Genomic DNA, 55,875 nt, shown 5'->3' on the forward strand with positions numbered 1-55,875 from the left:
GATGCGTTCGTAACCGTATTCAGGGGTGTGCACGCCGATCACCACCAAGCCGTCCTTCTGATATTTCTTCGCCCAGTCCTTCACGTAGGGCAAGGTGTGCTGGCAGTTGATGCAGTCATACGTCCAGAAGTCCACCAGCACCACTTTGCCACGCAGGGCATCGTTGCTCAGCGCTGGCGAGTTGAGCCATTCGACCGCGCCGGAGAGTGACGGCATCACACCTTTGGCCGAGTCCACGCTCGAGTCGGCCTTGACCTTGCTGACCAGGTAATCGACCACTTTCGGCACGGTTTCCAGCACCTGCCGTTCCACCGTGGTAACGCCTTCGGACGAGGTGCCCGCAAGCAGCCTGTTGTCGGTTCCGGTGGCGATGACCGCCGCCGCGACCAACACCGCAGCACCGGCACCGCGACGCAGCCAGCCGGTGACTGGAATCGACGGTCTCAAGCGATTGACCAGGCCGCGACCGGCGAAGATCAAGGTACCCAGAGACAACGCGCTGCCCAGGCCGTACGCCACCAGCAGCAGACTGGTGTGAGCGTTGGCGCCTTGCAGCATCGCGCCGGTGAGGATCACTCCGAGGATCGGCCCGGCACACGGTGCCCAGAGCAGCCCCGTGGCGACGCCGACCATCACCGAGCCCAGCGGGCCGGACATTTTGCGGGTGTCGGGGTCGAGGCGATTGCCCAGCAGCACCAACGGACGCGCCAGCCAGCCGCCGATGCGGACGGAGATCAGCGACAGCGCAAACAGCACCATCACGATCAGCGCCACATGGCGGCCGGTGTTGTTGGCTTGTACCACCCAGTCACTGCTGACCACGGCCAGGCTGGAGATCAGGGCGAAGGTCAGGGCCATGCCGCCGAGGGTGAGCAGGATCGAAGAGCGTGTGCGTTCAACACCGGCAAACAGAAACGGCACGACCGGGAGGATGCAGGGGCTGAGGACGGTCAAAATGCCGCCCAGGAATGCGATGAGAAACATGGGATTACCTTGAGAGTACGAGTCCCATGTGGGAGCGAGCCTGCTCGCGATAGCGATCTGACGGTCACATAGAGGTTGAATGTGCTGCCGTCATCGCGAGCAGGCTCGCTCCCACACTGGAACCGTGGGGGGATACAGAGGACTCAGTTGTTTTCGTTGCAGTCATCCGCGAATTTGCGGTAGTCCAGCACCTGGGTCTTGCCCTGGGAATCCAGGTAGGTCATCCGGGCATTCACAATCCCGCAGGAAGGCGTGGTGTCCTGTTTCATCGACAGCACTTTCTGGATGTCCAGGTACGTGCCGTAGTTGTAGGTTTGGGGGGTAACGTCAGCTTCGGCCCGGGCCGACAAAGTGCAGATGTTCAGGGCGGCAAACAGCCAGGCTGCGTAGACGGCTTTGGTGTTCATGGTGGTTTCCTGAAGGCTTCAATGGGGCAATCGTTGATTGAGCCGAGGCGGTTGGGTCTGCCTCGATGGAACCTATTAGAAGCCCGGGAGGTATCCCGTCTGTGTCCGGAACAAGCGCGGAGACATCGCTACGTATCAGCGCCGGCTCGCGATACACAGCGATACAAAACCCCCTGAAATCGGCTGTTTTTGCCTCCCCGTGTATCCGCCGATACGCCAGATACACTGCAATACAAACGGCGGCGGGCGAGCGGGCCCAGGCCCGATAGACTGCATCACCACTCCACTCAAGAGGCTTGGCCCCATGGAACACGTCGATCACATTCTCATCGTGGACGATGACCGCGAAATCCGGGAACTGGTAGGCAACTACCTGAAGAAGAACGGCCTGCGCACCACCGTGGTGGCGGATGGACGGCAGATGCGCGCGTTTCTGGAGACCACGCCGGTGGACCTGATCGTGCTCGACATCATGATGCCGGGCGACGATGGCCTGCTGCTCTGCCGCGAGCTGCGCGCCGGCAAACACAAGGCCACGCCGGTGCTGATGCTCACCGCGCGCAACGATGAAACCGACCGCATCATCGGCCTGGAAATGGGCGCCGACGATTACCTGGTCAAACCGTTCGCCGCCCGTGAATTGCTCGCCCGCATCAACGCCGTGCTGCGGCGTACGCGGATGCTGCCGCCCAACCTGGTGATCACCGAAAGCGGTCGCCTGCTGGCGTTCGGGCGCTGGCGCCTGGACACCTCGGCCCGGCATCTGCTGGACGAGGACGGCACGATGGTCGCCCTCAGCGGCGCGGAATATCGCTTGCTGCGGGTATTCCTGGATCATCCTCAGCGGGTGCTCAATCGCGACCAGTTGCTCAACCTGACCCAGGGCCGCGACGCCGACCTGTTCGACCGCTCCATCGATTTGCTGGTCAGCCGCTTGCGTCAGCGCTTGCTGGACGACGCCCGGGAACCGGCCTACATCAAGACCGTGCGCAGTGAAGGTTATGTGTTTTCCCTGCCGGTGGAAGTGCTCGGTGCGCCGTCATGAACCTGGCGCAGCACTGGCCCCGCACGCTGGCCTCGCGGTTGTCGCTGATTTTCCTGATTGGCTTGATCCTCGCTCAGGCACTGTCCTTTGGCGCTCAGTACTACGAGCGTTACGAGAGTTCGAAAAACACCATGCTGGGCAACCTGGAAACCGACGTCTCGACCTCGCTCGCCATCCTCGACCGCTTGCCCGCCGACGAGCGCGCGAACTGGCTGCAACGTCTGGAACGCGCCAACTATGGCTATCTGCTGAATGAAGGCTCGCCGGGCACGCCCATGGCGTCCAGCGATGTGCCGATTGCAGTGATCTCGATTCAGGACGCCATCGGCCATGATTACCCGCTGACCTTTACCGACATCCCAGGCCCGAAGAAACACTTCCAGGCCCACCTGACACTGAAGGACGGCAGCCCCGTCACCATTGACGTGCGGCCTTCGATGGTGCCGTTGTCGCCATGGTTACCGGCGGTATTGCTGGGGCAACTGGCGCTGCTGATCGCCTGCACCTGGCTGGCCGTGAGAATCGCCATCCGTCCCCTCACCCGCCTCGCCCAAGCGGTAGAAACCCTCGACCCCAACGCTCACGCCGTGCACCTGGATGAAAAGGGCCCGACCGAAGTCGCCTACGCCGCCCGGGCGTTCAATGCGATGCAAGCGCGCATTGCGGCCTATCTCAAGGAACGCATGCAACTGCTGGCGGCGATTTCCCACGACCTGCAAACCCCGATCACACGCATGAAACTGCGTGCCGAATTCATGGACGACTCCAGCGAAAAAGACAAACTGTGGAACGACCTCGGCGAGATGGAACACCTGGTGCGCGAAGGCGTGGTCTATGCCCGCAGCATTCATGGTGCCACTGAGGAAAGTCGCCGCACCGATCTGGATTCGTTCCTCGACAGCCTGGTGTTCGACTATCAGGACATGGGCAAAGCGGTGCAGCGGGGCGGCAAAAGCGCAGCCGTGATTAACACCCGGCCGCATGCCTTGCGACGGGTGCTGGTGAACCTGGTAGACAACGCACTGAAGTTCGCCGGCGCGGCAGAGCTGTGGGTGGAAACGAAGGCGGACGGCGGCTTGTCGGTGAAGGTGATGGACCGTGGGCCGGGGATTGCCGAAGAGCAATTGGCGCAGGTGATGGAGCCGTTCTACCGCGTGGAAAATTCGCGTAATCGCAGCACCGGCGGGACCGGGTTGGGGTTGGCGATTGCGCAGCAGTTAGCATTGGCGATTGGTGGGTCGCTGACCTTGAGCAATCGCGAGGGCGGTGGGTTGTGTGCGGAGCTGACGTTACCGGTGTAGCGAGCACAGTAAGCGACAACACCACGAATCCAATGTGGGAGCGAGCCTGCTCGCGATGGCGTAGTGTCAGCCAACATCGATGTTGGATGTGCTGGCCTCATCGCGAGCAGGCTCGCTCCCACAGGGATATTGGGTGGTTGGGGGATTGCGTGCGGTCAGGCTGCTATGCCGATCACCCCTTCCCCGTGCATCTGCCGCAACAACGCCACCCCACTGTCAATAAACTCCGGCGACCCAACCATCCCCGCCTCCATCGCCAGCCCTTCCAGCTGCGCTCGGCCATTTAGCTGAGGAAACTCTCCGATCCGCTGCAACAACCGCCACGCCAACGGGCTCAATTCGGAGAAACGCACACTCCAGTCTTCGGCCCGACGAACCAACAGCAACGTCGGCTGAGCCGGCAACGCTTGCGGGCGGTAATCCGGCCCCACCCATTGCACCGGCCAGCCATACGCCAACGGCCAGGCCAGCGGCGAAACCTGCAACGGTCGATCCAGCAGCAACCCGGCATCGCTGGCTGGAAACGGCTCGGCCCCGGATTGTTGCAGCACCATTTCGACCCATTCGTAATGCGCCAGCTCGACCATGAATGGCGGCCACGGTCCATCGCTCAACGCCAGCGGCTCAGTGGCCAGGAACTCGACAAACTCCCGGGCGATCTCGCCGAACTTTGGCGTTTGAGCACGGTGGTCCCGCAGGAAGATCCGCACCAGAGAACGCCAGTCACCGTCGCCCAGTATCTTCACCAATACTGGAAAGGTGCTACTGAGCAACGACGACAGGTTCGAGAACACCAGGTCGCGATAAACCTGCACCCGCGCCACGTCCATCCCGGCGGGCGGCGCGCAGTGGTCGGGGTCGCGCAGGTAGTGAGTCAATGTGTCTTGCTGCTGATACAGCGTCGGCTTATCCACGGTTCGACGCCTCCTCTTGCAGTCGGCGAATGGTCTGCAACTCGCTCACCAATTCAGCGAACGCCGGGTAATTGAAGTCCCGTTCAAGCAACGTCGGTTGTACACCGAACCGCGCATATGCCTCGGCCAGCAGCGACCAGACCACCGGTTTGACCGAGGCGCCGTGGGTGTCGATCTTCAAGGTGTCTGTCTCGTCAAAATGCCCGGCCACATGCATCGCGACCACTCTCCCCGCGTCGACGCCGGCCAGAAACATGTGCGGATCAAAACCGTGATTGATCGAGTTGACGTAGACATTGTTGACGTCCAGCAGCAGGTCGCAATCGGCTTCACGCAACACGGCGTTGGTGAACGTCAGTTCGTCCATGTCCTGCTGCGGCGCGGCGTAGTAGGAGACGTTTTCCACCGCCAGACGCCGACCGAGGATGTCCTGGGACTGGCGAATTCGGGCGGCGACGTGGTGCACCGCTTCTTCGGTAAACAGCAACGGCAGCAGATCGTAAAGATGCCCGTCATCGCTGCAGTAGCTCAGGTGTTCGCTGTACAGCGGCACCTTGTAGTGATCGAGGAAAACCCGCACCTCTTGCACAAACCCGACGTCCAGCGGCGCCGGCCCGCCCAACGACAAGGACAAGCCGTGACAGGACAACTGATAACGCTCGGCCAGGGCGCGAAACGCCGCGCCGTGAGCGCCGCCGACGCCGATCCAGTTTTCCGGCGCGACTTCCAGAAAGTCGAAAGCGCCCTCCGGGGCCGCTTGCAGGGACTTGATCAAACCGCGGCGCAAGCCTAGCCCGACGGTCGCCGGTGCTGATGTGAGGGGAATCTGCATGGTGTCGATCTCATCCGGTCTGGTCCGGTCTCCAGCGCCTGAACACTCAGTGCCGGCCGGCAGGCCCAGTTAAGCGACGCGGTGTGTCGGGGCTGTGTGCGCAAACGGCCATTTTTCAGAGAACTGTATCGGACAGGCAGCCAGATACAGTGGGATACACGAACTAGACTTGTTGATTACCCCCGAAGGGGGAGCCAGGACGCGGTTATCGTCCTGTTCATTCCCACGATCACCGCCCAGAGGGGCATGCCTCGACAAACAATGCCTGCGGACCGTGATCCTGCTGAAGGAGCACACATGATGGACGAGGCCAGACTCAATGATTTCATGGGCAAACTGGTAAACGACATGGGCGGCGCGGCGATGCTCGCCAACGTCATCCTCGGCGAAGAGCTCGGCCTGTACCGGGCCATGGCCGACAGTCAGCCAGTCACCCCCGAAGCACTCGCCGCGAAGACCGGCTGCAACACCCGCCTGCTGCGTGAATGGCTCAGCGCCCACGCCGCCTCCGGTTACATGGAACACCGCAACGGCCAGTTCCGCCTGCCCGAAGAGCAAGCCCTGGCGCTGGCGATCGAAGATTCACCGGTCTATGTGGCCGGCGGTATCGGCGTGGTTGCGTCGTTTTTCCATGACAAGGACAAACTGGTCAACGCCATGCGCGGCAACGGCGCCCTGCCCTGGGGCGATCACCATCCGTGCATGTTCAGCGGCACGGAACGCTTCTTCCGCCCAGGGTACAAGGCGCATCTGGTCAGTGAATGGCTGCCGGCCCTCGATGGGGTGGTCGCCAAACTGGAGGCCGGCGCGAAGGTGGCAGACATCGGCTGCGGCCACGGCGCCTCGACCGTGATCATGGCCCAGGCATTCCCGGATTCGCGGTTCGTCGGTTTCGACTACCACGCACCCTCCGTCACCGTCGCCACCCAGCGCGCCGAAGAAGGTGGGGTGGCCGGCCGGGCGAGGTTCTTCCAGGGCACCGCCAAGAGCTATCCGGGCGACGACTATGACCTGATCTGCTACTTCGACTGCCTGCACGACATGGGTGACCCGGTCGGCGCCGCGCGGCATGCCTATGAATCGCTCAAACCCGACGGCACGGTACTGCTGGTGGAGCCTTTCGCCAACGACACCCTCGACGAAAACACCACCCCGGTGGGACGGCTGTTCTACGCCGCCTCGACCTTTATCTGTACGCCTAACTCGCTGTCCCAGGAAGTCGGCCTCGGGCTCGGTGCCCAGGCGGGCGAAGCACGGTTGCGCAAGGTCTTCACCGAGGCGGGGTTCACCCAGTTCCGGCGGGCCACGGAAACGCCGTTCAACCTGATACTGGAGGCGCGGAAATAGAGGCAGGCCATCTGCCCGGGTGATCCGCCAGCAACTGGCGAAACCCAATTCCTGTGGGAGCGAGCCTGCTCGCGATGGCGGTGTGTCAGGCAGTATCTATGTTGAATGTGCCGCCCCCTTCGCGAGCAGGCTCGCTCCCACAGGGGAATGTTGTCATCGCGCGGAGAGGCGCTCGCCGAGGTTTTCAGCCTTGAGAATATCGAACAGCGCCTGCGCCGCCGCCGACAGTTCATGCCCCGTCGTCAGCACTCCGATCGCCCGCTCCACCACCGGATCGCGCAGGGTAATGCAACGCGCGCCCAGCTCGCGCATCTGCCCGGCGCACAACGCTGGCACCGCGCTCACGCCCAATCCGCTGGCCACCATCCGCCCGACCGTCGCCAACTGATGACTTTCAAACTCCACCGGCAATTTCATGCCGCGCGTCTGTAAGTGCTCTTCGAGCATCACCCGCACTGTCGATGGTCGTTGCAAGGTAATGAACGGTTCCTTGAGCAAGGTCTGCCAATCGATATCACCCAGGTCCGCCAGCGGTGAATCAAGTGGCACCACCGCCACAAACCGGTCGATGTACAACGGCGTGAACACCAGCGACGAACTCTGGGTCGGTTCAAACGCCACGCCCAATTCCACCTGCCGGTCGCGAACCATTTCCAGTACTTGCTCGTTGATCACGTCGTTCACCGTGACATTGACCTTTGGGTAACGCGCGCGAAAGGTCTTGAGGATCGGCGGCAGCAGGTTGCCGGCAAACGACGGCATCGCCGCCAGGGTCACGCGGCCACGCTGGAGGGTGAAGCGTTGCCGGAGTTCATCCTCGGCATTGTCCCAATCCGCGATCAACCGGCGAGCCAATGGCAGCAGCGATTCGCCTTCCGCGGTCAGTGCGACGTTGCGGGTATTGCGCGTGAACAGGCGCCCGCCCAGGCCCTCCTCCAGCGCCTTGATGGTCAGGCTCAACGCCGACTGGGACAGGTGCAGCCGCTCGCAAGCCACGGCAAAACTCAAACTCTGGGCCACGGCCAGAAACGCACGGATCTGTTTAACGGTCATGGCCACTGCCTCCAACGTCATACGCACTCAATGCAGGAGCTGCCGAAGGCTGCGATCTTTTGATCTTGATTCTCGACGGACGCCAGATCGCAAAAGATCAAAATCAAAAGATCGCAGCCTGCGGCAGCTCCTACAACTAGTGAGTTTTATCTATCAATCAACCTTAAAAATCAACTTAACAAATAAATCCTCCAGCGCGACACTCCCTCCCCATCCGGCTAGCCAGCCGCCCACAAAGAATAAAAGAGGTGCATATGGCAGGGTTCGACAAGCGCGTGTATTCCTATGAGGAAGCGATGGCCGGTCTTGAAGACGGCATGACCGTGATTTCCGGCGGCTTCGGCCTGTGCGGGATTCCGGAAAACCTCATCGCCGAGATCAAGCACCGAGGCACGCGCGACCTCACCGTAGTGTCCAACAACTGCGGCGTCGACGGTTTCGGCCTCGGTGTGCTGCTGGTAGACCGGCAGATCCGCAAAGTGGTGGCCTCCTACGTCGGCGAAAACGCACTGTTCGAAAAGCAGCTGCTGAGCGGCGAAATCGAAGTCGTCCTGACCCCCCAAGGCACCCTCGCCGAAAAAATGCGCGCAGGCGGTGCCGGCATCCCGGCGTTCTTCACCGCCACCGGCGTCGGCACTCCGGTGGCCGAAGGCAAGGAAGTGCGCGAATTCAAGGGTCGCAAGTACCTGATGGAAGAATCCATCACCGGTGACTTCGCCATCGTCAAAGGCTGGAAAGCCGACCATTTCGGTAACGTGGTCTATCGCCACACCGCCCAGAACTTCAACCCGCTGGCCGCCACCGCCGGCAAGATCACCGTGGTCGAAGTCGAAGAAATCGTCGAACCCGGCGAGCTGGATCCGTCGCAGATCCACACCCCTGGCATCTACGTCGACCGGGTCATTTGCGGCACGTTCGAGAAGCGCATCGAACAGCGCACCGTGCGTAAGTGATCCCCTGCCCCCGGACCGAATGAAGGAATAACAACAATGGCACTTTCCCGCGAACAAATGGCTCAGCGCGTCGCCCGCGAAATGCAGGACGGCTACTACGTGAACCTCGGCATCGGCATTCCGACCCTGGTCGCCAACTACATCCCCGAAGGCATGGAAGTCATGCTGCAATCGGAAAACGGCCTGCTCGGCATGGGCGCCTTTCCGACCGATGCCGAAGTCGACGCCGACATGATCAACGCCGGCAAGCAAACAGTGACCGCGCGAATCGGCGCGTCGATTTTCTCCTCCGCCGAATCGTTCGCGATGATCCGCGGCGGCCACATCGACCTGACCGTGCTGGGCGCGTTTGAAGTGGACGTCGAAGGCAATATCGCCTCCTGGATGATCCCTGGCAAACTGGTCAAGGGCATGGGCGGCGCAATGGACCTGGTGGCCGGTGCGGACAACATCATCGTCACCATGACCCACGCCTCCAAGGACGGTGAGTCGAAACTGCTGCCCCGTTGCAGCCTGCCGCTGACCGGTGCCGGTTGCATCAAACGCGTGCTGACCGACCTGGCCTACCTGGAAATCCACAACGGCGCGTTCATTCTCAAGGAACGCGCGCCGGGCGTGAGCGTCGAAGAAATCGTCGCCAAGACCGCGGGTAAACTGATCGTGCCTGACCACGTCCCGCAAATGCAGTTCGCTGCCCAGTGAGGAATCCTTCCATGCAAGAAGTCGTGATTGTTGCCGCCACTCGCACTGCCATCGGCAGTTTCCAGGGTTCGCTGGCGAATGTGTCCGCGGTTGACCTCGGTGCTGCGGTGATCCGCCAGTTGTTGGCGCAGACTGGGCTGGACCCGGCGCAGGTCGATGAAGTGATCATGGGCCAGGTGCTGACCGCCGGTGCCGGGCAGAACCCCGCGCGTCAGGCCGCGATCAAGGCTGGCCTGCCCTTCGCCGTGCCGGCCATGACCCTGAACAAGGTCTGCGGCTCCGGCCTGAAAGCGCTGCATCTGGCGGCGCAGGCGATTCGCTGCGGCGATGCCGAAGTGATTATCGCTGGCGGCCAGGAAAACATGAGCCTGGCCAATTACGTCATGCCCGGTGCTCGCACGGGGTTGCGCATGGGTCACGCACAGATCGTCGACACCATGATCAGTGATGGTTTGTGGGATGCCTTCAACGATTACCACATGGGCATCACCGCCGAAAATCTGGCCGAGAAATACAGCCTGACCCGTGAGCAACAGGATGCGTTCGCTGCCGCTTCTCAGCAAAAAGCCGTGGCCGCCATCGAAGCCGGGCGGTTTGCCGACGAAATCACCCCGATCCTGATCCCGCAGCGCAAGGGCGATCCGGTTGCCTTCGCCACCGATGAACAGCCTCGGGCCGGCACCACCGCCGACTCCCTGGGCAAACTGAAAGCGGCCTTCAAGAAAGACGGTTCGGTGACTGCCGGCAACGCGTCTTCGCTGAACGACGGTGCCGCCGCCGTGCTGCTGATGAGCGCCGAAAAAGCCAAGGCCCTCGGCCTGCCGGCGCTGGCAAAAATCGCCGCTTACGCCAACGCGGGCGTCGACCCGGCGATCATGGGCATCGGCCCGGTCAGCGCCACCCGTCGTTGCCTGGACAAGGCCGGCTGGTCCATCGATCAACTGGACCTGATCGAAGCCAACGAAGCCTTCGCCGCGCAATCTTTGGCGGTGGCCAAGGATCTGGAATGGGACCTGAACAAAGTCAACGTCAACGGTGGCGCCATTGCCCTGGGCCACCCGATCGGTGCTTCGGGTTGCCGGGTGCTGGTGACGTTGCTGCATGAAATGATCAAGCAGGACGCCAGGAAAGGTCTGGCGACGTTATGCATCGGCGGAGGCCAAGGCGTGGCACTGGCCATCGAAAGAGCTTAAAAGCTTCGCGAGCAAGCCCGCTCCCACAGGGGATTTAGGTGAGGCACAGTTTTTGTGTTCACTGAAGATCAACTGTGGGAGCGGCCTTGCTCGCGAAAAGGCCCGATCAGGCAATACACCTCCCGACTCAGCCCACAAACTGCAAAATCAACCAGCTATTCGCCCCGCTGATCACCGTAAACAATCCCCACGCCAACACCCGCGTTGGCAGTCGATTCACAAACGGCCCCATGAGCTGCTGATCGTTGGTCATGCGAATCAACGGATACAACGCGAACGGCAATTGCAGACTCAACACCACCTGACTCAACACCAGCAGCTTGCCGATTGCCCCATCGCCCATCAGCCACACGCCGATAAACGCCGGGATCAGCGCCAGCCCGCGAGTGATCAACCGCCGTTGCCAGCAGGGCAGCCGCAGGTTCAGGTAGCCCTCCATGATCACCTGGCCGGCGATGGTGCCGGTGAAGGTCGAGCTCTGCCCCGACGCCAGCAACGCCACGCCAAACAGCACGCTGGCCAACGCACCGCCCACCAATGGATCGAGCAGATGATAGGCATCCTGGATGTCCACCACGTCGGTATGCCCGGTCTTGTGAAACGCCGCGGCGGCCAGAATCAGGATCGCGGCGTTGACCAGCAGCGCCAGTGCCAGAGAACCGATGGTGTCGATGCGCGCCAGTTTGACCGCGTCCTGCTTGCTGGCCAGGTCCTTGCCGATCATTCGGGTCTGCACGATCGAGGTGTGCAGATAGAGGTTATGCGGCATCACCGTGGCCCCGAGAATACCGATGGCCAGGTACAGCGGCGCCGCATCGCCGAGGGCTGAAAGTGACGGCGTAAAGCCCCGGGCGACGTCCGGCCAGTAGGGTTTTATCAGCAACAGCTCGACGAAGAAACACGCGCCAATAGTGCCCACCAGCACCAGCATGATCGCCTCCAGTCGGCGAAAGCCCCGGTTTTGCAGCGCCAATACCAGCAGCGTGTCGAATGCGGTGAGCGCGATGCCGAAGGTCAGCGAACAACCCAGCAGCAGGTGGAACGCCAGCGCACAGCCGAGCACTTCGGCGAGGTCGGTGGCGATGATCGAAATTTCCGCCAGCAGCCACTGGGTCCGTGCGGGCCGCGTGCTGTAGCGATCCCGGCACAACTGCGCCAGATCACGCCCGGTGGCGATGCCCAGACGCGAGCACAAACACTGCACCACCATCCCCGCCAGACTCGCCAGCAACACCACGAACAACAGGCTGTAGCCAAACCGCGAACCGGCCTCGATGGCGGTAGCCCAGTTGCCCGGGTCCATGTAGCCGATGGACACCAGCAAACCGGGGCCGGCAAAGCGCAGGACGCGCTTGAAGAAGGCTGCACGAGGGTCAACGGCAACAGTGCCGGCCACTTCCGGTGGGCAAAACGGCGCAGTACCGACTTTGGGCAAACTGAATTTCACACAAGCATCCGTCAACAGTTGGGAGCGCGCAGCTTAGACGTTTCGCGCACTCCGGTGTAGGCGCTCAGCGCTTGTGCAGAGAGCGCCCTGAGCATTTCCTCGCCCGCAATGCTAACGTGGCCGGCTCACACCGATCGGAGACGCGTGCGTGCTGATGCTCAAACTGTTGGTGATTCCGGGATTTCTGTTGCTGATTTCCCTGGCCGGAAAACGCTGGGGCCCAAGCGTCGCCGGTTGGCTGTCGGGGTTGCCGGTGGTGGTCGGGCCAATTCTGTTCTTCCTCGCCATCGAGCAAGGCCTGGTGTTCGCCGCTCAGGCGGCGACGGCAGCGTTATCGGCAATGTTCGCAATGATTGCCTTCTGCGTGACCTATGCCCAGGTTGCACAACGCTTGAGCTGGCCGTGGGCGCTGACGATTTCGCTGCTGGTCTGGGCTCTGGCTGCCAGCGTGTTGTCGCTGATCCCGCCGTCGCTGGTGTTCTCGGTGATCGCGGCCGCCACCGCATTGTTGGCCGCGCCGCACCTGTTTCCCTCGGTGCAGCCCATCGTTTCAGGCCCGGCGCCGAAGTCCGACAAACTGCTGCTGCGCATGCTGGCCGGCGCCCTGCTCACATTGGCCGTCACATTGCTGGCCAGCACCGTGGGTGAACGCTGGAGCGGTCTGCTCGCGGTATTCCCGGTGCTGGGCAGTGTGATGGCGGTGTTTTCCCAGCAGACTCGCGGGCCGGCTTTTGCTGCGGCGTTGCTCAGGGCGACAGCGACCGGGATGTATTCGTTTGCGGCGTTTTGTCTGGTGCTGGCGTTGGCGTTGCCAAGGTTGGGATGGCTGGGTTTTGTCTTAGGGGCAGGCGTGTCGTTGGGGATGCTATTGATCACTAAACGGCTGGCATTGCGTTCGAGAACTTAGCGCTACCACGGCAGCTGCTACAGATCGCGATCCATGGGATGATCGCCGTCAAAGCGCGATCATCCCATGGAGAGTTTGAATGTCATTGTTGAGTAAAAAAGCCGTTGTTCTGCTGCTGATGGCGGCCGCCAGCCTCGGAGCCTTGAATGCGCAGGCGGCCAAGGCCACTGCCAAGGATACGGCACCGACCCAAAAGGTTTCGATGCTCGGCGGCAAGTTCACCTTCACCCTGCCCAAGGGTTTCATCGCCAACCCGCTGCCAGCCGGCGACGCGGCCACCGGTACCGCCGGGGCAACAGGCACGATGTACACCAACCAGACCACCAAAACCGTGGTGATCGCCGCTGAAAACACCATTCCCGGCGGCGTCAACGTCAAGGACAACGACGGTGAGTTCCTCGACGCCACCGTGTCCGCCTTCGCCACCGAGCAACGCAAGGCACTGCCGGACTTCAACAAACTGAGCGAAAAAAGCCTGACCCAGAAAGGCACGGGCCTGGGCCTTCGGCAGATCGACAGCACCGCCACCCAAGGCGGTGGCATGACCCTCGACAGCACGTTGATGGCCGCTTCCGGCACGCGCATGGCCATCGTTCAGATCATCTCCCGCCCCAACGACAAAACCGGCCACGAAACGCTGGTCAAACAGATCGTCACCGGCAAATAGACCCGACCGACTCAGGGATTGAGGCGCTGCAACCAGGCATTCAGATCCTGCATCTCGGTGGCACTGATGCTGTGGCCGACACCTTCGTAGGCATGAAACTCAGGCTTGAGTGACAGGCGCTGCAACAGGCTGTCGGCCTCGGTGCCATCGTTGTAGGGCAAGCGTTTGTCGGCGGTGCCATGACCGATGAAAATCGCCAGCGACTGGCGTTTTTCATCCGGTTCGAGTTCGGACTTGAGCACCGGCAGGATTCGCCCGCTCAACGCCGCAATGCCACCTACTGCCTCGGGATGACGCAACGCCACTTCGTAGGACATGATCGCGCCCTGGCTGAAACCCACCAGGAATACCTTGTCCGTTTCGGTGTGATATTTCTTCGCCGCTTGGGCGACGAAATCCAGTAGCACCTGGCCGCTGGCCTTCAGGTCGTCCGTCTCGCCGTTATAGGCGCCGTCGCCCTTTTTGCGAAACCACTGGTAACTGCCCTCCTCCATCGTCATCGGCGCCCGCACCGACAGATAGTTGTACTGCGGCGGCAATTCATCCTTGATGCCGAACAGGTCCTGCTCGTTGCTGCCGTAACCATGCAGGAAAATCACCAGAGGCTGGTGACGGGATTCAGCGTTGGCCTGCTCCAGGTATTTGAGCGGCAGATCGGTGTGCAGTGGGGTTTGAGCATGAACGGCGGTGGACGCCAGGAGCGTGAGCAGAGCGAGCAACTTCAACATTAACCTTCCTTCACGGCGCGCAGGATTCGGGGCAGAGCCTAACACTGTGAGGCGAGATGTCGATGATGGCCCAGGTATCTTCGCCGTTTCTGAGGCCGTCTTCGCGAGCGAGCCCGCTTGTGTCTTGCGCAGGAATTAGACTGAGGGTGAGAGCGGTGAGTGGGTACTGGCGCGCAGCACACCGACTTTCTTGCCCTTGAGTTCGGTCAGCGGGTCCTTGATGTCGCGACCCTCCTTCATCACGAAGCGTGCCGGGGTGTGGTAGTGCTTGACGGTGAAATCGACGTTCTTCTTGCGGTCGTCGGTGATGGTCATGGACGACAGGATCGCGTCGATTTTCTTGACCCTCAGGGCCGGGATCAGGCCGTCGAACTCTTGCTCGACCCAGGTGCACTTCACCTTCATCTGCTCGCACAGCGCATCACCGATATCCACGTCGAAACCGGTGAGTTTGCCGTCCGGGGTTTTCATCGAAAATGGCGGATAACCGGTTTTTTGCCGATGGCCAGACGCTTAAGGTATTGGAATGGCACGAAGATGCGATCGATCTACCGCCAGGTGCGCAGTTGCTGGCCAGCAGTGACGTTTGTGAGCAGCAGATGTATCGCGTTGGCCCGGCACGGATGGGGTTGCAGTTCCACCCGGAGTGGAATGCCGAATCCGTAGCGAGGGAGCTTGCTCCCGCTCGGCTGCGAAGCAGTCGTAAATACTGAAGATGCGATCTATCCAGGAAATCGTGAGTGGCTGTTTTCAGGGCCGCTTCGCGCCCCAACGGGAGCAAGCTCCCTCGCCACACTGGGTCAGCATTCACAACTGATGGGCATCGCAATGGCGGGTTGCACCACAACACTCAACTCAAACCCTTCATCCAGCCACCCGGTCACCCCGCCGATCATCTCCTTGACCGGGTAACCCAGCGCCGCCAGTTTCACCGCTGCCTTGTTGGCGCCGTTGCAATGGGGCCCCGCGCAATAAACCACGAACAGCGTGGATTTCGGATAGGCCGCCAGGCCATCGACCGTGATCAGTCGCCCCGCAATGTTGATCGCGCCCGGCACATGTCCGCGTTCGAACGCCAACGGTCCACGCACGTCCACCAGGACAAAATCCACATCGCCGGCCTGTTGGCTGCCGTATACGTCGGAACAATCGGTCTCGAAGGTCAGACGGTTGCTGAAATGCATCAGGGCGATGGCGGATGGGGCTGCGGGAATCTCGCGAACCAGGCTGGGCATGGGCTGTACTCCAAAGTCTCGGTGGGTGTGAGAAGACTTTATCTGCTCCGGGCTTGCCGCTACAGTGGCGCACAAGACACTCACCGGGAACTTTCCGCCAAATGCAGCCCACCCCAGGCTTGGTCGCGATTCTGGCCTACGACGGCCTCTGCACCTTCGAGTTCGGCATCGCCGTGGAGATCTTCGGTCTGGCGCGACCGGAGTTCGATTTCCCTTGGTATGAGCACCGCATCGTCGCTGTCGACCCAGGGCCGATGCGCGCCATGGGCGGTATTCAGGTGCTGGCCGACGGTGGGATGGAACTGCTTGAAGAGGCCCGGACCATCATCATCCCCGGCTGGCGTGACCGCAGCGCGGCGGTGCCTGAACCCTTGCTCGCAGCCCTGCGCCAGGCCCATGCCCGGGGCGCGCGATTGCTGTCGATCTGTTCCGGGGTATTTGTACTGGCGGCCACCGGTTTGCTGGACGGTCACGGCGCCACGACGCATTGGCGCTACACCGCTGAACTGGCCGAACGCTTTCCGGACATTCAGGTGGACCCGGACGTGCTCTATGTCGATTCGGGTCAGTTGATGACCTCCGCCGGCAGCGCCGCCGGCATCGATGCCTGCCTGCACCTGGTCGCGCGGGATTTCGGCACTCAGGTGGCCAACTCGGTGGCGCGGCGGTTGGTGATGTCGCCGCAACGCACCGGCGGCCAGGCGCAGTTCATTCCGTCACCGGTCAGCCCGACGCCACGCAGCGATCTGTCGCGGGTCATGCAATGGGCGCGGGAACGCCTGCACGAACCGCTGGAAGTTCGCGACCTTGCCAGCGAAGCGGCCATGAGTGAGCGGACGTTCCTGCGGCGATTCACCGATGCCAGCGGCATGCCACCCAAAGCGTGGTTGCAGCATGAGCGCCTGGCCCGGGCCCGCGAGCTGCTGGAGAGCACCCGTCAGAACACGGATCAGATTGCCCGGCACTGTGGTTATCGTTCGGTGGAGAGTTTTCGGGTGGCGTTTCGCAGTGTGATTGGGGTGCCGCCTTCGGTGTATCGGGAGCGGTTTGGGCGAGAACCCATCATTATTAATGGCGATAAAGATACTTCTTCCTTATGAGAAAACATCTTTATTCATCGCCAATCCTAATATTGAACCGCCCACATCCTAACGCTTCGCTATTAATAAAATTATATTAAAGATTCCTCATTCGTTGCCCATTGCATAATTATCCGCGCCTGCTTAACTGCAAAAACTGCTGATCGAAGCAGTGCCCGCAAAACACCACGGAAGGAATCGTTATGAGCAGTTCAACTCGCCATAGCATGCCCCCCTATGGGGTGGCCATCCAAGGCGCAATCAAGGCAGGCGACCTGCCGCAAATGAAGACGCTATTGAAACAACGCGATGCATCCACACCAGAAAATAAAGAGCTAAATGCCGCTTACGAGCAGTTGGCCAAGGAAGTCGCACGCCTGGAAAAGCATTAGTCGCTATTTCCGCTCCCCTTATTGCAATGGAGGCAATAATTATGTCTGGTTCTACTCAGCAACTTGTCGGCTTATTCCCCCTCAGCTACCGAATTGGTACTTCGGCACCGGGTGCACAAAGTCTGGCACTCAATATACTGGTCTTTACCCCTGATGAGACTGTAAACGGCACGGCTGCAATCACTCAGGCGACCAACCCGCCGCTGGATGTGCACTCCGATGTCTGGGGTGAATATACCTACCTGACCGTCATGTCACCGGGTGTCAGCAAAATCCTGATCACCGCTCAAGGCAATCAAGGCGGGCCTGGCTCGAACTCCATCGTGAATTTCAAGTTGCAACTGGTGGTGGGCACTGACTGGAAAGAAGGCGTCGCCAACTACTCGTACTTGAATGGTCAGCAGTGGGTCGAGGTCAACAATGCTCCCGCCCATCTCGTTGATTCGGTGCCGTCTAACGTCTCTGCACTGCCGCCGCTGGAGCCCGGTCCGGTCATTCCGCCGCAGTCATCTTATCCGCCAATCATGCCGCTGTACGCCGCACCGATTCAAAGTGCAATGGCCAGCGGTGACTTGGCCCAGATGAAAAATCTGGCGCGCCTGGCCCAACAACAACTGGATCAGCAACCCCAACTGACCAGTGCGCTTGAGGTGGCCAAGGGTGAAATCAGCAGGCAGGAACGCCGCTGATCCGACCACGAAACATGCCCGACTTGTCTTGAATACAAATAAGGGAGTAGCACCATGTCAATCGGACTTTTTCATACCCGCCTCAACGTCAGCAGTCATCTACTGGGCGCACCGGTTTTAACCCTGGATCTGCTGGTCGATACCGTAAAGAAAAAAGTCAGCGGGGTTGCCAGCATTTTCCAAAGCACCTATCCGCCTCTCAACTTCCGTGCCCGTGTATGGGGTGAGTACTCCGAGGCCAAACTGGTGCCGACGGCCGAGAACCACATCATCCTCACCCTGGCGGGCAGCCCGAGCGGCCCTCTCAGCCAGATCGCCCAGACTTTCGGCCTGAAAGGCATTTTAGGCGCCGATTGGGCGAGTGGTTATGTCGACTACAAGTACCAGGAACAGGGCATCTGGCACTACGTGAAACACGCCGCCGTCAGCCAGGCACCCGTTATTGTGCGCCCAGAGCATCCGTATCATGCGGTGCCGCTCTATGCCGTCGCGGTACAGCAAGCGCAAGCCAGCGGTGACCTGGCGCAACTGAAGGCCGTGGTGAGCCAGGGTGAACAGCAACTGGCCCACAGCGGTGCCCTGCGCAACGCACTGGATCAGTTGACCGCTGAAATCGCCCGCCTGGAGGCCCGCTAACCGGTCAGTCAGCGCAATCCATGTGGGAGCGGGCTTGCTCGCGAAGGCGGCGACACAGTCAACATTGACGTCGCCTGACACACCGCTGTCGCGAGCAAGCCCGCTCCCACAGGTTCCGTGCCTTGACTGCTCGGGTTCAATAACAAAAGGTAAATCCGGTCGCGCCATTGACCCAAGGAAGGCGCGAACACTTCGATGGATTCGTGCCGCGCACGCGTTTGTGCGCAAGGATTTTCCATGTCAGACAGTCGCCCTGCCCGCTACCTCAGTGAAACCGACCTCAAACGCTACGTGCCGGTGCATGTGGTCTGGGAAATCACCCTGGCCTGCGATCTCAAATGCCTGCATTGCGGCTCGCGCGCCGGCCATCGACGCCCCGATGAACTGAACACCCGGGAATGCCTGGACGTCATCGACGCCCTGGCGGCACTCGGCACCCGCGAGATCACCTTGATCGGTGGTGAAGCCTATTTACGCAAGGATTGGACTCAACTGATCCAGGCTATCCACGATCACGGCATGTATTGCGCCATACAAACCGGTGGACGCAACCTGACGCCCGCGAAAATGCAGGCAGCAGTGGATGCCGGGCTCAATGGCGTCGGTGTTTCACTGGATGGACTGGCCCCGCTGCATGACGCGGTGCGCAATGTTCCGGGCTCGTTCGACAAGGCGGTGGATACCCTGCGACGCGCCAAACAGTCCGGGCTTGCGGTGAGCGTCAACACACAAATCGGTGCGGCCACGTTACCCGATCTGCCCGAGCTGATGGACCTGATCATCAACCTCGGCGCCACTCACTGGCAGATCCAGTTGACGGTCGCCATGGGCAACGCCGTCGATCACCCGGAGCTGTTGTTGCAGCCCTACCAATTGCTGGAGGTGATGCCGTTGCTGGCGCGGCTCTACCGCGAGGGGGTCGATCGCGGCCTGCTGATGAACGTAGGCAACAATATTGGTTACTACGGCCCTTACGAGCACATGTGGCGTGGTTTCGGCGACGAGCGCGTGCACTGGAGCGGCTGTGCCGCCGGCCAGACCGTGCTGGCGCTGGAAGCCGACGGCACGGTAAAGGGTTGCCCGTCATTGGCAACAGTGGGGTTTTCGGGCGGCAACGTACGCACCATGAGCCTGCACGATATCTGGCATTACAGCGAAGGCATGCACTTTGGCCGCCTGCGTGGTGTCGACGACCTGTGGGGTTACTGCCGAAGCTGTTACTACAACGACGTCTGCCGTGGCGGCTGCACCTGGACGTCGCACTCCCTGCTCGGCAAACCCGGCAACAATCCCTACTGCCACTACCGCGCGCTGGACCTGCAAAAACAGGGACTGCGCGAGCGCATTGTCAAACTCGAGGACGCGGCAAAGACGTCCTTCGCCGTCGGACGGTTTGACCTGATTACCGAACGCATCGACACCGGCGAGAAGGTGAACAGCGTCAGCGACAGCGGCCAGGTGATCAAACTGGCCTGGGCGAACCAGGGCCAGAAATCGCCGGACGAAGGACGGATTCCACCACAACTGGCGCTGTGTCGTGGCTGCTTGCAGTACATCCATGCACACGAAGTGACGTGCCCACACTGTGACGTCGATGTCGCCGCCGCAGAAGCCGTGCACCAGACAGACCGTGCCCGGCAACAAGCGATTATCAAGACGCTGACCGGTCTGTTGGGGTTACCGCAAAATACCTCGGTGTAACGATACTGGCGATCCATCACGAGGGGGCGACCTTCATAGGCCACCCCCCTTCCCTGTGAAAAGGACTTTACGGAGCCGTCGGGTGTTCGACGATCAGCGATTCGATATTCCTTTTTTTCGCCCGGACGAGCGCCGCCGTCACTTCAGCTTGCTTGGCCTCTGCCTCGGCTTTCGAATTGAACGGTCCGACCAGAATACGAACCTTTCCATTTTCCTTGACGACATTGGAAACGAAGCTGTGCTCAATCAACCAGCCACTGAGGTCACTGACGGCCTGGGGTGTCTCGCCGCGCACTTCGACGTCCCATTGCGGGCCCGTTGCCGCCGCGGGGACGGAAGCGACTGCCGGTTGCGGCTTTTGAGCGTGAACACCCTTATCCTCACCACATCCGGCCAGCGTCAGTACTGCGATTACCAAGACCATTTTGCGCACAACGCTTCCCTCTTAATGCTTAAAGCAGCGATTTTAACATCCATGGATCCTTCTCGAGTGCCGCAAAATGGGCTCAAAACAACGAGATTGATGGTTGCGGCCTCTGTATAGTTACACCTTGGGAATTAATGCAGCATCTGCGCGTCAGAAAGAGGCACCCAAACTGTGAGACTTCGCACTAATCTATACGTAATACCGACCTCTGCACTGTCCAAATCAGGTGCCCTACAAAGCAATCAAGGAGAAAACCATGCTGATACTCACCCGCAAAGTCGGTGAAAGCATAAACATCGGTGATGACATTACGATCACCATTCTGGGCGTTAGCGGCCAGCAAGTCAGGATTGGCATCAACGCCCCGAAAGACGTTGCGGTGCATCGCGAAGAAATCTATCAACGCATTCAGGCTGGCCTGACCGCCCCAGACAAGCCACAAACACCCTGAATCCTGCTGCAGTCAGTAGCCAGCCCATTCAGCCTCGAATAACGGCTGGCTAAAGATTCAAGCGCCGCATCGCTCTCTGTCCAGTCTCTCTTTGCGATGCAATTGCAACGTGAAGCAGATACTACCGCCCGCCTTACGCCATGACTGTCAGACGTTTCGGATTTGCTGCGAGAAAGAACGTCCTGGCTAACCAAACGTCACACCACGCGCCATGCCCGTGGCCGCCACGACCATCAACACCAGCAACAGCGCTTCTATATGGCTGATACGGGCAAACAGCGCTGCACGCCCGGTATCGATAGCCGCGCCACGCCCCAGTGCCACCCGCCATTTGATCAGCGCCACCATAGGCGCAATTTCCAGCAACAGGATAAGGACGAAGAGTGTCATTTTGAGATGAAACAGGGGTTGGTGAAGATAGTAGTCAGTGCCTTTTTCGTACCCGCCAAAGGCTCGCACCCCACCCGTGATCAGGAGAATGACCGCAGAGATCCCCCACAGATTATCTGCAATCAAAACACGGCGAGCTTCCCCCGCCCCGGTAATCAGACGATGTAGAGCCGTACCGCGGGTCAGTACCGCCCAAAAGCCCAGAGCAAAGGCCAAGAGGTGAATTGCCGCCAGAAACCAGTGAACCAGCATCGACATACTCCCATCAGGACAAAGTTGAATCAGCCCTACAGTAGTAGTCCATCGCGTGGGATTTGCCTACGCATGCGGCTCCGCTGAATACCCGCACATAGCCACCGCCAGGGCGACCGACTCTATCGGCAAATAGCGGGCGCAAAAAAGCCGGGCTCCTGATGGATACCCGGCTTTGAGAGTCTTGGACTTAATCTATTCTTTTGGAAATCGAAGTGCGAGCGTTGCTCAACCCTTTCGTGTTGTGAACGCCAGGCGTAGAAGCCGAAATGGCAGAGGCCTTCGTCACTCCTCGCGTGTCCCTGGAGTGCGCAATGCCCGAAGTGACGGCCCCATGGCCGCGGTCACTGTTACGTTCGCTACCATAGTGGTTGCCACTGACGCCATGATCCCGAACGGCTTTGCCGGCGTGATCGCTGCTCAAGCCCGCGCCGTGGCCATTGCTGCTGACGCCGCCAGAATGGCCAGAATCACCGTGGCCGCTATTGCCACCATTACCACCGCCGTTACCGCCGCCATTGCCACCACCGCCACCACCCTTCGCGTAGGCGGAGTTCATGATGGACAGGTCAGCGGGCAATAACGGGGCGGCCGCAAGCATCAACACGCATGACATGACAGCAGCAAGACTCTTGTTTTTTAATAACATGGTGGGTTCCGTGGAGGTTGATATTGCACGGAACAATTGACTGTTTCGGCCCCACTCAGTTCAAAGGCCGCCGACCAGCGGGCAGGCAATGTGCAGTTATCGAGCCTGCACGCTGCTTACCGCGATGTTGCTGGTCGTTATGCTGCAAGGGCGCGATTGAAATTTATCGCTTTCACATCAATCGAACGCACCATTGAGCACCTCGTAGATGATCCCGGTGGCGATGGCCACCAATATCAAGTCAGTGCCAACCTGTTGCCACTCGTAGCCATCGTAGTGGGGAAGCCTGCCGAGCAGTCGGCCATCGAGTTTTTTGGCGATCCCCGGCGGAAGAGGTTTTCCGCGGGCGAGGTTTTTTTGAATACCGGGCGGCAAGGCGGGGCCGGGGCTCCAGTAATCGCGATAACCACCCACGATTCCAAGGACACTACCGTGGTTGATGCTCGGGCCGTGACTCCAGTCGTCACCCCCTGAACCTTTCCCTTTGTTGCCATGACCGGAGTTGCCATGATCCTGGTTGTATTGTGGATTTCCCTTGCCGCCTCCCTGGCCCTTCCCGTTTCCGGGGTCGGCCAATGCCGTCACTGAACCAGACACCAAGGCAAGACACGTCATAGCGGCGATCAACGAGCGAGATCTAAACATATCCGTTCTCTCAGAAAGAGGATGCCCCCTGCAATGTAGACGGTTATGGCTGTGTTAGTTCAGAAACAGTGTTCACGGGGGGGCGACAGGCCAGATGGAAAATCGAACAACGAATGGAGAGCAGCGCTGGCCCAGTTAGTTGATGGCTGGGCCAGACGAAGCAACTACAGCATTACGGTTGAGAGCATGCCTAAAGCCCCCAGGCAAAACCCGATGAGTGCGCCACGTCCTGGTGCTTCATGAAACAAGTACCAAACCACTATCGGCTCAAGGAGCAATAGCGACGTGACTGAAATCACCGTAACAATCCAGATATCACCGACAGCAACATAGCCCAGCCAATATGCGCCCAGCAGGCAAAAACCGGCAAAGCTCATCAGCACGACGGGAAGCATGAATGCCTCCCATGAACTACTACCTGTTTGGGCAAGCCTGGCGGTTACCACCTCACTGTAGATCGCGCAAAACTCACCCACCACCATCAGCCCTAGAGCAGAAACTCCGAGTAGTTCTTTGGACATATCAAAAATTCCTTCGTATTCAGAGCAAGATTTCTCAACTCCCAGCCAGCAATGTCGCTGCCTGGCGATCCGTTGCGGTGATACGAAGCAGTCTTGAATAGCCCTGAATTACCGAAGTGCTTTTCCATGCTCATTTCCTTCTCGGGGTGTGAATCCAGACACCAGAATAGTGAGTGCCCGCACCGATCATACGTTCCGTTAACCGCCGCTAACAACCGGCGCCTCCCCTGCCTGTACGAGTCCCCAGTAACGCCCCGCGCCCGCCCAATAGTAGCCTTATGCCTCTAGTCCTTTGCCTGCAAGCCCAAGGATTGGGATTGCGCCAATTTCGGCGCGGATAACTCAAGGAGAGTGAAATGAACAATGACGTACAAGGTGCCCTGAAGCACACCGGATCGTCGCTTCTCACCCTGAACTGCATAATTTCAGGGCTTACCAGCCAATTAAAAGTTGGGCAAGGCACACCAGCCATCAATGCCGCTCAGGCCTATGCACTGGAAGTCGCAAAAGCGTATCCAGCAGCTAACGGCGTCGCACCGGATGTCAAGGCGATCACTGAATTCTTCAATGGTCACAAATAACGCTTAACCCCAAAGCGTTTTCGAGCCTCAAGCACCGACGCTCTAACAGGTCGGCTTTCCGTTGCGAGCGCACGGTCCAATCCTTCGGTAATCCAAGCCTCGAACCAGAAAACAAAAACTGCGAAATGCATGCATCAACAACTGCTGCCTGCGAGACGATTCCGGGCACTCCTTTCTTTATCTAGATGCCAGCGATACACCGCCAACTTTCATGCCGCTGACCGAGGAGCGAACGCTTCAAGCTGCACAGGGTGAGCTAGGAATTCTGGCGTAGACACATCGCAACCTAAGACTTCCTGCGCCCTGCTTGATCCTTGCGCATGTCAAGGTACAGGCAGAGCTCACAGCTCGCTCGGCTCCGCGGGTATGACTGAAACGAAAAGGCCCCGCTCAATGCGAGGCCCTGATTAGATGCGCATGACCCGCGCTGATCTCAGTGAGGCAAGTGATCAAGCCTGGCAGTCCATCCTGGCTCTCCTATTCACTAATACCGGTGATACTCCTGACCTCCGCGGTCACCACCATAGTAGCGACCATGATCGCGTCCGTGACCATCACGGTCATGCCAATACGGCCAGCAACCACCGAGCAGCAGGGTTGCGGATACCACCAGAACTAATGCAGTTGTGCGTTTCATTTGATTATCTCCAGACAGGCAAAACCTGACGCTGTGTTCGTTTGATTGCGCCTCAATTGAGAAGGTTCAAACCGTCCGACTGCCTGGTGGCTCACTTTTTTGCCCCGCTATCTTCAATCCGAATGCACTCCCCTCCGCACCCAACGGCAACCAGCGGAACGGGTGAGTGCAGGCGAGTGGTTTGGGATCAGCTCATGATCTGAATGCGCAACGGGCGAAGGCCGCCGAGAAATGGATTCAGTACGACGAGAAGAAATTGCGACACCGAATCAGGCTCGCCGTCCGGCAGAAGCTTGATGAGCTGATGGTTTGAAACGGCATCATGGAAATCAACGAGGCGGTGCAGAATCTGATTCTGAACGCGCATGCGCTCGGGCCTTTCCTGTCATACCAAGCGATGGAAAGTCCGCGTCACAAAATGCAAATAAGCGAACGTGTTCGACGTCTACATGGAAGACGGCCAGGTTGATTGCTCTGCGTGCGTAATTCCGCACCCTGCCGAACCGTGCGGATTCAAGCAAACAGCAAAATGGGAGTTCCAGGCAAAAGGAGTATCACTCCCTGCTGCCACTTGCCCCAACTCCAGCCCAGACGACGCCATCCAACTTTGTTACCTGCAACGGCGAATTATCACCGACACCACTGAGCCTCACAGGGAATTCCATCGTCATCGCCATCCATTTCCATTCCTGGACAATTTTGCAGAAAGCTTTTGGCCTCTGCACACGAGGTCATCTGCGAACAGTATTTGCGTCCATCACATTTGAATGAAGCCGAAACAGGCTTCTGCGCAGTCGCGGCTGTAGAGATTCCTTTAGGATTCGATGGCTGAACCTCAGCCCAGGACTGTAATTCAGGGGAAAGCTTCCAAGCCAACAGACCAACAACAAGCACAACCAAAATCAGTTTCATTTTGATCCATTCCTGATGAGAGACCATTTGCATTCTCACGCTGCCTGTTTTTCAGCGTAACCCATGGCAAAAGTACTTGCCCAAATTATGGTCAAGGTGCAGCGCCTCATGGAGGCGGATGAATACAAGAAACTGCGGTATGCCGGCGGTAAACCGAGTTTGCCGCAACTGAAAAAATGGAAAGTGGTGGCTTTGCAAAAGTTTTGCAAAGACAACAAAAAAGGGCCCACCTTTCGGTGAGCCCTTCCAGACCGTGTCTCTTGGAGTAGAGCCGGGGAATATAACTGGAGCGAAGTGTAGAATCCTTTCGCTCCCTCACACCCTCAGTTTACCCCGTGCAGGATGACAGTCCTTTGGTGTGGGCGAGCCCTTTCACTGAGCAGCTTCACCGTCCTTAAAAGCGATTTCTACCACTTGTTCTGGGGATAGCTCCTGCGAATAATTCACATCGTCAAAGTATTCGTCTGGCCAGAAAATCAAATCTGATATCCGGTCATTCGGAATATTGATTTCTAGCATGCTCAACCAGAATTCGACTTCATGGTCGGCGCCATCACCCTCCATGACCCTTCGAGCCAACTCTACCAACTCTTGCTTGGTCACGTCTGCCACGCGCAGCTCATACGGTTTGGCTAAGACTTTGCGAACCCATGTATCGTGAGCCTGGCCTCCATAAACTCCCTGAAAGTCGATGAACTCAAGTTCTGTCATAGCCTCTCGATTGAATTCCGCCAACTGACTCAGCGTCTGCTCGGGATGTCCGCAATCAATCTCCTCCGCGAGTTTCGTTAGTCGAGCAACCATGGATTCATCCAGTGCAGGCGGCACTAACTCGGTACGAAGCTCCATTTCATCTCCCAATTCGTTTGCTGTCCCTTGAATCTCTGCTAAGCCTAAAACTCTCTGACGGAGATATTTGGTTGATCACATATTACGTATTGCTTCGTCCGCTTTAAGCTCGAACTCAAACCCGATGCCCACTTCTTCTAGAGTCTCTGTAACACGCGCAATGAAGATCTCTGCTTGCTCTGGCAGCTCATACAGACCAAGAACACGAATGATGGGATGTTTGCCAAGTGCACCGGGAATTTCGGTGTAAATCTCACCGCTTTCGATGAAAGCGATGTACGTGTTGATTTTCTCTTGCAGCAACAGCAGGTGTTCGCCTTGTTCAGCTTTACCACCCCATTCAAGGTGGTCAGTGATCACCAGCACCACGTTGTTTGGCTCTCGCTTGGGAATTGCCCAGAAATCGATCACACGTAGATTTGTTATGGACATTTATGCTCCTCTAGGGTTTGGCCAAATCCCACTGACAAACTTTCAACTGCTCTACATCAGTGCCACTCTCTTTCCGCATATCAATATTGCCATCTGCATCGAGGAAGATGTTGGTGTTAGGCCACTTCGGTTTGATACTGATGCAATGCCAGCGGCCTTCCTTGCTGTGCCACGAAAACTCCATAAAGAACTCATCATCCGGGGAGACGAGCCCTTTGTCGCTAACGCTGCCACCGGGAGAAAACCGGCCCCTGTATATCTGATCTTTGACGTTCCAGACATACCGCAACTCTTCCCGACCATCCTTGGAATAGTGGACAGTCGCAGTTGGCAAGGCACTACGCCAGAGGACAAACGCCAGCAGCGGTAACAACGGTATCCAAAACCATCGAATGTATCGTCTTCGAGCTTTACTTGCAGACGTGGACACTAACACCCTCCCCCCAATTTTCCGGTGCAACAGCAAGCACTTCATCCATGACCATCTTCGCCGTTATCCCACCATCGGGATGTTGTTTGGCGAGCTTCACGCCGATACTGATCGAGACTCTATCGGCCACATCATCCCATGATCGAAAATCAGTCCACGGACTGGCTGTAGGATGAGGGCCGGGGAGCTTCCAATCTGCTTTGGGCTTCGTCAGCACCTCATCGCCCTTCCTTATAGTATCTGAGACAATTTGCTCAGCTCCCGCACCATCCAGAAGAACGCTTTCTGACAGTCCGCCTATGATTCCGACGTACCCGTAATGGATGTTTGACCATATGTCGTAGTAATAGTCGTACTTTGCCTGTTTGTGTCGCACGCCGGGGAAGAGCTTGCGGAGTTTCGGCTTGTGATCCCACTCCATATCCTGCCCCACTTCTTTAGTCCATATTGCCGCCGCTGCAACCTTCTGTGCTTTTGCGATATCGCCAAAATTTGGCCGCCCCCCATGCGAGCGAGCAACGGTAGTTCCGAGAACTGTTTCGCCGCAACGTCGGGATCGTAGTCAATGAGCCTTCTCATCTCCAACACAGCCGGGTCGTGGATGTTGCGGTTCATCTCACCAGCAATGTAGTTAGCCAGCGGCTGCATTTGGTCAGGATGGTTGCATACAACGGGTTCCGCTTTCTCCGCATCCTGTTTGGGGGGCGGAGCGTTAGGGTCTACCAACGCATTTGCGGCAACTGCTTTCTCTTTGAGTTTCGGATCGGCGAGTAGTGTCACCATCTTTTCTTCGTCAATTGCGCCGTTTGGGCGAATCGCTCCAAGCGCCATAAAGTTGATTACGGTTGCACCACCAGCGTCGCCCATGACAAAGCCACCACCGACATCGCCTGCCCCTGTGATGATCGTTCCACCATGACTCGTAGGACTTCCCAAATGGGCCATAGGACGGCCATTTACCAGAATCGAGGGAAACCCCGTAGTGATGACTGCGCCACATCCACAGGTATCTCCCACACGGGCAGAGCCCATGAAGTTGATGTTTGTATCAGCAGAGGCAGAGGCAATCGGAGTGGCGTCATGACCGGGCATAGGGCAGACATGCTTGTCACCCCGTCGTGCAGAGGAAATCATAAATCATCCTTGAGTCGTTACGAGGAGTTCCAGCCTGTAGCTGGGGCAGAATGACTCTACCGGGAGGCTCAAGTGCTGGCTGTAGGACAAATCCAAAAAGCCTTGAAAATTCCCTGTGTTCTGTGTCATTCGCCGAGGTGCGGAGGATACCCGCTCAAGCTAGGTATGTTGAGTGACGGCAATGTGCTTTATATCGAATAGCCGAAATCGCACTTACCGTACGCACATCAACTATGATCATCACAGCGTCCACATCAGCAAGGAGCATTTATGAGCATTCCACAGGACATTTTGAAGACGGTCGGGGGACAACCCAGTTGAGGGGGCAATCGCTATCTGCCGTTTCGCTCTAAACTTGGCACAGACATCATCGGACCGGACAGAAGAAATTCACGGAAGGGGACCTGACCAGAATCCAAGACATCATCAATGAGCTGCGAAATTTGCTGGCTAAAGACACATTGTTAGATGACGGGCACAAACGACGCCTTTTGAAACGCTTAGAAGAGTTGCAGAAGGAATTACACAAAAAGGTTTCCGACCTGAGCCACTTCTACGCCCTAATGGGTGATTTTGGTGTGGCCGTCGATAAGCTGGGCAAGGGTGCGAAGCCATTTACAGACCGCATCAAAGAGCTGATTGGTTTTGCATGGAAGTCCCAGGCACGTGCAGAACAACTACCAAGCTCGGCCGAAAATCCGATGCTGGAGCATGATGACGAACCACCGAGGCTAAATTGACACCTCCCCTTCCCTCAAACCATTTAGGCCATCAGTAAATCTTTGATGGCCTAGTGTATTGCGTCGCACATTCAGCTATCGAGGAAACCGCAACAGAATCATTCGCTTTAGGCGTTCGCATTGCTCCGTGTGAACGAACCCGATATTTTGTGAACGTTCTGCATGAAATCCGAAGCAACAAAAAAGGGCCCACCTTTCGGTGAGCCCTTCTAGACCGCCCAGCAGAGCGGATTTTGTTTGGTAGGCGCGATTGGACTCGAACCAACGACCCCCACCATGTCAAGGTGGTGCTCTAACCAACTGAGCTACGTGCCTGCTGTGAGGCGGCATTCTACGGAATTCCGGAGGGGTGTCAACACCTTTTTTTCACCTAACCCTATGAATATGCAAAATATTTAATTTTCCGCCCATAAAGAAGATTTTCCGGTGGCTGGCGGCTGATTTTTAACTCGGGTAGGATCGATGCACTCGTAAAATATATTAAACAGAGGCTGCAGGATGGCGAACACCCCCTACCCAGAGTCCTATTACGCCGCGTCGGCCAATGCGGCGCCACCGCGCCCGGCCTTGCAGGATGATGTAGAGACTGATGTCTGTGTAATCGGCGCCGGTTACACCGGCCTGTCCTCTGCTCTGTTTCTGTTGGAGAACGGTTTTCGGGTAACGGTCCTGGAGGCGGCCAAAGCGGGTTTTGGCGCATCGGGGCGCAACGGTGGCCAGATCGTTAACAGCTACAGCCGTGACATTGATGTAATCGAGCGCAGTGTCGGCCCCAAGCAAGCTCAGTTGCTGGGGCAGATGGCGTTTGAGGGGGCGCGGATCATTCGTGAGCGGGTTGCCAAATATAATATCCAGTGCGACTTGAAGGATGGCGGTGTGTTCGCCGCCATTACCGCCAAGCAGATGGGCCATCTGGAATCCCAGAAGCGGCTGTGGGAGCGTTTCGGTCACACTCAGCTTGAATTGCTGGATCAGCGACGCATCCGTGAAGTGGTGGCTTGCGATCAATACGTCGGCGGGATGCTCGACATGAGTGGCGGGCATATTCATCCGCTCAACCTTGCCCTGGGCGAGGCAGCGGCCGTGGAATCGCTGGGCGGCACTATTTACGAACAGTCGCCAGCGGTGCGCATCGAGCGCGGCGCCAATCCGGTGGTGCATACACCTCAGGGCAAGGTCAGGGCCAAATTCATCATCGTCGCCGGCAACGCGTACATCGGCAATCTGGTGCCGGAGCTGGCGGCCAAGTCGATGCCCTGCGGGACTCAAGTGATCACCACTGAACCCTTGGGCGATGAATTGGCCAAGCGCCTGTTGCCCCAGGACTACTGCGTCGAAGACTGTAACTACCTGCTCGACTACTATCGCCTGAGCGCTGACAAACGCCTGATTTTCGGCGGCGGTGTGGTCTATGGCGCACGGGATCCGGCGAACATCGAGGCGATCATTCGACCGAAGATGCTCAAGGCCTTCCCACAGCTCAAGGACGTGAAAATCGATTACGCCTGGACCGGCAATTTCCTGCTGACCCTGTCGCGCCTCCCCCAGGTCGGACGCCTGGGCGACAACATCTACTATTCCCAAGGTTGCAGCGGCCACGGCGTGACCTACACGCACCTGGCGGGCAAGGTGTTGGCCGAGGCATTGCGCGGTCAGGCCGAGCGCTTCGACGCGTTTGCCGACCTGCCCCACTACCCATTCCCCGGCGGGCAATTGTTGCGTACACCGTTCGCGGCATTGGGTGCCTGGTACTACGGACTGCGGGACAAGTTCGGATATTGACCGCTAGAGGTGAAAGGGGCCGTTGAATACGGCTTATGCCAGTCAGTTAAGCCCACATGGATTGCGCTTAACTGACTGGCATTACGCAGTGCCTCTATCTTGCCACGTCCACCCGCGACAACACGGCAATGCCCTTCCCTGCGGCGCAGCGCACGGTTGGATCGATTCAGAAGTCGACTGTCGCCGAAACAAGGTAGGTTCGTGGGGTCGAGAGCGTCAACCCGGGCTCGCTGTCATCCGAAGCCCCGGCCGAACTCCAGTAGCGCTTGTCTGCCACGTTCTCGACGTTGGCACGCAGGGTGATGTTCTTTTCATCGATCTTGAACGCATAGCGTGCACCCACGTCGAAACGCTCCCAGGCGTCGATTTCCTTGTTGTTGGACTGGTCCAGATACTGCGAGCTGGAATAGATGCCGCGGCTGGTCAGGGTCAGGCCCTGTACGGTCGGTACATCCCACTCGGCGCCCAGGTTGACGTTGTATTTCGGCGTGGCAGGCGCGCGGTTGCCGTCGAAGGTGCCATTGGTGGTGTTGGTCAACTCGCTGTCGATGTACATGACACCGCCGAGCAGACGGAAACCATCGAGCGGTTCACCGAACACACTCAGTTCCACACCGTCGTTTTGACGCTTGCCGTTCGGGCCGAAAACCCGCGTCGTGGCGTTGGTCTCATAGGCCGGCTGCTTGATCCGGAACACTGCGGCGGTCACGGCGAACGCACCCGCGTCATACTTGGCGCCGACTTCGACCTGCCGGCTGATGAACGGCGGGAATATCTCGTCCTCGTTAACCGAGGTCGACGGCGCGATCTTGCCCTGGCTCAGCCCCTCCATGTAGTTGGCATACAGCGACAGCTTATCGGTTGCCTTGAACAGGATGCCGCCCGACGGCGAAACCTTTTCCTCATCGTAGGCCGTGGCGCCTTTGACATCATCCGCCCAGTCGTCAACCTTCACGCGCTGCCAGCGAGCGCCGAGGGTCAGCAGCAACCGGTCATCGAAGAAACCCAGGGTGTCGGACAACGCCACGCCGCTGAAACGGTTCTCGGTGTAGACCTTCGAATCGAGTCGGGTGGGCCTGCCAGGTGTTGGTGTTTCCACGGGGTCGTAGAGGTTGCTGCGGGCCGCGGCATAACGGGCGCCGCCATTTTCGAAGTCCATGTAGAAATAGCTGGCGGCCAGGTTGACTTCATGGCTCACCGGGCCGGTATGAAACCAGTTGCGCACCCCTGCCGTGGCCGTCCGGACATTTTCGTCACGGGTGAAGTCACGCGGCTGAACGCTGAAATCGCCGGCGTCGTTGGTGACCGCAACGGCATGCCGTAGAAAGTCATGGTTGCTTTTACGCGCGCCCACACCGCCGTACAGCATGACGGAGTCGCTGACATCGAATTCGCCGTTCACCGTCCCGAACGTGTCGTGGGTACTCGCCTTGCTCCAGGGCTGCGCATAGTTGTGGCGCACATCGTTTGCATTTGGAACTTTCGCATTGGCGCCGACCTGCACACGTTCCTGCGGGGCGTCGGTATCACGCTCGGTGCGCCCCAGGTCCGTCGAGAGTCGCAGGCGTTCACCGCGAAAATCCAGGCCCAGCACGGCCATCTCGCGGTCGACACTTTGGTGATCCCATTCGGTGTCGCCGGACTGCTTCACACCGTTGAAACGAATACCGAACTTGTTGTCTTCACCAAAGCGCCGGCCGACATCCACGGCACCGCCGACCTGGTTGTCGGAAGCGTAGCTCCCGGTAATCGAAGTGATGGGCTTGTCGGTCGCGCGCTTGGGCACCACGTTGATCCCGCCACCCACGCTGCCCCGCGGCGAGATGCCGTTGATGAGCTGGCTCGGACCTTTGAGGATGTCGACGCGGTCGGCCATCTCCATGTCGATCGTATAAGTCGGCAGGACACCGTAGAGACCGTTGTAGGCGACATCACTATTGAACAGGCTGAGCCCGCGAATGGTGAACTGCTCATAACGCCCACCCGCCGGGTTGGTAGCGCGTACCGAAGGATCGCTGGCGATCAGGTCACCCAAGGTACGAGCCTGCTGGTTTTTGACCACCTCGTTGGTGTAGGTGGTCATGCTGAATGGCGTTTCCATAAAATCTTTCGAGCCCAGCAAGCCTTGCGAACCGCGGCGCGCGACCTGGCCGCCGGCATACACCTCGCTGTCCGCCCCGCCCGTGGCACCGAGAATCGAGGTGGGGGCCAGTTGCAGGCTGCTGCCTTCTGGCGCCGGGGTCAGGATGTAGGCCTGTTCACCCACTGGCTGCAATTGCAGACCGGAACCCCGCAACAGCCGGGCAAAGCCCTCCTCGACCGCATATTCACCGGAAAGACCGGGGCTGGTGCGACCGCCCACCAGTGCCGGGTCGACCGAGAGATTGACGCCAGACAGACCGGCGAAGCGGGTCAGCGCATCGCTCAGGCTGCCGGCAGGCACCTGATAATTGCGCCGGACACTGTCTTCGGCCCAACTGACAGTGATGAACAACGGACTGGCACTCAGGCCCAACAACAGGCTCAAGTGCAACAACGGACGCAGACGGGAAGAAGCCGGACGCGGACAGCAAGGTATTACTGCGGGCATTGAAATAGCTCTCTTGATTCGTTCACATGCCTTGAATGACAAGCGAGTCGAAAAAAGGGGACAGGCTTCACACACTATTTTTGCGCGGCAGCAACGTAACCCAATATCGCGTACGCAAATGCACCTCCAGCGGCAGGCTGGCCGCCAGCAACGCGAGGACGCGATCGGTGTCGTCCAGGCGGAAACTGCCGGTGACACGCAACGCTTCAAGCTCCGGCTCCCAACGCAACACACCCGGTCGATAAGTGCCGAGTTCGCGCAGGAAATCCCCCAGCGGCTGGTTTTTCGCCATCAGCACGCCTTCTCGCCAACCTGGCGCAAGCACATCGAATGGGCCGACCAGCCCAACGCCAGCAGCTTGAAGACTGCCTTGTTGACCACTGCGCAAAGCCAACGCCGGCCCCCGCAAGGGCTGCATTTGCACGGCGCCGTTGTACACCGACACGCGGCAACCGCGCGCATCCTGACGAACACAGACTTCGCTCTGGCTGACGATGATCTGTCCAAACTTCGTTTGGATCGTCAGCGGCGATGCGCCCGGCACCTTCAGCGACAGCTCGCCCTCAATCAGCTTCAAGCGCCGGTTCTGCAAATCCACATCGACGGCACTGGCCGTGTTGAGTTGCAAGGAACTGCCATCAGCGAGTTGCACCTGTTTGCGCTCCCCGGTGGCCGTATGCAGATCGGCTCGCCAGACATCCAGGGGCAATTGTCGGCTGATCAGCCAAGCCGCCGGCACCAACGCCACCGCACCCAATGCACGCTTGAGCACCACACGCCGCCCCGGCTCGGGGCGATCCAGACTTTTGAGTGCCACGGCTGAAGGCAGATCGGCAAACCGCTGACGCAAGGCTTGAGCCTTCTGCCAAGCCTGCTCGTGACTGACGCAACTGTCGCGCCAACGCTGCAGATTCGCACGATCCTGCTTGTTGGCACTCCCAGATTCCAGCAGTGCGAGCCACTTCGCGGCAGCTCGCACAGCCTGACGGGCGTCGGGTACCGGACTGCTCACAGCTCCACCAACAGGCAATGCTCGTAGGCGTGCGCCATGTAGCGTTTGATCGTGCGCTCAGATACCCGCAGGCGCTCGGCGATTTGCTGATAGTTCAAACCTTCCAGCTGACTCCAGAGAAACGCCCTGCGCACCGCCGTCGGCAGCCCGTCGAGCAACTCATCCAGGGCTTGCAGGGTTTCCAGCAGCAGCCAGCGCTGCTCGGGTGATGGCACGCTGTCTTCGGGCATCGACGCTAACGCGGCCAGGTAGGCTTGTTCGAGACTGCGACGCTTGTAGAAATTGCTCAGCAGGCGTTTGCCCACGGTCAGCAGATAGGCACGGGGTTCCTGCAGGTCGGCAATTCGCTGAGAACTGGCGAGTAAACGCAGGAACGTATCCTGACTGAGGTCCGCCGCATCACAGGCGTTGCCCATGCGTCGTCTCAACCAGCCTTCAAGCCAGCCACGGTGATCGCGGTACAGATCGTGGAGGGTCTGCTCCTTCGGCATCGCTGCATCACTCATCTCAAGAAGTCCTGTGCCAAGGATTATCGTAAATGAGAGTGATTCTAATTAATGTCGAAGCCGCGAACCAAGCCCTTTATGCACCGAATGTACAGAAAGGTCGTATTGGGAAGACTGGAGAGGCATAAAAGCCAAATTGAAGACACAAAAAACCCCGGTCTTTCGACCAGGGTCTTTGCTATCGACTCGAAGATAGCCATCGGCTTGCTTCGTAGCTCCAAGGCGTTCAGTGGGCCTTGAGGCAGATATGGCGCAGCGGACGGGACTCGAACCCGCGACCCCCGGCGTGACAGGCCGGTATTCTAACCGACTGAACTACCGCTGCGTATCGCTTTGGACTTTCGCCCAAGTAACTCGTCTGACTGAAAAGCTTCTAAGCTTTTCAATCTCGAGGCAGATAAACCTGACTCGGAAAATATGGCGCAGCGGACGGGACTCGAACCCGCGACCCCCGGCGTGACAGGCCGGTATTCTAACCGACTGAACTACCGCTGCGCGTCGGTGGAGGCTTTTCAGCTTCCCTCTTGCTTACGCAAGAGTCTCAAGAAGTGGTGGGTGATGACGGGATCGAACCGCCGACATTCTGCTTGTAAGGCAGACGCTCTCCCAGCTGAGCTAATCACCCTTTGCTTCTCTGAGGCCGCGAAATTTACGCAGGTATCGAAGCTAAGTCAATACCCCGCTTGAAGTTTTTCTGAAAAAGACAAAATCGTGTCAATCCGAACGAGGCCGGTAACCGCCAGACCGCTTTCGCGAGCAGGCTCGCTCCCACAGTGAACCGCGTCTCTTAGGGCAACATGCTTTCTAATGTGGGAGCGAGCCTGCTCGCGATGATGGCGGCACATCCAACATCAATGCTGGAGACAGCGCGCCGCCCTATTACTCGCTGTAAATCATCTTCTTGGTCATGCCACCATCGACCACAAACTCCTGGCCCGTGACGAAACCGGCGTTCTTCGACAGCAACCACGCCACCATCGCCGCCACGTCCTCGACCGTCCCTACCCTGCCCGCCGGATGTTGCGCATGATCGGCGTCGGTCAACGGTTCGGCACGCCGCGCCGCCGGATCCCGCGCATCGATCCAGCCAGGACTGACCGCGTTGACACGAATCTCCGGCCCCAAACTGATAGCCAAGGCGTGAGTCAGGGCCAACAGACCGCCCTTGCTCGCCGCATAAGCCTCTGTGTCGGGTTCCGACTGCCCGGCGCGGGTCGAGGCCAGATTGACGATGGCGCCGCTGTGAGCACGCAGGTACGGCGCACAGTGCTTGGCCAAGAGCATCGGCCCGCTCAGGTTCACCGCCAGCACCCGGTTCCAGTACGCCAGATCGAGGCTTTCCAGGGTGATATTGTGCGGATCGGCCACCGCCGCATTGCACACCAGCGCGTCCAGGCGCCCGAACTGCCCCAGCACCTCGGCCACGCCCAGCGCCACCTGCGCTTCATTCGCGACGTCCATGGCGATGAACCAGGCGTGTTCGCCAAGCACCTTCGCCACTTTCGAACCGCGCTCCCGATCCAGATCGGTCAGCACCACCTGCCAGCCTTCGCTGATCAGCCAGGCCGCAATGCCCAGGCCAATGCCCCGTGCCGCACCAGTGACCAGAGCGACGCGGCCATGGGTACCCGTGGTCGGCGTGGACAACTCGATCACAAGGCAGCCAACCCGCGCGCCAGATCGGCCTGCAGGTCTGCCACGTCTTCCAGACCGACTGCTACGCGGATCAGGCTGTCACGAATCCCCGCCGCTTCACGCTCTTGCGGCGCGAGACGGCCGTGAGAAGTGGTGCTTGGGTGCGTGATGGTGGTTTTGCTGTCGCCCAGGTTGGCGGTGATGGAGATCAGGCGAGTCGCATCGATAAAGCGCCAGGCGCCTTCTTTGCCGCCCTTGACCTCGAAACTCACGACCGCACCGAAGCCCTTCTGCTGACGCTGGGCCAGTTCGTGCTGCGGATGGCTCTTGAGGCCCGCGTAATGGACTTTCTCGATGCCGTCCTGCTGCTCCAGCCACTCGGCCAGTTGCTGGGCATTGGCGCAATGCGCCTTCATGCGCAGGCTCAGCGTTTCCAGACCCTTGAGGAAAATCCAGGCGTTGAATGGGCTCAGGGTTGGCCCGGCGGTGCGCAGGAAGCCAACGACCTCCTTCATCTGCTCGCTGCGACCAGCCACGACCCCCCCCATGCAACGACCCTGGCCGTCGATGAACTTGGTCGCCGAGTGCACGACGATGTCCGCGCCCAGCTTCAGCGGCTGCTGCAACGCAGGCGTGCAGAAGCAGTTGTCGACTACCAGCATCGTACCTTTGGCGTGAGCAATTTCCGACAGTGCCTTGATGTCTACCAGCTCGGCCAGCGGGTTGGACGGCGACTCGACGAACAGCAACCTGGTGTTGGCCTTGATCGCCGCATCCCAGCCGGACAAGTCCGCCAGGGGCACGTAATCGACTTCGATACCGAAGCGCTTGAAGTACTTTTCGAACAGGCTGATGGTCGAACCGAACACGCTACGCGACACCAGCACGTGATCGCCGGCGCTGCACAGGCTCATGACCACGGCCATGATTGCCGCCATGCCGGTCGCCGTGGCCACCGCTTGCTCGGCGCTTTCCAAGGCGGCAATGCGCTCTTCGAACGCACGTACGGTCGGGTTGGTGTAGCGCGAGTAAACGTTGCCCGGCACTTCCCCGGCAAAGCGCGCAGCCGCGTCGGCGGCAGTACGGAAGACGTAGCTGGAAGTGAAGAACATCGGATCACCGTGTTCGCCTTCCGGCGTGCGGTGCTGACCGGCGCGTACGGCCAGGGTATCGAACGCTACGCCTTCGAGGTCGCTGTCCAGCCGACCGGCATCCCAATCCTGACTCATGCTGTCACTCCTTGCCTTGCTCTTTATTTAGTAGATACAAAACCGGCCCCTCAGGGCCGGTAGTTACTCAGTTGTTGTACAGATCAATGATCGCACTGACTGCCTGCGTCTTGACCTTGGAGGCATCGTTGCGCGCCTGCTCGATCTTGTTCAGGTAAGCCTCGTCGACGTCGCCGGTGACGTACTGGCCGTCGAACACCGCGCAATCGAACTTCTCGATCTTGATCTTGCCGCCACCGACCGCTTCGATCAAGTCAGGCAAGTCCTGATAGATCAACCAGTCGGCGCCGATCAGGTCGGCAACATCCTGAGTCGAACGGTTGTGGGCGATCAGTTCGTGGGCGCTTGGCATGTCGATGCCGTAGACGTTCGGGTAACGAACAGCCGGTGCAGCGGAGCAGAAGTAGACGTTTTTGGCGCCGGCTTCGCGAGCCATCTGAATGATCTGCTTGCAGGTGGTGCCGCGAACGATGGAGTCGTCCACCAGCATCACGTTCTTGCCGCGGAATTCGAGTTCGATGGCGTTGAGCTTCTGGCGTACGGATTTTTTCCGTGCAGCCTGCCCCGGCATGATGAAGGTCCGGCCGATGTAGCGGTTCTTCACGAAGCCTTCGCGGAACTTGACGCCCAAGTGGTTCGCCAGTTCCAGGGCCGCGGTACGGCTGGTGTCCGGAATCGGGATGACCACGTCGATGTCGTGATCCGGGCGCTCGCGCAGGATCTTCTCGGCGAGCTTCTCGCCCATGCGCAGACGAGCTTTGTAAACCGAAACGCCGTCGATGATCGAGTCCGGACGCGCCAGATAGACGTGTTCGAAGATGCACGGCGTCAGCGAAGGATTGGTCGCGCACTGACGGGTGTGCAGCTTGCCGTCTTCAGTGATGTAGACCGCCTCGCCCGGCGCCAGGTCGCGAATCAGGGTGAAACCGAGCACGTCCAGCGAAACGCTTTCGGAGGCGATCATGTACTCGACGCCTTCGTCGGTGTGACGCTGACCGAAAACGATCGGACGGATGCCGTGCGGATCGCGGAAACCGACGATGCCATAACCGGTCACCATCGCCACGACCGCGTAACCACCGACGCAACGGTTGTGCACGTCGGTGACGGCGGCGAACACGTCTTCTTCGGTCGGCTGCAACTTGCCGCGCTGGGCCAGCTCGTGCGCGAACACGTTGAGCAGCACTTCCGAATCGGAGTTGGTGTTGACGTGGCGCAGGTCAGATTCGTAAATCTCCTTGGCCAGCTGTTCAACGTTGGTCAGGTTACCGTTGTGCGCCAGGGTGATGCCGTACGGCGAGTTGACGTAAAACGGTTGAGCTTCGGCCGAGGTCGAACTGCCCGCAGTCGGATAACGCACATGGCCAATGCCCATGTGGCCGACCAGACGCTGCATGTGACGCTGATGAAACACGTCACGCACCAGGCCATTGTCCTTGCGCAGGAATAACCGGCCATCATGACTGGTCACGATACCGGCAGCGTCCTGGCCGCGGTGCTGGAGGACGGTTAGCGCGTCATACAGCGCCTGATTGACGTTCGACTTACCGACGATACCGACGATGCCACACATGCGACGCAACCCCTACTTAATGGATCTGAACTGAACTGAACACAACTCACTGAGGCGTTTTGGCCGTCGGCAAGAGGTGCTCCTTGAACGGAATATCAGCGGGTACGCTGATTCCGCTGGCAAGCCACTGACTGCTCCACCCGAGGATCAGGTTTTTGGACCAGTCTGCGACCAATAAAAACTTTGGCACGAGTTGGGATTCTTTCCACCACCCGTCCTGCTGTACCGGCCCCAGGCTCAACAGCCCGACCGCCACGACCACCAGCAACACGCCACGCGCAGCGCCGAAGGCCATGCCGAGGAATCGATCGGTCCCGGATAGCCCGGTGACGCGAACCAACTCGCCGATAAGATAATTGATCATTGCGCCCACAATTAAAGTGGCGACAAACATGATGGCACAACCCGTGATCACACGAGCCGATGGCGTTTGGATGTATCCGGCGAGGTACTCGGACAATGAACCACCGAACATCCAGGCGACGACTCCTGCGATGATCCAGGTCACCAGCGATAATGCTTCTTTGACGAAGCCGCGGCTCAAACTGATCAATGCGGAGATGGCGACGATTGCGACGATCGCCCAATCAACCCAGGTAAATGGCACAGTGCAGCCTACAGACGGATAAGGCGGCGCATTTTAGCAGAGCCCATGGCTGTCGGTAAGCTGAGATTGTCAGTGCTTTTCAAATCGGGGCGATTGTTCTAACCGCGCTCAGGCTGAAAACGCACCACAAAACCCTTGAGGTTCTGCTGACGACTCAACAAGTCACGCAGACGATCGGCTTCCGCGCGCTCGATCAGCGGCCCGACGAACACCCGATTCTTGCCATCGGCGGAGCGGATATAGGCGTTATAGCCTTGGCTGCGCAGGGTTTTCTGCAGGCTTTCAGCGCTTTCACGGCTCGACAGGCTGGCCAGTTGCACCGACCAGCTGACCGACAGACCATTGGCATCGACGCGGCTTGGGGCGGTAGTGACCGGCTTGGCCGGTGCGGCAGCGATTGGCTGGGCAGGTGTCGGCACGGGCTTGACGACTGGTGCCGCAGGCGGCGCGACCGGCTTGGCAGTCGGCGGCGCTGGCGCCACGGGAGCACTTTGCGCGATCGGTGTCGACGGCGCTTGCTGCTCGGCAATTTCGTCGTCGCTTGGCACAGGTTCCTGCGGCAATACCTGCGGTTCAGGCACCACCACCGGCTCAATCTGCACTTTCGGCATCGCGGGCGCGTGCGGCGCAGCAGGCGCGTCGACCGCCACCTGACGCTGCTCATCCTGACGGGAAAACAGCATCGGCAGGAAAATCACCGCCAGCGCCACCAGCACCAGGGCGCCGACCATGCGCTGCTTGTACGCCTTATCCAGCAAAGCCATTTGCCGCTTCCTCCGTGGAGTGCCGGGCCAGCCATTCAAGGGCCTCGGCGACACAATAAAATGATCCGAACAACAGAATTTCGTCGTCGCTCGTCGCCTGCGCGCACTGCCCTTCCAGGGCGGCGGCCACGCTGCCATAAGACGTTACCGAGGCGCCGAGGTTCTGTAATGCCGCATGCAACTGCGCAACCGGTCGTGCCCGTGGCGAATCCAGCGGTGCGACGGCCCAATGCTGGACACTAGCATTCAATTCACCGACAACACCATCCAGGTCCTTGTCCGCCAACAGCCCGAACACCGCCAGACGCTTGCCGGCCGGTGGTCGGCTGGCCAGACGACGAGCCAGATATTCTGCCGCATGGGGGTTGTGCCCCACATCCAGCAACAGATTCAGACGCTTGCCCTGCCAGTCGAACTGACGACGATCGAGACGACCGACCACCCGCGTCGCTTTCAGGGCTTCAATAATCTGCGCATCCACCCAAGGCAAACCGAGCAACAGGTAAGCCTGCAAGGCCAATGCGGCGTTTTCCATCGGCAGATCAAGCAATGGCAGATCGTGCAACTCAACCGCGCGTCCTTGGGCATCAACACCGCGCCATTGCCAGTTGTGATCGGTGATCCCCAGGTCGAAATCGCGCCCACGCAGGAAAAACGGGCAATTGAGCTCGCGCGCTTTATCCAGCAAAGGTTGTGGAGGATTCAGATCGCCGCAGAGCGCAGGCGCACCCTGGCGGAAGATTCCGGCCTTTTCGAAGGCCACGGATTCGCGGGTATCGCCCAGGTAATCCGCATGGTCGACACCAATGCTGGTCACCAGCGCGATATCGGCGTCCACCACGTTGACCGTATCCAGACGCCCACCCAGGCCGACTTCCAGCACCACCGCATCCAGACCGGCCTGTTGAAACAGCCAGAACGCCGCCAGGGTGCCCATCTCGAAGTAAGTCAGGGACGTCTCGCCACGGCCCGCTTCGACCGCTGCAAAGGCTTCGCACAGCTGAGCGTCAGTGGCTTCGACACCATTGACTTGCACCCGCTCGTTGTAACGCAGCAGGTGCGGGGAATTGTAGACACCCACGTTCAGGCCCTGCGCCCGCAGCAACGAAGCCACGAAAGCGCAGGTAGATCCCTTGCCGTTGGTGCCGGTGACCGTGATCACCCGAGGCGCCGGCTTGCCCAGTCCCATGCGGGACGCTACCTGTTGCGAACGCTCCAGCCCCATGTCGATGGCCGAAGGATGCAACTGTTCAAGGTAGGCGAGCCACTCGCCAAGGGTGCGCTCGGTCATATGTTCGCAGGTACCGGTGGAACCACGATCGGCTCGATCGGCGCAGCGACGAACTTCGGTGTCGGCTTGCCCATCAGTTGCGCCAGCAGATTACCCAGGCGCGGACGCAGTTCCTGGCGGTGAATGATCATGTCGATTGCGCCGTGCTCCAGCAGGAACTCGCTGCGCTGGAAGCCTTCCGGCAGTTTTTCGCGAACTGTCTGCTCGATCACGCGCGGACCGGCGAAACCGATCAGGGCTTTCGGCTCACCGACGATCACGTCGCCGAGCATCGCCAGGCTGGCGGAAACACCGCCGTAGACTGGGTCGGTCAGTACCGAGATGAACGGAATGCCTTCTTCACGCAGACGCGCCAGCACCGCGGAGGTCTTGGCCATTTGCATCAGGGAGATCAGCGCTTCCTGCATCCGCGCGCCGCCGGAAGCGGAGAAGCAGATCATCGGGCAACGGTTTTCCAGGGCGTAGTTGGCAGCGCGCACGAAGCGCTCACCGACGATGGCGCCCATCGAACCACCCATGAAGGAGAATTCGAAGGCCGACACCACCACCGGCATGCCCAGCAAAGTACCGCTCATGGAGATCAGTGCGTCTTTTTCGCCGGTCTGCTTTTGCGCAGCGGTCAGGCGATCCTTGTACTTCTTGCCGTCGCGGAACTTCAGACGGTCAACCGGCTCCAGGTCCGCACCCAGTTCGGCACGACCGTCAGCGTCGAGGAAGATGTCGATACGGGCGCGAGCGCCGATACGCATGTGGTGGTTGCACTTGGGGCAAACATCCAGGGTCTTTTCCAGCTCCGGACGATACAGCACCGCCTCGCAAGACGGGCATTTGTGCCACAGACCTTCAGGCACCGAGCTCTTCTTGACCTCGGAACGCATGATCGAAGGGATCAGTTTGTCTACTAACCAGTTGCTCATGCTTTCTTTCTCCAGTACCGGTGGCCCGAACGCTCTGGTTCGCAGCCCCGCGTATGCCCTTGACCTAAATTCATGTGTGTGTGGCGATGATCGATGGCTTGCCGGGTCAGCGAAACGTGACCTGCGTACAACCCAAAACATCCTCAGCCCTGCCTGCTTTGTGCAGGTGCACCTGTTTTATACAGAGCAGTGGACGGCGGCAGTCTGCCAGCCGTCACATCAACGTAGGAGCTGTCGAGTGAAACGAGGCTGCGATCTTTTGATCCTGAAGATCGCAGCCTCGTTTCACTCGACAGCTCCTGCAAGTTCCTACACAGCTCCTGCAACAGCTTTGATGAATGCCTGAATCTTTGCGTGATCCTTGATGCCCTTGCTCGCCTCTACCCCACCGCTGACGTCTACCGCGTAAGGCCGAACCCGGACAATTGCCTCAGCGACATTGTCCGGCGTCAAACCGCCCGCCAGAATGATCGGCTTGCTCAAGCCTTGCGGTATCAGTGACCAGTCAAAGGCCTCACCGGTTCCGCCCGGCACGCCTTCGACATAAGTGTCGAGCAAGATCCCGCTGGCACTGGCGTAGGCATCGCAACCTGCTGCGATGTCATCACCGGCCTTGACCCGCAACGCCTTGATGTACGGTCGGCGCCAGCCTTCGCACTCCGCGGCGGTTTCGTCACCATGGAATTGCAACAGGTCCAGCGGCACGGCATCGAGGATTTCCCCCAACTCACAGTGGCTGGCGTTGACGAACAATCCCACGGTGGTCACGAACGGCGGCAGTGCCTTGATGATCGAGCGCGCCTGCTTAAATGTCACGGCCCGCGGGCTTTGGGCGTAGAACACGAATCCGATGGCATCGGCCCCGGCCTCGACCGCCGCCAACGCATCCTCTATGCGGGTAATCCCACAAATTTTGCTGCGAACGGCCGACATATCGATAGAACCTCAGGGCAAATCCGGGAAAGTCCCGGATGGTATCAAAAGCGCTCGAGGGCGTCAGCCGTCAAGTTCAGAGAAGCCGGTGAGGAAGTGCGGGCCGAGGTAGCGCTCGGGCAATTCGAACTCGTCGTGGTACTCGACTTGCACCAGATACAGACCAAACGGATGGGCGGTCACCCCGCCAGAACGCCGAACGCGACTCTCCAGCACCTCTTTCATCCACGCCACGGGACGCTCGCCAGCACCGATGGTCATCAGCACCCCGGCGATGTTGCGCACCATGTGATGCAGGAACGCACTGGCGCGGATATCCAGCACGATCATTTTGCCATGGCGTGTAACGCGCAGATGATGCAGCTCTTTGATCGGCGACTTGGCCTGGCATTGACCGGCGCGGAAGGCGCTGAAGTCATGGGTGCCGACCAGATACTGCGCCGCTTCGGACATGCGCTCGACGTCCAGCGGGCGGTGGTTCCAGGTGATTTCTTCGTTCAGGTGCGCCGGACGGATCTGATCGTTGTAGATCACGTAGCGATACCGCCGGGCGATGGCCTTGAACCGAGCATGGAAATGCGCCGGCATGACCTTGGCCCAGCTAACGCTGATGTCGTGAGGCAAGTTGATGTTGGCGCCCATGACCCAGGCCTTCATCGAGCGCTCGACCTGAGTGTCGAAATGCACCACCTGCCCGCAGGCATGTACCCCGGCATCGGTGCGCCCGGCGCAATGCAGCGACACAGGTGAGTCGGCGACTTTGGACAAGGCCTTTTCGAGGGTTTCCTGCACCGTGTCCACACCAGAAGCCTGACGTTGCCAGCCGCGATAACGCGAACCTTTGTATTCAACGCCCAACGCGATCCGGAAAAAGCCGTCGGCCGCCATTTCGGCGGCCGGATTATCTATATTTGCCAAGGGGTGACAGCCTGCTGGTCTACGCAAAGGCAGGCATTATAAGGCCGCCGGACCGGGATGCCAGAGGCGTGTGTTTTCTGTGCCCTGCCCGACCGGCTCAACTGCCGATGTTGATGCTGGATGAGATGGCCCCTTCGCGAGCAAGCCCGCTCCCACAGGGGATTGGTACCAGCCGCAAATAATGCCCCCCCAATCATTGTGGGAGCGGGCTTGCTCGCGAAGGCGATCGAACAGCCACTATCGCATTACCGTCAAAACAAAAACGGCAGCCTCGATGGGCTGCCGTTCTGTTTACGCCTTACCGATGACTCACGCCAGACGAGACAGCATTTCCTTGGCTTCGCTCTTCTGACCGGCATCACCTTCGGTCACCACCTCATTGAGGATGTCCCGGGCGCCGTCGTTGTCACCCATGTCGATGTAGGCCTGAGCCAGGTCGAGCTTGGTGGCGACTTCGTCGGTGCCGGAGAGGAAATCGAAGTCCGGCTCATCAGCCACGGAGGCCAAAGCGTCTTCAGCAGTGAAGCTCGGCTCACCAAGGCTCTGGGACAGACGATCCAGCTCAGCGTTGACATCGTTGAGTTCGTTTTCGAAGGCATCCGGCTGATCCGCAACGGCGTCCATTTCATCGGCCAGCGACAGGTCGAAGTCCGCCGGCAACTCCAGGTCGTCGAGCGGCGCCTCAGTCACGGTCGGCGCTTCAGTGATGGTCGGCACTTCGGCGGCCGGCAAGTCCTTGAGACCATCATCCAGACTCAGCAGGAAATCGTCTTCGGCCAGGGTCGCCGGCGAGGCATCGCCTCCCAGGTCCATGTCCAGATCGAAGTCCGACAGATCATCGAGGTTTTCCTTGATTTCGGTCTGCTGCTGCAATACCGACTCAAAGCTCAGGTCGTCGTCCAGCGGGAAATCGTCCAGCTCAGCCTGGAGTTCTGGTTCTGGTTCTGGTTCCGGCTCTGGCGCAAGCTCCGGCGCAACGACAGGCGCGACTGGAGCAGCCGGCTCCAGATCGTCCAGACTCAGATCAAAGGCGCTGTCGAAGTCGTCATCGGCCAATGCCGGCTCCGGGGCTTGCGGCTCGTCCAGAAGCAGGTCCTTGACGTACTGCGCGTCCAGTTCGGCAGCGATCGCCGCAGCGGCCAGGCCACCCGCAACTGCGACAGCCATCGCCGGGAAGCGGCTTTTCAGCTGCTCGACCCGGGCGAAGTTGTCGCCGTTGGCTACCAGTTGACGCTCCTGAGCAACGAACGCATCGCGATCGCCCTGCTGACCATAAACCTCCATCAGTTTCAGGCGCAGGTCACTGCGCTGTGGTTCTTGCTTGATACCGTCTTCCAGCAAAGCGGCGGCCTGATTCAGGCGACCGCCCGCGATGTGCGTCTGTGCCTGGGCCAGCACATCGTCAGAGCGTTCGGCGGCAGGCGATACCAGCGGCGCAGCGATCGGCGGCGTCACCACAACCGGGGCAATCACCGGGGTTGGTGCTAGTGCAGGCGTTGGCGCAGTCGCGAGTTTCACGCTCGGCGGCGGAACCTCAAGACCTTCGAAGCTGCTTTCCGGCAGGTCTTGGTCGACGGAGAACTCTTGCTCCTCCGCCAAGGCACGAGCCATGCGCAGATGCTTCTCGGCCTCTTGCTGAGCCTTGCGGCGACGGGCCAGCAACAGCAGCAACAGCAGCAGAACCACCGCCCCACCGCCCACCAGACCCAGCAGGATCGGATTGGTCAGCAGTTCGTTGAATTTCTGATCGTCGGAGGTCGCAGGGGGCGTCTCGACGGCTGGCGCCGGAACGGCTTGCGGTGCGACAGCCTCGGGGGCAGGCGCTACCGGAGCCACGTCCGCAGGCGTTGCCGCAGGATTAGCCGCCAATTCAGCCGACATCACTGGAGCAGTCGCCGCAGCCGGCGCACCTGCGGCGCCTTCTGCCTGCAGCTTGGCCAACTGGTTATTCTTCAGCTCGATCAGGCGTTGCAGCTTGTCCAGCTGACTTTGCAGATCGGTCATCCGGCTTTTCAGTTCGGCGTTGTCACGACGGGTCGTGTCGAGGCTTTCCTGGGTCACAGCCAGCTTGCTGCTCAAAGCTTTCGCATCACCGGCGCCCCCCTTGCCACGACCCTTGCCGGTGTCGGCAGAGACCAGGCTCAGCTTGTCTGCGGCGGCTTGCGACGAAGCGCCTTCACCGCGAGCGCGCTTGGTGGCATCGAGTTGCTGCTGCCCGGCCCCGGGTTTCGCCACGTAGCGACGACCCTGGCGCCACGCAGTGTTCTGCGCGGCGACCTCAGCGATGGCCTTGGGTTGCGGCAGGCTGGTGCTCTGCACCTGATCAGGCAGACGCAGCACGTGACCGGTTTTCAGTCGGTTGATGTTGCCATCGATGAACGCATCCGGGTTCAGCGCCTGAATGGCCAGCATGGTCTGCTGGACAGAGCCGCCATTACGCGCCTTCGCCGCGATTTCCCAAAGGGTATCGCGCGGCGTGGTGGTGTATTGAGACGACTTGGTCGCACCGGTGACCGGCGCGGTCACCGCTTGGGCTGGCGCCGGTTGCGCGGCGGCATCGGCGGTCTGCGGCGAGAACTTGGACGGATCGAGCAGCACGCTGTAATCGCGCAACAAACGACCATTAGGCCACATCACCTGAACCAGGAATTTCACCATGGGCTCGGACAGCGGTTTGCTGGACGTGATGCGCAGGATGCTTTTGCCGCTGGCGTTAAGCACCGGGGTAAAGGTCAAGTCGTTGAGAAACGCCTGGCGGTCGACACCGGCCTTGGCGAAGTCTTCGGGCGAGGCCAGGCTCGGCACCACTTCGGCAGCCGTGAGATCCTTGACATCAAGCAGCTCGATTTCCGCCACCAAAGGCTGGTTCAGCGTCGACTTCAGGGTCAATTCCCCGAGCCCGAGGGCATGCGCCGTACCGGAGGACAGCGCCGAGGCGGCCGCTATTGCTAACACCAGTTTGCGAACTTGAACCATAGCCTCATCCTTTGTTTGAACATTCCTCGGCCAGCGAGAAGGTGTTGATTGCCGCTGCCGTAAGGCGTTGCGCGCGGCGACGAAGGGTCGTTGCGCGCGATCATTTCATTCATGCGACGAAAGCCCTGCGGGGTGGCTCGCCTGAAGCGTTCCAGCCAAATATGGTGCCTGGCTGGAATCATTCGAAAAATTGTTGCCAAGTATCTTTTACAGCAGGTCTTTTATCAACAATTCAGCCACCTGCACAGCATTGAGCGCGGCGCCTTTGCGTACGTTATCTGACGTCAGCCACATATTAAGTTCCGCCGGATCGTCGATACCACTGCGAACCCGACCAACGTAAACCACGTCCTGCCCTACCGCATCGCCTACCGGGGTCGGGTAATCACCCGCCTCGACCAGCTCGATACCAGGCGCCGCTTCCAGTGCCGCGTTGACTTTCGCCAGGTCGACAGCACTTGATGACTGCAAGGTCACGCTATAGCTATCGCCAAAAAACACCGGGGCTTGAATGCAAGTGACGGAAATCTTTAATAAAGGCAGAGCCATGACCTGACGCAGCTCCCGTACCAGGCGCTTTTCCAGCAGCGTGTGCCCCTGAGCATCGGGCGCACCGACTTGCGCCAGCAGGTTGAAAGCCATCTGGCGATCGAAGAAAGCCGGCTCCAGAGGACGCACGTTGAGCAGTTCGGCGGTTTGCCGGGCCAGCTCGGTGACGGCTTCGCGGCCTTGGGCAGATACCGCCAGACAGGCCGTCAGGCTGATGCGTTGCAGGTCGAACAAGCCGAGTAACGGCGCCAGCACCACCGCCAGTGTCGCGGCCGCAGGGCTTGGGCTGCTGACCTGGAAGGGCTTTTTCAGGCCAGCCAGAATTGCAGCGTTGGCCTCAGGCACGACTTGCGGCGCCTGATCGGCCGGCAACGCGCCAGACAGGTCGATCAGCGCGCAACCGGCAGCCGTGGCGCGCGGGGCGAAACTGAGTGTCACCGCCGGACCGGCGGCGAAGAACACCAACTGCACTTTGCTGAAATCGAATTCATCGACTTCCCGCACCCGCACGTTCTTGCCGCGAAACGGCACCGAATGCCCGGCCGATTCACTGCTCGCCAGCAGGTGCAGGTTGCCGACCGGAAAGTCGCGCTCTTCGAGAATCTGGACGAGTGTTTCGCCGACAGTACCGGTGGCGCCGATCACGGCAATATCGAAGGACTGGCTCATGGTTCAACCTCTGGCGAAACGGGGGGAGCGGCACTTTACCGGGTGGTTGGCAGCGAGGCAATTCACACCCCATCCTGATCGCTCCCACGCTCTGCGTGGGAATGCCGCCATGGACGCTCTGCGTCCGCCGTTGAGGCAGTGACGCGGAGCGTCACGAGATGCATTCCCACGCAGAGCGTGGGAACGATCGGTGGGCAAAAAAAAACCGCCCCTCTTTCAAGGCGCGGTTTTTTCATTACTTCAATCGATCAACGCTCAAGCAGGATCCGCAACATGCGACGCAGCGGTTCGGCCGCGCCCCACAGCAGTTGGTCGCCGACGGTGAACGCGCCGACGAACTGCGAACCCATGTTCAGCTTGCGCAGACGACCGACCGGCACGTTCAGGGTGCCGGTGACTTTCGTCGGGCTCAGCTCCTGCATGCTGATCTCACGGTTGTTCGGCACCAGCTTGACCCACGGGTTGTGCTGGCTGATCAGCCCTTCGATGTCGGCGATCGGCACGTCTTTGTTCAGCTTGATGGTCAGCGCCTGGCTGTGGCAACGCATGGCGCCGATGCGCACGCAGATGCCGTCCACCGGGATCGGGCTCTTGAAGCGACCGAGGATCTTGTTGGTCTCGGCCTGAGCCTTCCACTCTTCGCGGCTCTGACCGTTCGGCAGTTCCTTGTCGATCCACGGGATCAGGCTGCCGGCCAGCGGTACGCCGAAGTTTTCGGTCGGGTACGCGTCGCTGCGCATGGCTTCGGCGACACGACGGTCGATGTCGAGAATGGCGCTCGCCGGGTCGGCCAGTTGATCGGCGACAGCGGCGTGGATCACACCCATTTGCTTGATCAGTTCACGCATGTGCTGCGCGCCGCCACCGGAGGCCGCCTGATAGGTCATGGCACTCATCCACTCGACCAGACCGGCTTCGAACAGGCCACCCAGGCCCATCAGCATCAGGCTGACGGTGCAGTTGCCGCCGATGTAGTTCTTGGTGCCCGCGTCGAGCTGCTGGTCGATGACCTTGCGGTTCACCGGGTCCAGCACGATCACCGCGTCATCCTGCATGCGCAGGCTGGAAGCGGCGTCGATCCAGTAACCCTGCCAACCGGCTTCGCGCAATTTCGGGAACACTTCGCTGGTGTAGTCGCCACCCTGGCAGGTCAGAATCACGTCGAGGGTTTTCAGCTCTTCAATGCTGTAAGCGTCCTTGAGCGGAGCAATGTCCTTGCCCACGGACGGGCCTTGGCCACCGACATTGGAAGTGGTGAAAAACACCGGCTCGATAAGATCGAAATCCTGCTCTTCCAGCATCCGCTGCATGAGCACGGAACCGACCATACCGCGCCAACCGATCAGACCTACACGTTTCATCGCAACTACACCTTCTTAAAAGTGGGCCGCTGCTTTCAAGGTTGAAAATTGCAGCGGGCCAAAGAGATTACAGATTCCGCAGCGCGGCGACTACTGCGTCGCCCATTTCCTGCGTACCGACCTTGGTGCAACCGGCCGACCAGATGTCACCGGTGCGCAGGCCCTGATCCAATACCAGGCTCACGGCCTTCTCGATGGCATCGGCCGCATCCTGCAGATTGAAGCTGTAACGCAGCATCATCGACACCGACAGAATGGTCGCCAACGGGTTGGCAATGCCCTTGCCAGCGATGTCCGGCGCCGAACCATGGCACGGCTCGTACATGCCTTTGTTGTTGGCATCCAGCGACGCCGACGGCAGCATGCCGATGGAACCGGTGAGCATCGACGCTTCGTCGGAAAGAATGTCGCCGAACAGGTTGTCGGTGACGATCACGTCGAACTGCTTCGGTGCACGCACCAGTTGCATGGCGGCGTTGTCGACGTACATGTGGCTCAGTTCGACGTCCGGGTAGTCCTTGGCCACTTGCTCGACGATTTCACGCCACAGTTGGCTGGACGCCAGCACGTTGGCCTTGTCCACCGAGCACAGCTTCTTGCCGCGCACGCGGGCCATGTCGAAACCGACACGGGCGATACGGCGGATTTCGGTTTCGCTGTACGGCAGGGTGTCGTAGGCCTGACGCTCGCCATTTTCCAGTTCGCGCACGCCACGTGGCGCGCCGAAGTAGATGCCGCCGGTCAGTTCACGGACGATCAGGATGTCCAGACCGGCCACGATTTCTGCCTTCAGGCTGGAAGCCTCGGCCAGTTGCGGGTACAGGATCGCCGGACGCAGGTTGCCGAACAGGCCCAGTTGCGCACGGATTTTCAGCAGACCGCGCTCAGGGCGGATATCACGCTCGATGGTGTCCCATTTCGGACCACCCACGGCGCCCAGCAATACCGCATCGGCGGCACGGGCACGGGCCAGGGTTTCGTCGGCCAGCGGCACGCCGTGCTTGTCGATGGCGGCGCCACCGATCACGTCATGGCTCAGTTCGAAGCCCAGGCTGTACTTGTCGTTCGCCAGCTCCAGCACCTTGACCGCTTCGGCCATGATTTCCGGGCCAATACCGTCGCCCGGGAGAATCAGAATCTGCTTGCTCATGCTTTCCTCATGTCATCAGTCGGCGCGCCCGCGGGCGCGTCCGGAAAAATTCTATCGCTCGGTAGCTCTCATCTAGAGCTTATCGTTCAGAGCCTATCGTTCAGCCATCAGCACCAGCACATCGGTACTGAACGAACCATCGGCCTCAATCTCAAAATATTCGCGCACTTCGTTGCCCATCGATTGCTGCAACTCGCGGATCGCCGCGCGCATCACTTGCGGCGTGCGCATGCGCTCGACCCACGACGTGTACTCCAGACGCAGCCGTTGGCGCGTGGTGCTGCGGGTATGCAACCCGGCTTCGCTGACCTGGCGCAACCACTCACCGGCAGAATAATCGCGCACGTGGCTGGTGTCGCGCAGCACTTCGACGCTTTGCAGGTAAGTGTCGAACAACGGGCTGCCCGGTGACAACACATCGATGAACGCCGCCACCCCGCCCGGCTTCAGTACCCGACGAACTTCGCGCAGGGCCAGCCCAAGGTCGCTCCAATGGTGCGCCGAATAACGGCTGAAGACGAAATCGAACTCGCCATCGGCGAACGGCAGGCGCTCGGCGGCACCCAGTACCGTGGACACGTTGCTCAAGCCACGATCGACGGCAGCAGCGGCCACCACGTCGAGCATCTGCTGAGACAAATCGTAAGCCACCACTTCCTTGGCCAGCGAGGCCACGTGAAAACTCACGTGGCCGGCGCCGCAACCGAGGTCGAGCACCCGGGCATCGCCCTGCCCCGCCAGCTCAGCCTGTAGCAGCGCAAATTCAGTGCCTTGAGCGTGTACGGCGCTGCTCAGATAGGCCGAGGCCTGTTCACCGAATTGCTTTTGTACTACCTGACTGTGCTGGGCGGTGCTGGTCATGGGGACTTCCTTTTTGGGGTTTGGCCTTGTGTTGTCTGTGCGGGCCTCTTCGCGGGCAAGCCTCGCTCCTACAGGGATTTGCGGTGTTCACAAAACCTGTGGGAGCGGGCTTGCCCGCGATGAGGCCGGTCCTATCCTTACAATTCCCGGATCAATCACGCGTCGCGAAACAACCACGGCTGGCTCGCGCGGTGTTTGGCTTCAAACGCGGCAATCGCCTCGCCGTCCTGCAAGGTCAGGCCGATATCGTCCAGACCATTGAGCAGGCAGTGTTTGCGGAAGGCATCGATCTCAAAATTCAACACCTTGCCATCCGGACGGGTCACTGTCTGAGCTTGCAGATCAACCTGCAACTGATAGCCCGGAGTCGCTTCAACCTGTTGGAACAGCTCATCGACTTCAGCGTCGCTCAGGATGATCGGCAGCAAGCCGTTCTTGAAGCTGTTGTTGAAGAAGATGTCGGCGTAGCTCGGCGCGATGATGCTGCGGAAACCGTACTCTTCCAGTGCCCACGGCGCGTGTTCGCGGCTGGAGCCGCAACCGAAGTTTTCACGGGCCAGCAATACGCTCGCACCTTGATAACGCTCGGCGTTGAGGACGAAGTCCTTGTTCAACGGGCGCTTGGAGTTGTCCTGATACGGCTGCCCGACATCCAGGTAACGCCACTCATCGAACAGGTTCGGACCGAAACCGGTGCGCTTGATCGACTTCAAGAACTGCTTCGGAATGATCTGATCGGTGTCGACGTTGGCACGATCCAAAGGCGCGACAAGACCAGTGTGCTGGGTAAAAGCTTTCATGCTGCGCTCCTTTAGATCAATTCACGGACGTCGACGAAACGACCGTTCACCGCTGCGGCGGCCGCCATGGCCGGGCTGACGAGGTGCGTACGGCCACCAGCGCCCTGACGGCCTTCGAAGTTACGGTTGGAGGTCGAGGCACAATGCTCGCCCGACTCCAAACGGTCCGGGTTCATCGCCAGGCACATCGAGCAGCCTGGCTCACGCCATTCAAAACCGGCTTCGAGGAAAATCTTGTCCAGGCCTTCTGATTCGGCCTGAGCCTTCACCAGCCCCGAACCCGGCACCACGATGGCCTGTTTGATGGTCGAAGCCACTTTGCGGCCCTTGGCGATCACGGCGGCGGCGCGCAGGTCTTCGATCCGCGAGTTGGTGCAGGAACCGATGAATACGCGGTCCAGCTGAATGTCGGTGATCGCCTGATTGGCGGTCAAACCCATGTATTTCAAGGCGCGCTCAATGGAGCCACGCTTGACCAGGTCCATTTCCTTAGCAGGATCAGGAACGTTCTGATCCACCGCCAGGACCATCTCAGGCGAGGTGCCCCAGCTGACTTGCGGCTTGATTTGAGTGGCATCGAGTTCGACGATGGTGTCGAACTTCGCATCGGCATCGGACACCAGGTCTTTCCAGGCTTCGACGGCCAAGTCCCATTCCGCGCCTTTCGGGGCGAATGGACGGCCTTTCACATAAGCCACGGTTTTTTCATCGGCAGCCACCAGCCCTACGCGAGCGCCGGCCTCGATGGACATGTTGCAGATGGTCATGCGGCCTTCGACCGACAGATCGCGAATCGCGCTACCGGCGAACTCGATGGCGTGGCCATTACCACCAGCGGTGCCGATCTTGCCGATCACCGCGAGGACGATGTCCTTGGCCGTCACGCCGAACGGCAATTTGCCCTCGACCGACACCAGCATGTTCTTCATTTTCTTGGCGACCAGGCACTGAGTGGCGAGCACGTGCTCGACCTCGGAAGTACCAATACCGTGAGCCAGGGCGCCGAACGCGCCGTGGGTCGAGGTGTGGGAGTCGCCGCAGACCACGGTCATGCCCGGCAAGGTCGCGCCCTGCTCCGGGCCGATCACGTGAACGATGCCTTGGCGCACGTCATTCATTTTGAATTCGACGATGCCGTATTCATCACAGTTATCGTCGAGGGTCTGAACCTGCAAACGCGAGACCTGGTCGACAATCGCTTCGATGCCGCCCTTGCGCTCCGGGGTGGTCGGAACGTTGTGGTCCGGGGTCGCGATGTTGGCATCGATGCGCCACGGCTTGCGCCCGGCCAGACGCAGGCCTTCGAAGGCTTGCGGCGAGGTCACTTCGTGGATGATGTGACGATCGATATAGATCAGCGCCGAGCCATCGTCGCGCTGCTTGACCAAATGCGAATCCCAGAGCTTGTCGTAGAGCGTTTTGCCGGCCATCAGACGGTTCCTCATCAGCTTGTTTCTATGCCCCGGGTTTGAACAATTCAATAACCCTTTGGCTTGTGAGGTCGATCCTAGGGGGTTACATTAAATAACTCAAATTCATATTTTTTATGCTTTGGATAACCAACTGGAATACGAACATGGATCTGGCCAACCTCAACGCTTTTATCGCGATCGCCGAGACTGGAAGCTTCTCCGGCGCCGGCGAACGGCTGCATCTGACGCAACCGGCCATCAGCAAGCGCATCGCCGGGCTGGAGCAGCAATTGAAGGTGCGACTGTTCGATCGACTGGGCCGGGAAGTCAGCCTGACCGAAGCCGGTCGTGCCCTGCTGCCACGGGCCTATCAGATCCTCAATGTGCTGGATGACACCCGCCGCGCCCTGACCAACCTGACCGGCGAAGTCACCGGTCGTCTGACACTGGCCACCAGTCATCACATTGGGCTGCACCGTTTGCCACCCTTATTACGGGAGTTCACTCGACGTTACCCGCAGGTGGCGCTGGATATTCAGTTCCTCGATTCAGAGGTGGCTTACGAAGAAATCCTCCACGGCCGGGCCGAACTGGCGGTGATTACCCTTGCACCTGAGCCTCACGCACTGGTCAAGGCCACACCCGTGTGGGATGACCCGCTGGATTTCGTGGTCGCCCCGGAGCATTCGCTGATCAGTAACGGCGCGGTCAGCCTGGCGGATATTGCCCTGCACCCCGCGGTTTTCCCCGGCGGCAACACCTTCACCCACCACATCGTGCAGCGCCTGTTCGAAGCCCAGGGCCTGACGCCGAACATCGCCATGAGCACGAATTATCTGGAAACCATAAAAATGATGGTCTCGATCGGGCTGGCCTGGAGCGTTTTGCCGCGCACCATGCTGGACGATCAAGTGGCGCGCATACCTTTGCCGGGCATACAGCTCACTCGCCAGCTAGGCTATATCCTGCACACCGAACGGACGCTGTCGAACGCGGCGCGGGCCTTTATGGCCCTGCTGGATGCACAAATCGATCAGCCAGGGACTCGCGGCTAAGCTGTGCTACTTCTTTTGTGCTA

56 protein-coding genes, 4 tRNA genes and 3 pseudogenes (1 of these 63 cut by a window edge) are annotated in these 55,875 nt (G+C 59.6%); 20 read left to right on the plus strand and 43 right to left on the minus strand.

From position 1 onward, the window contains the following. Together QMK51_RS17170 and QMK51_RS17175 are read right to left on the minus strand one after the other, a co-directional pair. Window positions 1–984, minus strand: the 5' portion of a protein-coding gene (locus tag QMK51_RS17170; RefSeq protein ID WP_320391021.1) for a cytochrome c biogenesis protein DipZ. 228 nt of this gene lie to the left of the window's left edge; the window shows 984 of its 1,212 coding nt (coding positions 1–984); its start codon is at window positions 982–984; its stop codon lies off the left edge, out of view. A gap of 143 nt (window positions 985–1,127) precedes the next feature. Further along, window positions 1,128–1,391, minus strand: a complete 264-nt coding sequence (locus QMK51_RS17175; protein WP_320391022.1) for a DUF2790 domain-containing protein — start codon at window positions 1,389–1,391, stop codon at window positions 1,128–1,130. 304 nt (window positions 1,392–1,695) lie between these two features. Between QMK51_RS17175 and QMK51_RS17180 the strand changes: the two genes are divergently transcribed. Together QMK51_RS17180 and QMK51_RS17185 are read left to right on the plus strand one after the other, a co-directional pair. Further along, a complete protein-coding gene (locus QMK51_RS17180) occupies window positions 1,696–2,436 on the plus strand; it encodes a response regulator (RefSeq protein WP_320391023.1) in 741 nt (246 codons plus the stop codon). Continuing rightward, the gene (locus tag QMK51_RS17185) at window positions 2,433–3,737 is read left to right on the plus strand and encodes a HAMP domain-containing sensor histidine kinase (protein ID WP_320391024.1); all 1,305 of its coding nucleotides are present in this window, start codon (window positions 2,433–2,435) and stop codon (window positions 3,735–3,737) included. Before QMK51_RS17180 ends, QMK51_RS17185 begins: the two co-directional genes overlap by 4 nt. 155 nt (window positions 3,738–3,892) lie before the next feature. Here QMK51_RS17185 and QMK51_RS17190 read toward each other — a convergent pair whose 3' ends face one another. Both QMK51_RS17190 and QMK51_RS17195 read right to left on the minus strand, forming a co-directional pair. Then, a complete protein-coding gene (locus QMK51_RS17190) occupies window positions 3,893–4,651 on the minus strand; it encodes a DUF2063 domain-containing protein (protein WP_320391025.1) in 759 nt (252 codons plus the stop codon). Beyond that, window positions 4,644–5,483 (minus strand): DUF692 domain-containing protein, encoded by an 840-nt coding sequence (locus QMK51_RS17195; protein ID WP_320391026.1) that lies wholly within the window; start codon window positions 5,481–5,483, stop codon window positions 4,644–4,646. Before QMK51_RS17195 ends, QMK51_RS17190 begins: the two co-directional genes overlap by 8 nt. 300 nt (window positions 5,484–5,783) lie before the next feature. Here QMK51_RS17195 and QMK51_RS17200 point away from each other — a divergent pair, with 300 nt between their 5' ends. Next, a complete protein-coding gene (locus QMK51_RS17200) occupies window positions 5,784–6,830 on the plus strand; it encodes a class I SAM-dependent methyltransferase (RefSeq protein WP_258700745.1) in 1,047 nt (348 codons plus the stop codon). Window positions 6,831–6,983: 153 nt separating this feature from the next. Here the strand turns inward: QMK51_RS17200 and QMK51_RS17205 are convergent, their stop codons facing one another. Further along, window positions 6,984–7,883: a LysR family transcriptional regulator gene (locus QMK51_RS17205; RefSeq protein WP_320391027.1), complete on the minus strand. Its 900-nt coding sequence runs from the start codon at window positions 7,881–7,883 to the stop codon at window positions 6,984–6,986. Between the two features lie 254 nt (window positions 7,884–8,137). Here QMK51_RS17205 and QMK51_RS17210 point away from each other — a divergent pair, with 254 nt between their 5' ends. Genes QMK51_RS17210 through QMK51_RS17220 form a run of 3 tightly spaced genes read left to right on the plus strand, consistent with a single transcriptional unit; the run spans window position 8,138 to window position 10,731 of the window. Then, window positions 8,138–8,836, plus strand: coding sequence for a CoA transferase subunit A (locus tag QMK51_RS17210; RefSeq protein ID WP_258696344.1), 699 nt, complete (start codon window positions 8,138–8,140; stop codon window positions 8,834–8,836). Between the two features lie 36 nt (window positions 8,837–8,872). Further along, window positions 8,873–9,538: a CoA transferase subunit B gene (locus QMK51_RS17215; RefSeq protein ID WP_258696345.1), complete on the plus strand. Its 666-nt coding sequence runs from the start codon at window positions 8,873–8,875 to the stop codon at window positions 9,536–9,538. Window positions 9,539–9,549: 11 nt separating this feature from the next. Beyond that, the gene (locus QMK51_RS17220; RefSeq protein ID WP_320391028.1) at window positions 9,550–10,731 is read left to right on the plus strand and encodes an acetyl-CoA C-acetyltransferase; all 1,182 of its coding nucleotides are present in this window, start codon (window positions 9,550–9,552) and stop codon (window positions 10,729–10,731) included. Window positions 10,732–10,858: 127 nt separating this feature from the next. Here the strand turns inward: QMK51_RS17220 and QMK51_RS17225 are convergent, their stop codons facing one another. After that, a complete protein-coding gene (locus QMK51_RS17225; protein ID WP_320391029.1) occupies window positions 10,859–12,178 on the minus strand; it encodes an Nramp family divalent metal transporter in 1,320 nt (439 codons plus the stop codon). 148 nt (window positions 12,179–12,326) lie between these two features. Here QMK51_RS17225 and QMK51_RS17230 point away from each other — a divergent pair, with 148 nt between their 5' ends. Together QMK51_RS17230 and QMK51_RS17235 are read left to right on the plus strand one after the other, a co-directional pair. Then, on the plus strand, window positions 12,327–13,085 hold the full coding sequence (locus tag QMK51_RS17230; RefSeq protein WP_320391030.1) for a hypothetical protein: 759 nt from the start codon (window positions 12,327–12,329) through the stop codon (window positions 13,083–13,085). Between the two features lie 79 nt (window positions 13,086–13,164). After that, window positions 13,165–13,752, plus strand: a complete 588-nt coding sequence (locus tag QMK51_RS17235; protein WP_258696349.1) for a hypothetical protein — start codon at window positions 13,165–13,167, stop codon at window positions 13,750–13,752. Between the two features lie 11 nt (window positions 13,753–13,763). Here QMK51_RS17235 and QMK51_RS17240 read toward each other — a convergent pair whose 3' ends face one another. Together QMK51_RS17240 and QMK51_RS17245 are read right to left on the minus strand one after the other, a co-directional pair. After that, a complete protein-coding gene (locus QMK51_RS17240; RefSeq protein WP_320391031.1) occupies window positions 13,764–14,480 on the minus strand; it encodes an alpha/beta hydrolase in 717 nt (238 codons plus the stop codon). A 162-nt stretch (window positions 14,481–14,642) separates the two neighbouring features. Further along, window positions 14,643–14,975 (minus strand): annotated as a pseudogene (locus QMK51_RS17245) (transporter substrate-binding domain-containing protein); the annotation flags it as partial. Between QMK51_RS17245 and QMK51_RS17250 the strand changes: the two are divergent. Further along, window positions 14,975–15,148 (plus strand): annotated as a pseudogene (locus QMK51_RS17250) (GMP synthase); the annotation flags it as partial. The pseudogenes QMK51_RS17245 and QMK51_RS17250 sit on opposite strands and share 1 nt — an antisense overlap. 132 nt (window positions 15,149–15,280) lie before the next feature. On the opposite strand, the gene QMK51_RS17255 reads toward QMK51_RS17250, so the two are convergent. Next, window positions 15,281–15,715, minus strand: a complete 435-nt coding sequence (locus QMK51_RS17255; RefSeq protein WP_320391032.1) for a rhodanese-like domain-containing protein — start codon at window positions 15,713–15,715, stop codon at window positions 15,281–15,283. Between the two features lie 101 nt (window positions 15,716–15,816). Between QMK51_RS17255 and ftrA the strand changes: the two genes are divergently transcribed. The 5 genes from ftrA to QMK51_RS17280 all read left to right on the plus strand — a co-directional run bounded on the left by ftrA (window position 15,817) and on the right by QMK51_RS17280 (window position 20,212). Continuing rightward, window positions 15,817–16,815: a transcriptional regulator FtrA gene (gene ftrA / locus QMK51_RS17260; RefSeq protein ID WP_320391033.1), complete on the plus strand. Its 999-nt coding sequence runs from the start codon at window positions 15,817–15,819 to the stop codon at window positions 16,813–16,815. Window positions 16,816–16,997: 182 nt separating this feature from the next. Beyond that, on the plus strand, window positions 16,998–17,186 hold the full coding sequence (locus QMK51_RS17265) for a DUF1843 domain-containing protein (RefSeq protein ID WP_258696353.1): 189 nt from the start codon (window positions 16,998–17,000) through the stop codon (window positions 17,184–17,186). A gap of 41 nt (window positions 17,187–17,227) precedes the next feature. Then, window positions 17,228–17,875: a DUF1842 domain-containing protein gene (locus QMK51_RS17270; protein ID WP_258696354.1), complete on the plus strand. Its 648-nt coding sequence runs from the start codon at window positions 17,228–17,230 to the stop codon at window positions 17,873–17,875. A gap of 54 nt (window positions 17,876–17,929) precedes the next feature. Continuing rightward, window positions 17,930–18,511, plus strand: a complete 582-nt coding sequence (locus QMK51_RS17275) for a DUF1842 domain-containing protein (RefSeq protein ID WP_320391034.1) — start codon at window positions 17,930–17,932, stop codon at window positions 18,509–18,511. Window positions 18,512–18,748: 237 nt separating this feature from the next. Beyond that, window positions 18,749–20,212 carry a GDL motif peptide-associated radical SAM/SPASM maturase gene (locus QMK51_RS17280; RefSeq protein ID WP_320391035.1) on the plus strand — a complete coding sequence of 488 codons (1,464 nt, stop codon included), beginning with the start codon at window positions 18,749–18,751 and terminating at the stop codon, window positions 20,210–20,212. A gap of 67 nt (window positions 20,213–20,279) precedes the next feature. On the opposite strand, the gene QMK51_RS17285 is transcribed toward QMK51_RS17280, so the two are convergent. After that, window positions 20,280–20,645, minus strand: a complete 366-nt coding sequence (locus QMK51_RS17285) for an SPOR domain-containing protein (protein WP_258696357.1) — start codon at window positions 20,643–20,645, stop codon at window positions 20,280–20,282. Between the two features lie 250 nt (window positions 20,646–20,895). Between QMK51_RS17285 and csrA the strand changes: the two genes are divergently transcribed. After that, window positions 20,896–21,090, plus strand: coding sequence for a carbon storage regulator CsrA (gene csrA / locus QMK51_RS17290; RefSeq protein ID WP_007938114.1), 195 nt, complete (start codon window positions 20,896–20,898; stop codon window positions 21,088–21,090). 186 nt (window positions 21,091–21,276) lie between these two features. Here the strand turns inward: csrA and QMK51_RS17295 are convergent, their stop codons facing one another. The 4 genes from QMK51_RS17295 to QMK51_RS17310 form a co-directional block, all read right to left on the minus strand. Then, a complete protein-coding gene (locus QMK51_RS17295) occupies window positions 21,277–21,732 on the minus strand; it encodes a DUF2214 family protein (protein WP_320391036.1) in 456 nt (151 codons plus the stop codon). 190 nt (window positions 21,733–21,922) lie between these two features. Then, window positions 21,923–22,381 carry a hypothetical protein gene (locus QMK51_RS17300; RefSeq protein WP_320391037.1) on the minus strand — a complete coding sequence of 153 codons (459 nt, stop codon included), beginning with the start codon at window positions 22,379–22,381 and terminating at the stop codon, window positions 21,923–21,925. 177 nt (window positions 22,382–22,558) lie between these two features. Next, entirely contained in the window at window positions 22,559–23,026 is a 468-nt protein-coding gene (locus QMK51_RS17305; RefSeq protein ID WP_258696360.1) for an RcnB family protein, read from the minus strand. Between the two features lie 164 nt (window positions 23,027–23,190). Beyond that, complete coding sequence (locus QMK51_RS17310; protein ID WP_258700746.1) at window positions 23,191–23,508, minus strand: hypothetical protein; 318 nt, start codon at window positions 23,506–23,508, stop codon at window positions 23,191–23,193. Between the two features lie 395 nt (window positions 23,509–23,903). Here QMK51_RS17310 and QMK51_RS17315 point away from each other — a divergent pair, with 395 nt between their 5' ends. Next, window positions 23,904–24,128: a hypothetical protein gene (locus QMK51_RS17315; RefSeq protein WP_258696361.1), complete on the plus strand. Its 225-nt coding sequence runs from the start codon at window positions 23,904–23,906 to the stop codon at window positions 24,126–24,128. A gap of 824 nt (window positions 24,129–24,952) precedes the next feature. On the opposite strand, the gene QMK51_RS17320 is transcribed toward QMK51_RS17315, so the two are convergent. Together QMK51_RS17320 and QMK51_RS17325 are read right to left on the minus strand one after the other, a co-directional pair. Continuing rightward, window positions 24,953–25,132, minus strand: a complete 180-nt coding sequence (locus QMK51_RS17320) for a hypothetical protein (RefSeq protein ID WP_320391038.1) — start codon at window positions 25,130–25,132, stop codon at window positions 24,953–24,955. A 263-nt stretch (window positions 25,133–25,395) separates the two neighbouring features. Further along, window positions 25,396–25,677: an excalibur calcium-binding domain-containing protein gene (locus QMK51_RS17325; RefSeq protein ID WP_320391039.1), complete on the minus strand. Its 282-nt coding sequence runs from the start codon at window positions 25,675–25,677 to the stop codon at window positions 25,396–25,398. Window positions 25,678–25,740: 63 nt separating this feature from the next. Between QMK51_RS17325 and QMK51_RS17330 the strand changes: the two genes are divergently transcribed. Further along, entirely contained in the window at window positions 25,741–25,917 is a 177-nt protein-coding gene (locus QMK51_RS17330) for a hypothetical protein (RefSeq protein ID WP_258696363.1), read from the plus strand. Between the two features lie 132 nt (window positions 25,918–26,049). On the opposite strand, the gene QMK51_RS17335 is transcribed toward QMK51_RS17330, so the two are convergent. From QMK51_RS17335 to QMK51_RS17350, 4 genes and pseudogenes are all read right to left on the minus strand, one after another. Further along, a complete protein-coding gene (locus tag QMK51_RS17335; protein WP_258696364.1) occupies window positions 26,050–26,526 on the minus strand; it encodes a hypothetical protein in 477 nt (158 codons plus the stop codon). A gap of 75 nt (window positions 26,527–26,601) precedes the next feature. Then, entirely contained in the window at window positions 26,602–26,958 is a 357-nt protein-coding gene (locus QMK51_RS17340; RefSeq protein WP_320391040.1) for a DUF6572 domain-containing protein, read from the minus strand. A 10-nt stretch (window positions 26,959–26,968) separates the two neighbouring features. Next, window positions 26,969–27,388: a hypothetical protein gene (locus tag QMK51_RS17345; protein WP_320391041.1), complete on the minus strand. Its 420-nt coding sequence runs from the start codon at window positions 27,386–27,388 to the stop codon at window positions 26,969–26,971. Beyond that, window positions 27,369–28,522: pseudogene (locus QMK51_RS17350) on the minus strand (polymorphic toxin type 44 domain-containing protein). Before QMK51_RS17350 ends, QMK51_RS17345 begins: the two are co-directional and overlap by 20 nt. Before the next feature lie 443 nt (window positions 28,523–28,965). Here QMK51_RS17350 and QMK51_RS17355 point away from each other — a divergent pair. Then, window positions 28,966–29,262, plus strand: coding sequence for a hypothetical protein (locus QMK51_RS17355; protein ID WP_258696367.1), 297 nt, complete (start codon window positions 28,966–28,968; stop codon window positions 29,260–29,262). A 238-nt stretch (window positions 29,263–29,500) separates the two neighbouring features. Here the strand turns inward: QMK51_RS17355 and QMK51_RS17360 are convergent. Beyond that, a tRNA-Val gene (locus QMK51_RS17360) sits at window positions 29,501–29,577 on the minus strand. Window positions 29,578–29,760: 183 nt separating this feature from the next. Here QMK51_RS17360 and QMK51_RS17365 point away from each other — a divergent pair. Further along, the gene (locus QMK51_RS17365; protein WP_258696368.1) at window positions 29,761–31,044 is read left to right on the plus strand and encodes an NAD(P)/FAD-dependent oxidoreductase; all 1,284 of its coding nucleotides are present in this window, start codon (window positions 29,761–29,763) and stop codon (window positions 31,042–31,044) included. Window positions 31,045–31,210: 166 nt separating this feature from the next. On the opposite strand, the gene QMK51_RS17370 is transcribed toward QMK51_RS17365, so the two are convergent. From QMK51_RS17370 to leuC, 22 genes are all read right to left on the minus strand, one after another. Further along, window positions 31,211–33,634 carry a TonB-dependent receptor gene (locus tag QMK51_RS17370; RefSeq protein WP_320391042.1) on the minus strand — a complete coding sequence of 808 codons (2,424 nt, stop codon included), beginning with the start codon at window positions 33,632–33,634 and terminating at the stop codon, window positions 31,211–31,213. A gap of 67 nt (window positions 33,635–33,701) precedes the next feature. Beyond that, on the minus strand, window positions 33,702–34,646 hold the full coding sequence (locus QMK51_RS17375; protein WP_320391043.1) for a FecR domain-containing protein: 945 nt from the start codon (window positions 34,644–34,646) through the stop codon (window positions 33,702–33,704). Next, window positions 34,643–35,152, minus strand: coding sequence for a sigma-70 family RNA polymerase sigma factor (locus tag QMK51_RS17380; protein WP_320391044.1), 510 nt, complete (start codon window positions 35,150–35,152; stop codon window positions 34,643–34,645). Before QMK51_RS17380 ends, QMK51_RS17375 begins: the two co-directional genes overlap by 4 nt. Window positions 35,153–35,400: 248 nt before the next feature. After that, a tRNA-Asp gene (locus QMK51_RS17385) sits at window positions 35,401–35,477 on the minus strand. Between the two features lie 93 nt (window positions 35,478–35,570). After that, window positions 35,571–35,647: transfer RNA gene (locus tag QMK51_RS17390), tRNA-Asp, on the minus strand. Window positions 35,648–35,701: 54 nt separating this feature from the next. Continuing rightward, window positions 35,702–35,777, minus strand: a tRNA-Val gene (locus QMK51_RS17395). Between the two features lie 254 nt (window positions 35,778–36,031). Further along, complete coding sequence (locus QMK51_RS17400; RefSeq protein ID WP_258696372.1) at window positions 36,032–36,808, minus strand: SDR family oxidoreductase; 777 nt, start codon at window positions 36,806–36,808, stop codon at window positions 36,032–36,034. After that, on the minus strand, window positions 36,805–38,016 hold the full coding sequence (locus tag QMK51_RS17405; protein WP_320391045.1) for an O-succinylhomoserine sulfhydrylase: 1,212 nt from the start codon (window positions 38,014–38,016) through the stop codon (window positions 36,805–36,807). Before QMK51_RS17405 ends, QMK51_RS17400 begins: the two co-directional genes overlap by 4 nt. A gap of 67 nt (window positions 38,017–38,083) precedes the next feature. Continuing rightward, window positions 38,084–39,589 carry an amidophosphoribosyltransferase gene (gene purF, locus QMK51_RS17410; RefSeq protein ID WP_007905939.1) on the minus strand — a complete coding sequence of 502 codons (1,506 nt, stop codon included), beginning with the start codon at window positions 39,587–39,589 and terminating at the stop codon, window positions 38,084–38,086. Window positions 39,590–39,635: 46 nt separating this feature from the next. After that, complete coding sequence (locus QMK51_RS17415; RefSeq protein ID WP_258696373.1) at window positions 39,636–40,196, minus strand: CvpA family protein; 561 nt, start codon at window positions 40,194–40,196, stop codon at window positions 39,636–39,638. 98 nt (window positions 40,197–40,294) lie between these two features. Further along, on the minus strand, window positions 40,295–40,960 hold the full coding sequence (locus QMK51_RS17420) for an SPOR domain-containing protein (protein WP_320391046.1): 666 nt from the start codon (window positions 40,958–40,960) through the stop codon (window positions 40,295–40,297). Further along, on the minus strand, window positions 40,944–42,251 hold the full coding sequence (gene folC, locus QMK51_RS17425) for a bifunctional tetrahydrofolate synthase/dihydrofolate synthase (RefSeq protein ID WP_320391047.1): 1,308 nt from the start codon (window positions 42,249–42,251) through the stop codon (window positions 40,944–40,946). Before folC ends, QMK51_RS17420 begins: the two co-directional genes overlap by 17 nt. Next, on the minus strand, window positions 42,248–43,168 hold the full coding sequence (accD, locus tag QMK51_RS17430) for an acetyl-CoA carboxylase, carboxyltransferase subunit beta (RefSeq protein WP_258696376.1): 921 nt from the start codon (window positions 43,166–43,168) through the stop codon (window positions 42,248–42,250). The genes folC and accD overlap by 4 nt, the downstream gene beginning before the upstream one ends. Before the next feature lie 309 nt (window positions 43,169–43,477). Beyond that, window positions 43,478–44,101: a phosphoribosylanthranilate isomerase gene (locus QMK51_RS17435; RefSeq protein ID WP_320391048.1), complete on the minus strand. Its 624-nt coding sequence runs from the start codon at window positions 44,099–44,101 to the stop codon at window positions 43,478–43,480. Between the two features lie 63 nt (window positions 44,102–44,164). Beyond that, window positions 44,165–44,989: a tRNA pseudouridine(38-40) synthase TruA gene (truA, locus tag QMK51_RS17440; protein ID WP_258700747.1), complete on the minus strand. Its 825-nt coding sequence runs from the start codon at window positions 44,987–44,989 to the stop codon at window positions 44,165–44,167. Between the two features lie 339 nt (window positions 44,990–45,328). Beyond that, complete coding sequence (locus QMK51_RS17445) at window positions 45,329–47,995, minus strand: FimV/HubP family polar landmark protein (protein WP_320391049.1); 2,667 nt, start codon at window positions 47,993–47,995, stop codon at window positions 45,329–45,331. Between the two features lie 207 nt (window positions 47,996–48,202). Then, window positions 48,203–49,213: an aspartate-semialdehyde dehydrogenase gene (locus tag QMK51_RS17450; RefSeq protein ID WP_258696379.1), complete on the minus strand. Its 1,011-nt coding sequence runs from the start codon at window positions 49,211–49,213 to the stop codon at window positions 48,203–48,205. Window positions 49,214–49,461: 248 nt separating this feature from the next. Further along, a complete protein-coding gene (asd, locus tag QMK51_RS17455; protein WP_320391050.1) occupies window positions 49,462–50,574 on the minus strand; it encodes an aspartate-semialdehyde dehydrogenase in 1,113 nt (370 codons plus the stop codon). A gap of 67 nt (window positions 50,575–50,641) precedes the next feature. Beyond that, entirely contained in the window at window positions 50,642–51,724 is a 1,083-nt protein-coding gene (leuB, locus tag QMK51_RS17460) for a 3-isopropylmalate dehydrogenase (RefSeq protein ID WP_007935187.1), read from the minus strand. A gap of 93 nt (window positions 51,725–51,817) precedes the next feature. Next, window positions 51,818–52,585, minus strand: a complete 768-nt coding sequence (locus tag QMK51_RS17465; protein WP_258696380.1) for a class I SAM-dependent methyltransferase — start codon at window positions 52,583–52,585, stop codon at window positions 51,818–51,820. Between the two features lie 155 nt (window positions 52,586–52,740). Then, a complete protein-coding gene (gene leuD / locus QMK51_RS17470; protein WP_258696381.1) occupies window positions 52,741–53,385 on the minus strand; it encodes a 3-isopropylmalate dehydratase small subunit in 645 nt (214 codons plus the stop codon). Window positions 53,386–53,396: 11 nt separating this feature from the next. Further along, a complete protein-coding gene (gene leuC, locus QMK51_RS17475) occupies window positions 53,397–54,815 on the minus strand; it encodes a 3-isopropylmalate dehydratase large subunit (protein WP_258696382.1) in 1,419 nt (472 codons plus the stop codon). Between the two features lie 146 nt (window positions 54,816–54,961). On the opposite strand from leuC, the gene QMK51_RS17480 reads away from it, so the two are divergent. Beyond that, window positions 54,962–55,852, plus strand: a complete 891-nt coding sequence (locus QMK51_RS17480; protein ID WP_258696383.1) for a LysR family transcriptional regulator — start codon at window positions 54,962–54,964, stop codon at window positions 55,850–55,852. The last annotated feature ends 23 nt before the right edge of the window (window positions 55,853–55,875 follow it).

The sequence above is a fragment of the Pseudomonas sp. P9_31 genome, from assembly GCF_034008235.1.
Classification (GTDB): Bacteria; Pseudomonadota; Gammaproteobacteria; order Pseudomonadales; family Pseudomonadaceae; genus Aquipseudomonas.

Excerpts from the sequence above, each read along its gene's own strand:
- QMK51_RS17175 (WP_320391022.1), bottom strand. The coding sequence starts at position 1,391 with ATGAACACCAAAGCCGTCTACGCAGCCTGGCTGTTTGCCGCCCTGAAC.
- QMK51_RS17180 (WP_320391023.1), top strand. The coding sequence starts at position 1,696 with ATGGAACACGTCGATCACATTCTCATCGTGGACGATGACCGCGAAATC.
- QMK51_RS17185 (WP_320391024.1), top strand. The coding sequence starts at position 2,433 with ATGAACCTGGCGCAGCACTGGCCCCGCACGCTGGCCTCGCGGTTGTCG.
- QMK51_RS17195 (WP_320391026.1), bottom strand. The coding sequence starts at position 5,483 with ATGCAGATTCCCCTCACATCAGCACCGGCGACCGTCGGGCTAGGCTTG.
- QMK51_RS17200 (WP_258700745.1), top strand. The coding sequence starts at position 5,784 with ATGGACGAGGCCAGACTCAATGATTTCATGGGCAAACTGGTAAACGAC.
- QMK51_RS17205 (WP_320391027.1), bottom strand. The coding sequence starts at position 7,883 with ATGACCGTTAAACAGATCCGTGCGTTTCTGGCCGTGGCCCAGAGTTTG.
- QMK51_RS17210 (WP_258696344.1), top strand. The coding sequence starts at position 8,138 with ATGGCAGGGTTCGACAAGCGCGTGTATTCCTATGAGGAAGCGATGGCC.
- QMK51_RS17215 (WP_258696345.1), top strand. The coding sequence starts at position 8,873 with ATGGCACTTTCCCGCGAACAAATGGCTCAGCGCGTCGCCCGCGAAATG.
- QMK51_RS17220 (WP_320391028.1), top strand. The coding sequence starts at position 9,550 with ATGCAAGAAGTCGTGATTGTTGCCGCCACTCGCACTGCCATCGGCAGT.
- QMK51_RS17235 (WP_258696349.1), top strand. The coding sequence starts at position 13,165 with ATGTCATTGTTGAGTAAAAAAGCCGTTGTTCTGCTGCTGATGGCGGCC.
- QMK51_RS17240 (WP_320391031.1), bottom strand. The coding sequence starts at position 14,480 with ATGTTGAAGTTGCTCGCTCTGCTCACGCTCCTGGCGTCCACCGCCGTT.
- QMK51_RS17255 (WP_320391032.1), bottom strand. The coding sequence starts at position 15,715 with ATGCCCAGCCTGGTTCGCGAGATTCCCGCAGCCCCATCCGCCATCGCC.
- ftrA (WP_320391033.1), top strand. The coding sequence starts at position 15,817 with ATGCAGCCCACCCCAGGCTTGGTCGCGATTCTGGCCTACGACGGCCTC.
- QMK51_RS17265 (WP_258696353.1), top strand. The coding sequence starts at position 16,998 with ATGAGCAGTTCAACTCGCCATAGCATGCCCCCCTATGGGGTGGCCATC.
- QMK51_RS17270 (WP_258696354.1), top strand. The coding sequence starts at position 17,228 with ATGTCTGGTTCTACTCAGCAACTTGTCGGCTTATTCCCCCTCAGCTAC.
- QMK51_RS17275 (WP_320391034.1), top strand. The coding sequence starts at position 17,930 with ATGTCAATCGGACTTTTTCATACCCGCCTCAACGTCAGCAGTCATCTA.
- QMK51_RS17280 (WP_320391035.1), top strand. The coding sequence starts at position 18,749 with ATGTCAGACAGTCGCCCTGCCCGCTACCTCAGTGAAACCGACCTCAAA.
- csrA (WP_007938114.1), top strand. The coding sequence starts at position 20,896 with ATGCTGATACTCACCCGCAAAGTCGGTGAAAGCATAAACATCGGTGAT.
- QMK51_RS17295 (WP_320391036.1), bottom strand. The coding sequence starts at position 21,732 with ATGCTGGTTCACTGGTTTCTGGCGGCAATTCACCTCTTGGCCTTTGCT.
- QMK51_RS17300 (WP_320391037.1), bottom strand. The coding sequence starts at position 22,381 with ATGTTATTAAAAAACAAGAGTCTTGCTGCTGTCATGTCATGCGTGTTG.
- QMK51_RS17305 (WP_258696360.1), bottom strand. The coding sequence starts at position 23,026 with ATGTTTAGATCTCGCTCGTTGATCGCCGCTATGACGTGTCTTGCCTTG.
- QMK51_RS17310 (WP_258700746.1), bottom strand. The coding sequence starts at position 23,508 with ATGGTGGTGGGTGAGTTTTGCGCGATCTACAGTGAGGTGGTAACCGCC.
- QMK51_RS17315 (WP_258696361.1), top strand. The coding sequence starts at position 23,904 with ATGAACAATGACGTACAAGGTGCCCTGAAGCACACCGGATCGTCGCTT.
- QMK51_RS17320 (WP_320391038.1), bottom strand. The coding sequence starts at position 25,132 with ATGCGCGTTCAGAATCAGATTCTGCACCGCCTCGTTGATTTCCATGAT.
- QMK51_RS17325 (WP_320391039.1), bottom strand. The coding sequence starts at position 25,677 with ATGAAACTGATTTTGGTTGTGCTTGTTGTTGGTCTGTTGGCTTGGAAG.
- QMK51_RS17330 (WP_258696363.1), top strand. The coding sequence starts at position 25,741 with ATGGCAAAAGTACTTGCCCAAATTATGGTCAAGGTGCAGCGCCTCATG.
- QMK51_RS17335 (WP_258696364.1), bottom strand. The coding sequence starts at position 26,526 with ATGGAGCTTCGTACCGAGTTAGTGCCGCCTGCACTGGATGAATCCATG.
- QMK51_RS17340 (WP_320391040.1), bottom strand. The coding sequence starts at position 26,958 with ATGTCCATAACAAATCTACGTGTGATCGATTTCTGGGCAATTCCCAAG.
- QMK51_RS17365 (WP_258696368.1), top strand. The coding sequence starts at position 29,761 with ATGGCGAACACCCCCTACCCAGAGTCCTATTACGCCGCGTCGGCCAAT.
- QMK51_RS17370 (WP_320391042.1), bottom strand. The coding sequence starts at position 33,634 with ATGCCCGCAGTAATACCTTGCTGTCCGCGTCCGGCTTCTTCCCGTCTG.
- QMK51_RS17380 (WP_320391044.1), bottom strand. The coding sequence starts at position 35,152 with ATGAGTGATGCAGCGATGCCGAAGGAGCAGACCCTCCACGATCTGTAC.
- QMK51_RS17405 (WP_320391045.1), bottom strand. The coding sequence starts at position 38,016 with ATGAGTCAGGATTGGGATGCCGGTCGGCTGGACAGCGACCTCGAAGGC.
- purF (WP_007905939.1), bottom strand. The coding sequence starts at position 39,589 with ATGTGTGGCATCGTCGGTATCGTCGGTAAGTCGAACGTCAATCAGGCG.
- QMK51_RS17420 (WP_320391046.1), bottom strand. The coding sequence starts at position 40,960 with ATGGCTTTGCTGGATAAGGCGTACAAGCAGCGCATGGTCGGCGCCCTG.
- folC (WP_320391047.1), bottom strand. The coding sequence starts at position 42,251 with ATGACCGAGCGCACCCTTGGCGAGTGGCTCGCCTACCTTGAACAGTTG.
- accD (WP_258696376.1), bottom strand. The coding sequence starts at position 43,168 with ATGAGCAACTGGTTAGTAGACAAACTGATCCCTTCGATCATGCGTTCC.
- QMK51_RS17435 (WP_320391048.1), bottom strand. The coding sequence starts at position 44,101 with ATGTCGGCCGTTCGCAGCAAAATTTGTGGGATTACCCGCATAGAGGAT.
- truA (WP_258700747.1), bottom strand. The coding sequence starts at position 44,989 with ATGGCGGCCGACGGCTTTTTCCGGATCGCGTTGGGCGTTGAATACAAA.
- QMK51_RS17445 (WP_320391049.1), bottom strand. The coding sequence starts at position 47,995 with ATGGTTCAAGTTCGCAAACTGGTGTTAGCAATAGCGGCCGCCTCGGCG.
- QMK51_RS17450 (WP_258696379.1), bottom strand. The coding sequence starts at position 49,213 with ATGAGCCAGTCCTTCGATATTGCCGTGATCGGCGCCACCGGTACTGTC.
- asd (WP_320391050.1), bottom strand. The coding sequence starts at position 50,574 with ATGAAACGTGTAGGTCTGATCGGTTGGCGCGGTATGGTCGGTTCCGTG.
- leuB (WP_007935187.1), bottom strand. The coding sequence starts at position 51,724 with ATGAGCAAGCAGATTCTGATTCTCCCGGGCGACGGTATTGGCCCGGAA.
- QMK51_RS17465 (WP_258696380.1), bottom strand. The coding sequence starts at position 52,585 with ATGACCAGCACCGCCCAGCACAGTCAGGTAGTACAAAAGCAATTCGGT.
- leuD (WP_258696381.1), bottom strand. The coding sequence starts at position 53,385 with ATGAAAGCTTTTACCCAGCACACTGGTCTTGTCGCGCCTTTGGATCGT.
- leuC (WP_258696382.1), bottom strand. The coding sequence starts at position 54,815 with ATGGCCGGCAAAACGCTCTACGACAAGCTCTGGGATTCGCATTTGGTC.
- QMK51_RS17480 (WP_258696383.1), top strand. The coding sequence starts at position 54,962 with ATGGATCTGGCCAACCTCAACGCTTTTATCGCGATCGCCGAGACTGGA.